Here is a 55,918-nt window from a genome sequence, read left to right on the forward strand (position 1 = left end):
CTTTTTGATGTGTCCCATATGGGACAGGTCCATGTGCGACCGATTTCGGGCAATCTGGGTGACGCCGCGATCGCGCTTGAGCGTCTGGTACCCGTCGATGTCGCCGGACTCAAGTCCGGCCGGCAGCGCTATGCTTTCTTCACCAATGAGACGGGCGGCATTCTTGACGATTTGATGATCGCCAATCGCGGTGACTATTTCTATGTCGTCGTCAACGCAGCCTGCAAGCACGCCGATCTTGCCCATATGAAGGCGGCGCTTTCCGATCTCTGCACTGTTGAGGAACATTTCGACGACCGTGCGCTGATCGCGCTTCAGGGGCCGCGAGCCGAGGCTGTGCTGATGGGGGTGTTCGATGGCGCTGCGGCGATGAAATTTATGGATGTTCGCGATGCCTCCATTTTCGGCGCGGACTGCATCATCTCGCGTTCCGGCTATTCCGGCGAGGATGGTTTTGAAATCTCTATGCCATCGGAAAAGGCGGAAGAAATTGCCCGCGCACTTCTGGGGCACGAGGACTGCGGGCCTGTGGGCCTTGGCGCCCGCGATTCGCTGCGCCTGGAGGCTGGTCTCTGCCTCTATGGTAATGACATCGACACCACCACGACGCCGGTTGAGGCTGCGCTGGAATGGGCCATGCAGAAGGTGCGCCGCAATGGTGGCGATCGCGAGGGCGGCTACCCCGGTGCTTCCGTCATCCTGCCACAGCTGGCCTCCGGTGCATCGCGCCGCCGCGTCGGTCTGAAGGCTGAGGGTCGCGCGCCGATCCGTCCGCCGGCGAAGCTTTTTGCCGATGATCAGGGCGCCCGCGAGGTCGGTCACGTCACCTCCGGTGGCTTCGGCCCCTCGGTCGGCGCGCCGGTTGCCATGGGCTATGTGGAAACACCCCTCGCCGTCTCCGGAACCGTTCTCTATGCCGAGGTGCGGGGCAAATATCTGCCCGTCACCGTTACCGATACACCCTTCGTCACCGCCACCTACAAGCGCTGAACCGCGCTCCTTTTAGCGAGATCTGAGCAATGACCATCAAATTTACCGAAGAGCATGAATGGCTGAAAATTGACGGCGATGTCGCAACTGTCGGCATTACCGCACATGCTGCCGAAGCGCTGGGCGACCTTGTTTTCGTCGAACTGCCGGAGCTTGGCACCAGCTTCGAAAAGAATGACGACGCGGCAACGGTTGAATCCGTCAAGGCCGCTTCGGATGTGTTCTGCCCGCTTTCCGGCGAGATTGTCGAAATCAACGAGGCGATCGTCGAAAACCCCGCGCTCGTCAACGAAGCGCCAATGGGCGATGGCTGGTTCTTCAAGCTGAAGCTTGCCGATGTCGCCGATGCCGATGGCCTGATGGACGAGGCCGCCTATATGGAGTTCATCGCCTGATGACGACGCCTTCGGATTTCAAATTCACCGATTACCAGCCCTATGATTTTGCCAACCGGCGTCATATCGGCCCCTCGCCCGCTGAAATGGCCGAGATGCTGAAGGTGATCGGCTATGACAGCCTTGATGCCATGATTGACGACACGGTTCCGGCCGCGATCCGGCAGAAAGAACCGCTGGCCTTTGGTCCCGCGATGAGCGAGCGCGAAGCGCTCGACAAGCTGCGCGAGACCGCCGACAAGAACAAGGTGCTCGCCACCATGATCGGTCAGGGCTATTACGGCACGATTACGCCGCCGGTAATCCAGCGCAATATTCTGGAAAATCCGGCCTGGTACACCGCCTATACGCCCTATCAGCCGGAAATCAGCCAGGGCCGGCTTGAAGCCCTGCTCAACTTCCAGACCATGATGTCGGATCTGACCGGCCTTGATATTGCCAATGCATCGCTTCTGGATGAGGCAACGGCGGCAGCCGAGGCCATGGCCATGGCGAACCGTGTTTCGAAGTCCAAGGCGAATACCTTCTTCGTTGATGCTGCCTGCCATCCGCAGACCATTGCCGTCATCGAAACCCGCGCTGAACCGTTTGGCTGGGAGGTGGTCGTTGGCGATCCCTTCTCCGATCTGAAGCCCGAAGCCGTCTTTGGTGCAATTTTCCAGTATCCCGGCACCTATGGCCATGTGCATGATTTCACATCTGTGATTTCGGCCCTGCACGAGGCCAAGGCGATCGCCGTCATGGCTGCCGATCCGCTGGCGCTGACATTGTTGAAGTCGCCGGGCGAAATGGATGCCGATATCGCCATCGGCTCGACCCAGCGTTTCGGCGTACCGCTTGGTTACGGCGGTCCGCATGCCGCCTATATGGCGGTCAAGGATGCCTATAAGCGCTCCATGCCCGGCCGTCTTGTCGGCGTCTCGGTCGATGCGCGTGGCAACCGCGCCTACCGTCTGGCGCTGCAGACCCGTGAACAGCATATCCGCCGTGAAAAGGCGACATCGAATATCTGCACGGCGCAGGTTCTGCTCGCCGTCATGGCCTCGATGTATGGCGTGTTCCACGGACCGGATGGCCTTAAGGCCATCGCGCAGCAGATCCATCGCAAGGGCGTACTGCTGGCCAAGGGGTTGGAAGCGCTTGGCTTTGTCGTCGAACCGGAGAACTTCTTCGACACGATGACCATCGAGGTCGGCGCCTTCCAGGCATTGATCATGAAGAATGCCGTCGATAACGGTGTTAACCTGCGTAAGGTCGGCGAGACGAAAATCGGCATTTCTGTCAATGAACGCACGCGCCCTGCGCATGTCGAAGCGGTCTGGGCAGCCTTTGGCGGCAGCTTCTCGATTGCAGAGTTCGATGCAGACTATCGACTTCCAAAAGATCTCTTGCGTACAAGTGCTTATATGACGCATCCGATCTTTCACATGAACCGGGCTGAGAGCGAAATGACGCGCTATATGCGCCGCCTCGCAGACCGCGACCTGGCGCTGGACCGGGCGATGATCCCGCTTGGCTCCTGCACGATGAAGCTGAATGCGACGGTGGAAATGCTGCCGATCACCTGGCCGGAATTTTCCGATATGCATCCCTTTGCGCCGGAGAGCCAGACGACCGGCTATCGCGAGATGATTGCGGATCTTTCCGACAAGCTGTGTGCGATCACCGGTTATGATGCCTTCTCGATGCAGCCGAATTCGGGTGCGCAGGGCGAATATGCCGGTCTGATGACCATTCGTCGTTACCACAAGGCCAATGGTGAAGCGCATCGCGATGTCTGCCTGATCCCGACCTCTGCCCATGGCACCAATCCAGCCTCGGCGCAGATGGCCGGCATGAAGGTGGTTCCGGTCAAAGCCCGTGACAATGGCGATATCGACCTCGATGATTTCGCGGCCAAGGCTGCGCAATATGCCGAAAATCTGGCAGCCTGCATGATTACCTATCCCTCGACCCATGGTGTGTTTGAGGAAACGGTAAAATCTGTCTGCGAAATCACCCATCAATATGGCGGTCAGGTTTATCTGGATGGCGCCAATATGAATGCCATGGTCGGGCTGGCCCGCCCCGGCGATGTTGGCTCCGATGTCAGCCATCTAAACCTGCACAAGACCTTCTGCATCCCACATGGCGGCGGCGGTCCCGGCATGGGGCCTATCGGGGTCAAGGCGCATCTCGCGCCGCACCTGCCCGGCAATCCGGCGCTTGATGCATTGGGGGGTGCCGTTTCGGCCGCGGCCTTCGGATCGCCCTCGATCCTGCCGATATCATGGTCCTACTGCCTGATGATGGGTGGCGAAGGCCTGACGCAGGCGACCAAGGTGGCGATCCTCAATGCCAACTATATCGCTGCCCGGCTGAAGGGTGCCTATGAGGTGCTCTACAAATCCGAGAAAGGCCGCGTTGCCCATGAATGCATCATCGATACGCGCCCGCTGAAGGACAGCGCCGATGTCAGTGTCGATGACATTGCCAAGCGGCTGATCGACTGCGGTTTCCATGCCCCGACCATGAGCTTCCCGGTTCCCGGTACGCTGATGGTGGAGCCAACAGAATCGGAAACCAAGGCCGAGCTTGATCGGTTCTGCGATGCCATGCTGTCGATCCGCGCCGAGATTGCCGCGATCGAGGACGGCAAGGCAGACCGTGTCGACAATCCGCTGAAGAATGCACCGCATACGGTGGAAGATCTGGTTGGCGCGTGGGATCACCCCTATTCGCGTGAGGAAGCCTGCTTCCCGCCGGGCGCTTTCCGTGTCGACAAATACTGGCCGCCGGTCAACCGCGTCGACAATGTTTATGGTGATCGCAACCTGATCTGCGCCTGCCCGCCAATGAGCGAATATGCAGAGGCCGCCGAATAAGACATTCCGGCCCTTTGAAATGACACGAAGCCGGCGGAAACGCCGGCTTCTGCGTTTTACATACACGTTTCTTCCAGTTCTTCGAGCAGGCTCAGCGTGGCCTCGTCTCCGATATCTTCAAGCAGCTCCCTGAGTGTGGAAACGTAATTGTGGAGAACACGCAGATCATCGAAGCCCTGCGCGTGGGCCTGTTCGCGCTGTCTGAAGAAATAGGCCCAGAACGGACTTGTTGCGTCTCGCCGGTGGCATTCGAGTCTTGTCATGATCGCAGCACTTTTACGCTCCCAATCGGCCCCCTTGAAACTGACATAGCGGTCATAGGATCCGTCGCTCATCTCGCCTTCCTTTCGGTTCATAACGCGATGATAGCAACAGGCGCGTCAAAGTCTGTCAGCTAGCTGACAGTTCGGCGTGCTCCGCATTACTTCAGCCGCAATTGCTGGCCTCTCCCGCCCATAGTCTCAACCTTTCAGGCTGCAGGATCACCAATCCTGACCGTCCATTCCTGGCGATCACGCCATCTTTGACCATGGCATTCAGTTCGGTGGACGCCGTTTGCCGGGTCGTCCCGATCAGAGTGGCTATTTCTTCCATACTCAGCGCAAGCTGGATCACAATGCCAGCTTCCTGTTCGTCCGGCTGCTGACTGGTCTGACGCAGCAGATAGCGCGCAAGCCGTCCGCGTACCGGATGGAAGGCCAGATCTTCAATCATCGTCAAGCTTTGGGAAAGTGTCGCCGCAAGTACCCGGAATATCGCCTCCTGCAAAAGGGGGAAGTGACCAAGTTGCCGCTCAACCAGCCTGCGTGGCGCGATCAGGATGCGACTGTTCTCCTGAGCACTCAGCTGCGCGCGCGTATGGGTGCTGAATGCGTCACCGGGCAGCAGGTAGGTGAGGCTGAGTTCGCGTTCCTGCGTTGCGAGATAGACGCGGAGGCGGCCGGTTCTGACAATCAGAATCTGATCCCCGCAATCATCGCGCAGCATTGTACCAGCCGGGAGGATCTGTTCGCGAAAGAACTGGGTTAGCGTCTCCCCCGCTTCACTTTCGAGAAAATCGCTTAGTGTTGGACTATGTCGCATAACTGCTACCCTCCGCAGTCTTGTCAGCAAAGGGGCAAACGCATGATCCGTCAAGGCGCAACGGAGAGGCAAATGCTTCGATTTCACTGAATGACTGGCGGCATTCCAGGTCGAGTTTCATTCAGTTCGAGATAATTTATCGTGCTGAAACAGTGGTTTACGTGACCTTGCGGAGCCGGAAAGGCCTCCCTTTTTAGATCAGGTGGGCAACGCAAGCCGCACAGTGAGGCGAGAGTTCGGACAGCCTTCACATCCCGCTGCGGCTGGCAACAAACCGCGCCAGCATCGGCCCCAGCGCCATGACGAAGAAGAAGCGGGCAATCTGCATCGACATGACGAAGGCGACGTCCACATGGGTGGAGGCAGAAATGATGGCTACGGCATCCGCCCCGCCGGGACTGGTGGCGAGATAGGCCGTCAGCGGGTCGACACCGGCAAAGACGACGAGAAGGCTCGCAAAGCCAGCACAGACGAGTACGAGGCAGATAATCGATAGCAGCACGCGCGGCAGCGCCTTGCCGGCATGGCGGATAACATCGCGGTCAAAGCGCGAGCCGATGCCCCAGCCAACCAGCGCATAGGAAAGCGCCAGAAGCAATTGCGGCAGCTCGATCGTGATGAGCCCGGCAATGTTCAGCGCGGAGCCCAGGATAACGGGAACAATCATCGGCCCCGCCGGGATTTTTGAGACCCGGCCGATCACGACACCAATGACAACCATGGCCAGCGTTGCTCCGAGCGCCTGCCAATCCGGCTGGGCCAGCCAGGATACGCTCGCGACAGCCGGTGCACCGCTGCTTGCCGCCCAGATTGTGGCCACTGTTGCCGCCACAATGGTGACGATCACAACGCGTGTATACTGCATGAAGGCAACGAGGCGCATATCGGCGCCGAACGACGCGGACATCAGTGTCATCACCGTTGCAGCGCCTGGAAAAGAACCCCAGATCGCGGTCGTACCCGGCAGAACCTGCAGCTTGGCAAGGATCCAGCCAAGCAGGATCGCCGCGAAGACGACGGAGAGTACGCCCGCGACGAAAATCGGCCATTCCGTACCGATCTCTTTCACGATCGGCAATGTCATCGTACGGGCAATGAGGCAGCCGACAACCCCCTGTGCCAGATTGAAAGGCACACGCGGAACGGAGATCTTGTTGCCGAAAAAAGAAAAGCAGATCGCCGATATCATCGGCCCCAGCAAAAGCGCGGCCGGCAATCCGGCCCATTCCAGTACGATAATCAGCAAGAGAGATGCAACAATCAGACCGGACCAGATGGCAAGGCGTCGTTGAATAGAAGTCGGATTGTCAGTCATATTCTGTCACCTTCGTCGTCGCAGGCCGGCAAATCCGGCACGGCACCCTGCCCTTCACATTCCAGTGTGATCGCGTTTTCCCGTCGCCAAAGCCAGCGGGACAATCCGATGATCATGACCCGTCTCCAGAAAAATTCACGGCCATTCAGGTGATCCGTTCAAGCAGTCGAATGGCGTCAACAAGCTGCTGGCGCTCCTTGTCTGAGAAGCGTTCCGCCAGCACTGTGGCAAGCCAGCTTTCGCGTCGGGCGCGATCCTGCCCCAGCCAGGACGCAGCCTTGGCCGAAAGCGACAACAGCTGCTGACGGCCATCTTCGGGGTCTGCACGCCGGTCAAGAAAGCCCTGATCGTTTAATTTGGCAATAACAGCACTCATCGACTGGGCAGTGATCCCTTCTGCCCGGGCCAGTTCGCTCATCGTTGCCGCACCCTCGCGGTCAAGCCGCACGATCACGCTGGTTTGCGACGGCGTCAGTCCACCACGATCAACCTCATCGCGCAGACGCCGCCGGATCTGACGCATGGCGGCCTGAAGCGCCATGGAAAGGTGGGCCGGATCATCATCGCGGGCAGATTGTGGTGCGGATGGCATTGGGAAACTCTTCAGCTAAGATGATCAGTTTAGCTGAATAACTGGCTTTGGCAACAGCAGATCACACGCAACCATGCTGTCGGCATCAAATGGATTCAAGAAACTGCGAAGACAAGAAATGGTGGGTGATCACGGGCTCGAACCGTGGACCCGCTGATTAAGAGTCAGCTGCTCTACCAACTGAGCTAATCACCCGGAGGCGACACTTACGTGTCGTTGACAGCGGCTATAAAGACGATTCTCCGCTTTGGCAAGCACCGTTGATAACGCAATGCAAAAAAAGCCGGAACTTTCACAATTGAGATGGAAAACGAAAAAACGACGCCACAGCGTCGTTCTTCAAACTCTTGATTTTCAAGAAAATTTGGTGGGTGATCACGGGCTCGAACCGTGGACCCGCTGATTAAGAGTCAGCTGCTCTACCAACTGAGCTAATCACCCGGAAACGACGTTTTCGCGTCGTTGAAAGGCCGTATAAAGAGGATTATCGAAATTAGCAAGCACCTGTGACGGTTTTTTTACGCGTTTTTTCACCGGACCCGGAAACGCCGGGAAAATCCCCCATATGCGCCCCTGGCCGTCAGGCAGCGAGGAAGCTTCCGCGCATCGTGCACACTGCATAACCGCCAATCCTTGCGCCAGAGATAGCAGACGATTCGACGTCGATATGGAGGTGGATATAGGACGGCCGCCCCATTTCCATGCCCTGCTCGATCAGAACAGCGTGATGTCCGTCGCCCAGTTGGTCGAACTGGTGGATGGCACCGGAAAAGGCCGCAGCCGCTGAACCTGTTGCCGGGTCCTCGGATATCCCCATGTCACCGCTGAACATACGCGCGTGAAAGCTTGAATCATGCCGGACGCCACCCCGTGTATAGATATAGGGAGAGGCCAACCTGCCATCGACAAGCGGCGCGAGCGACTTCCAGAGCCTCGAATCGAAATCAATCATCTCCATGGCATGAAGGCTTGCCACGGGAATACAGATGAATGGGACCCCTGCTGTCCAGAGTGTCGGCACGTGATTCTCAAAACCGATCATGGCCGGCTCCAGCCCCAGCATTTCCGCAAGTTTTGCCCGATCAAGCGTCTCCCGCGCCTGGCGTGATAGCTGTGGCAGGTCAAACTCGGCAAAGCTTGGCTTGCCGGGCCGCAATTTCACTGCGCATCGCACGGGACCTACCCTTTCGGCCAGTACCGAAACCATATCGACGGCTACCTCGCCTTCAGCGTTGCGCTCGGCAAGCGCTATGGCACCGCCGACGGTCGGATGACCGGCAAAGGGAAGCTCTCCGCCTGGGGTGAAAATCCGCGCTGTTGCCGTCTGGGAACGGTTTTCACTGGCTTTGAAAAAGATCGTTTCGGAGAGATTGAACTGCCGTGCGATGGTTGCCATGGCCTCGTCAGAAAGCGGATCGGCATCAAAAACCACGGCAAGCGGATTCCCGGCAAGGGAATGATCCGTAAAAACGTCATAAATCGCAAAATCCAGCGCCATGGGGTGTTCCTCCTAATCCGCCAGCCCGGTCGTCTTTTGATCGAAATATAGCGCAAGTGCCGGCGGCATCGAATGAGCATAGTTAAAGGAGAAACGGTTGTCGCGGTTGATCGCGATGACACCATCAATTTCCTTTTCCTCATCCACCTGCATATGGGCGTGGATTTTGGCTATGATCGCTTCAGTCGAAAGGGGCGAGCGAAAGAAACGATAAAACATCAGGCATGCATTATCGCGCGCGCAATAGAGTGTGTCGCCAGCCTCGAAATCAGCGAGATCAAGTCCAGTCTCCTCCCCGACTTCGCGCCGCATATTGGCCTCGATATCAACCTTGCCGTCAATGATATCCTCAGGTTCAAGCGATCCTGATGCACAATAGACCTTGCCCGGATTGGCCGTGGTCTGGCTCATGCGGATGGCAATGACATCCCCCTCACCGGAAATCATCATCGCCATGGCAAAGGTGTGAAGACTTGCAGGGCGTGGCGTCTGCCGTCGCCACCAGAGGTGATAGGCATAGGGAATGACATAAGCACGTGCGGCAATGCGTCCGGCCTCAAGGGTTGCTGCATGCAGGTTCAGCAGAGAGCCGTTGAAAAGATGCGGGTTTTCTGCCTTCTCCCGCTCCCAATTGGCTTCAATCGCGGCACTGTTCTTGATTTTCAGTGGGTTTTCGCCAGGATCAACCGTGATTTCCAGCCCGGAAAGTGCAAACGCAACCCCTTCGTCGGGCCAGTCATCGAATTGGAATGTAGCCGAAGCGTTCATCTTCCCTTCCCCATCTGCCAGCAAATCACGATTGGCGCGAGAGAACCACGTTGCGCGCGTGCAAACAAGGCCATCGCCGCGGTTGGCCGTCTGCTGCACCTTCTTAAACAAAAACCCGCCGGCAATGCGGCGGGTTTCATGGCTGTCTAAATTTCGAGATATGTCAGGCGGCAGCCGCAAGCTGACTGCGCAGCAAGGCGCCAAGCCTGCTGATACCCTCGTCGATCAGGGCCGGAGTGGCGCAGGAAAAGCTCAACCGCATGTGATTGGCGCCCGAGCCATCAGCATAGAAGGCCTGGCCTGGCACGAAGGCTACCTTGGCCGTTTTCAGTGAAAGCTGCAACAGCGCGGCCGCATCCAAATCCTCCGGCAGTGTAATCCAGACAAACATGCCGCCTTCAGGACGGGTCCATTCGACACCGGCAGGCATATGTTTGGCAAGTGAGGCGAGCATGGCGTCACGCCGCTCCTTGTAAACCCTGCCGACTTTTTCCGCCTGCTGATTGAAATAGCTTTCGGCAACGCGGGCAATCGCCATCTGATTGATGGTCGGTGAATGCAGGTCGGCGGCCTGCTTGGCCAGAACCAGGCGCCGGATGATCGGCTTTGCCGCACAGACCCAGCCAACGCGAAGGCCTGGCGACAGGGTTTTGGAAAAGCTGCCACAGTAGAGCGTACGGGTGTTTTCGATACCGCCACTGCGTTCGCAGTCGATCGTCAGAAGCGTCTTCTGCCGCTCGCCATCATAGCGAAGTGCGCGATAGGCAGCGTCTTCGATCACGGCAACATCAAGTTCCTCGGCCAGATCGAGAAGCCGTTCACGCTCTTCAAGCGTCAGGGACTCGCCGGTCGGGTTAGCGAAATCTGCCGAAAGATAGGCAAATTTGACCTTTGACCCATTCATCTGGGCATCGGCAGCATAGGCCTGCGGCGTCGTATTGCCCTTGATGTCGAGCTTCTCGTAGCGCGGTTCATAGGCATTGAATGCCTGAAGCGCGCCAAGATAGGTCGGCCAGGTCACCAACGCGGTGTCGCCCGGCGACAGGAACATCTTGCCAAGATAATCAAGCCCCTGCTGGGAGCCCGATGTGATGAAGATATTGTCGATTGTGCATTCGATGCCGCGCGCCTGCATGCGCTTTACGATCCATTCGCGCAGGCGCGGATAGCCTTCGCTGACCGAATACTGAAGCGCCACACCGGCTTCCGGTCCCGACAGGATGTCGGAATAGGCAGCCTGAAAGGCATCAGCCGGAAACAGCGCGGGATCGGGGATCCCGCCGGCAAACGAAATGATGTCAGGCTGCTCGAGGAGTTTCAGCAGTTCACGAATTTCCGACGCGCCCATCCGTTTGGCACGCGAAGCGTAGATCTTTTCCCAGTCAAGCATGGGCGTTTCCTCAAGTCTTTTTTAAGTAGCGCCTAAAAACCACATGACCCGTTTTAAGTCAATAATGCTGACCTATTTTTTGGCAATAAAAATGATTTTTCTTTTCGCTCTCGGTAATTTTGCGTCGCCATCAATGCCTGTGTCGCAATTTTTACGAAAGGCGCCCCATCGGGACAGGATAAGGTCGCAATCATCTGCATCGCGAGAAAACGATGAAAATTCGAACCGGATTGGATGAAAACGGACTATTCAGTCTCGAATACAAATCTGCTAACAGCTTTAGGTGAGATTTATTCAGGAGAGGGAAATGAATAAATTTTCTTTGTCGGCTGTTTTACTGATTTTTCTTGTTGGCTGCACGAAGTCTGCCATCGTTGATCTCGATTATGTTCAAACCAGTCTGGGGTATCGGAATTCGGGAGCGCTCGCGCCCGGAAAGATTTTCTTGTGGGATAATGCACAGAATACATTGGTCGATCTTCACAGCATGGCGCGGCTGGGGGCCGAACCCTATGCCGCACCGGCATCATATCGGGCCAGCAGTGTCCGGGGGTTCAGTGTGGCCCTTGGCGGGCAGACCGGAGGACTGAAACCTTCGGTCACTGCGGATATTTCCGGGGCGGTGAGCAATAATATCTCCTACGCCGTGGATGATGCGATCCGGGTCAACAACAACAGGGTCTATTCGGCCATGGCGGAAGCTTATGTTGATATGGGGGAAGACAGGTACCGGCTCTGGCATGTTGATGAACTGCGCAGCGGGGCAAGATACAAGCTCGTTCTCCTCGTGGATCCCGTTCTGGCATCAAAGGAGACCCTGACTTTCGATAACACCGCCGTTGCCAATGGGCACCTCAGCCTCAAATCGGCGACAGAGGGCACAATTACCATCAAGTTTCCGGATGCAAGCACGTCATCCTGCAGAGCGAGCGGGGCCACGCGTGCGGCGTGTTTCATCAACGCCTTTGTCATGGATGCCTGGGTGAAGCCCGACACATTGCTGGGGTTCAGTCCGGCGACGGGCTATGACCCCACAGCCCTTTCCGAGGCTTTCCGCAAGCTTTAGCGTCGCGTCCGGGCGGCGTTCAGCGCCTTTGCCAGCCATTGCATGCGGGCTTGCTTTTCGACGACGCTTGCTGCCAGAAGCGGCAAATGAAAAGGACCGGGCGTTCACCGCCCGATCCCTGTAAAGTTGCCGCAATGGCGGTCAGGATCAGTTGCGAGCCTTGTCGACCAGGGCGCCCTTCTTGATCCACGGCATCATGCCGCGCAGTTTTTCACCGACTTCTTCGATCTGATGCGCGTCATTATTGCGGCGGATACCCTTGAAGCGGGCGGCACCCGAATGCCATTCCTGCATCCATTCGGAGGTGAACTTGCCAGTCTGAATGTCCTTCAGAACGCGCTTCATCTCGGCCTTGGTTTCCTCCGTGATGATGCGCGGACCGGTGACATATTCGCCCCACTCAGCCGTGTTGGAGATCGAGTAATTCATGTTGGCGATGCCGCCTTCATAAATCAGGTCGACAATCAGCTTCACTTCGTGCAGGCATTCGAAATAGGCCATTTCCGGCGCATAACCGCCCTCGACCAGGGTTTCGAAGCCGGCGCGGATCAGCTCGACCAGACCGCCGCACAGAACAGCCTGCTCACCGAACAGGTCGGTTTCGCATTCTTCCTTGAATGTGGTTTCGATGATGCCGGCGCGACCGCCGCCAACGCCGGAGGCGTAGGAGAGCGCGACGTCAAGCGCATTGCCCGAAGCATCCTGATGAACGGCTACGAGGCAGGGAACGCCGCCGCCGCGCTGATATTCGCCGCGAACCGTGTGGCCGGGGCCCTTCGGTGCGATCATGATGACATCCACAGAAGCCTTCGGCTCGATCAGGCCGAAATGAACATTCAGGCCATGGGCGAAGGCAATAGCAGCGCCGTCACGGATATAAGGCGCGATTTCGTCCTTGTAGATGGCGCCCTGAAGCTCGTCCGGCGTTGCCATCATCATCAGATCGGCCCAGGCCGCAGCCTCGGCAACGGTCTTGACTTCAAAGCCATCGGCTTCCGCCTTTTTGGCAGTGGCCGAGCCGGGTCGCAGCGCGATGGCGACATTCTTGGCGCCGCTGTCCTTCAGGTTCAGCGCATGGGCGCGGCCCTGCGAGCCGTAGCCGATGATGGCGACCTTGCGGCCATTGACGAGATTGATATCAGCGTCCTGATCGTAATAGACACGCATGTTTTTTCCTTCCCTTGCCTGTCGTTATTTCCAAAACCGCGAAAAGCGGTCATTCCGTTGCAAAAAGCGCCCAGAAGCGGTCTACCGCCTTGCTGGCACGCTCGGCAAAATCCTTCGGCTCCAACCGGTCGCCAAGCAGCATGCGCACATGCCAGTCACCGACAATCAGGCCGTAAAAGACGCGATAGGCGTCATCACCGTCATCAAAGACCAGAAGCCCCGAACGGCGGCCGTCCTCCAGAAGCGCGCGTGCCCGCTGGTCAATCTGAGCACGCCCGCGTGACAAAAGCATGGGGCCGAGCTTCACGCCATCCCGCCCTGCCCGGCCAATCGCCAGCCGGTTCAGCGCAAGTGAGACATCGCCAGCCAGAACCGCAAGCAGGTCAACCGCGAATGCACGCAGATGATCCTTCAGTTCAGTTGCCGACAGCCGGTGGCCGGCGCTTTCGAAAGTGCGGACCTTGCTGGCCTGATAGGCAATCATTGCTGAAAGCAGACCTTCGCGATCCCCGAACCATTTATAGAGGCTTTCCTTGGAGCAACTGGCAGCACGCGCAATTCCCGCTGTCGTCACCGCCTTTTCGCCGCCCTCGACAAGCAGATGCAACGCCTGCTCCAGCACGGCCTGCTGGCGCGGGGTGAAACGCAGTTCTGCGTGGCGATCTTCAATCAAGGCATGCTCTCCGCAATTGGTACTGTACGGTACGGTACCGATCTTTTGCAGCAAAACCTGTCGGAGGTCAAGACGGAAATCGTGATCAGAGGAATGGCAAGAGTTTAAGCCGCGAAGGCGCAAATCACCTTGATTTGATGCCGATGGGGAAATTGAGAACACTGCGTAAACGTCAAATCACTTGAAAAATGACAGGTGAAAGCCCAGATATTGATCAACCGATTAATTAACGGATGATTCGTTTAGGTGTCATCATGAAAAACACAATGAAAAAGGTCGCCATGCTGGCGGCCGTTTTGCCGCTTCTGGCTTCCCCTGCTCTTGCGCTACAGCCGGTTCAACTCAATCTGGAGGACCAGCTTCCTGGCGTGAGCGCGCCGGAAGACGCTGTTGTCGGCTCGGTCGTGCATCAGAACGGCCAGGACCGCAACGGCAAGTCCTACACTGATATCTATATGGTCGCCCCTGATGGCAATCTCCACCATGTGGGCCGGTTTGCCGGAAGCAAATGATAGACGTGTTTCAGTGCGACTGAAACTTGACGACCGAAACTAAACAGATGGCCGGGCATGACCCGGCCATTTCTGACTGCTGGCAAACTCTATCCCCTCTCTAAAATCATGCCTGTGCTTGGTCCACAGGCATCCAGCCGACGCGCGTCCGCGCGGCGAAAGGACTGGTCTATTCAATGCCTTATGAATCTGGATCCCCGTGACAAGCACGGGGATGACGACGGAGGGGGGGATTATCTCCTCAGAACAGAGAAGCTGAATGACTTTGTCAACAGTCTGATGGCCGGGTACAATCCCGGCCATTTTTCGTATTCCGGCGACTTGCTGCCACTACGTCGCGAATCCCCGCATGCGGTTTCACTTTCCTCTACGGAAACAGACTTTATCTCATTCGTGATTTCGAATGGCGGAATGTTGCGCCCGTTGCCATTGGCTTGCGTTGCCGAATTGAGCGGAGCAAGTTTGCAGGTGCCGTATTACGGGTTCGTTCTGACGCCAGTATTTCTTTCCTGTTCTCTAACGTGATTATATTGGCGAATTTCAATCTATACAGGTATTTCCGGACTTCAATATATGAAACGGGATCTCCTGATTGATGACTTTCAGATCGCGGCTGACGCTGGTTTTCAAAAATAGCTTGCACCTGTTCACGGCAAACATGGCGAGCGCGGTCCGACTGTTATGGCCTTTTGCCGTGCTTGGTGTGCTGCAATATGAATTTCTTGCCATTGTGACGGCGGACAATGCCCTTGCCAACGCCATCGCGAACCGCCTGCAGATTTCCCTGATGGTATTCAAGATCCTCTCCGTCGCCTATCTTCTGCTTGCAGCTTCCGTTGCTGTTGCCTGGTATCGCTGCCTGCTGCAAGCGAAAGCACCCGGCTGGTTTGCGCATCGTTTTGGTCTGCGTGAATTTCTCGTCTGGCTGCCTTTGTTTGGCGTCTATTCTATTCATCGCGCATTCGCTTTTGCGTGCATCAGCGCTGGAAACCATCTCGATATCGAAACCGCGACCGGCCCATATGGCTATGTCTTTTCGGTGCTGGCTTTGCTTGTCTACATGCTGCTTGCGCCGCTCGGCCTGCGGCTGGCGCTCATTCTGCCGGCCATCGCAACGGATCGAAAAATTGCCTATCTGCTCAATATGCGGCCGAAGGATTTCTATGTCTGGTATTGTCAATTCGGGCGCGGTTTCGGCCTGCCAATGGCAATCACCGGGCTGGGCGTCGTTGCCCTTTATAAGATTTCAATACCGCTGTTCCTTGCGCTTGGAAGCCTGGCTTTCTGGCTGGCCGGCAGTGTGGGCCTTGGTGACGTCTCGCAAGCACCAAACCCACAGTTAACCGTGTTGGTCTACGCGAGCTTTGTGGTGATAAAAGCCTGGCTGTTTCTCGGCTTCATGACCGTCATCTACGCAGCATACCGGATCGTTCTGGCTCAGATCACCACGGGAAAAGTGAACACCCGCAGGCAATCTGCAGGCTGAGATGCCCGCGCGGAAGCGAGGCGGCATGTTTCTTGCCGGTCCCGCTCAAGCCGCAATCACTTCTTGCGCATGGCTGCGGCCAGTGCCGCGCCGAAGGCGCCCTGCCCGCTTTCCTCCTGGCGGCGTCCGCCTTGGCCATTATTGCGATTGCGGTTGCCACCATCCGGCCGGGATGCGCGCATCCCTGAAGCGGCGGCATCATCATTCTTCTTCATCGACAGGCTGATGCGCTTTCGTTTCACATCCACATCAAGCACCCGAACCTTGACCACATCTCCGGCCTTGACCACCTCATGCGGATCCTTGACGAAGCGGTCGGCCAGCGCCGAGACATGCACCAGCCCGTCCTGATGCACGCCGATATCGACGAAGGCGCCGAAAGCGGCGACATTGGTCACCGTGCCTTCCAGCATCATGCCGGGCTTCAGGTCGGAGATTTCGTCAATGCCTTCGGCAAAGCTGGCGGTCTTGAATTCCGGGCGCGGATCGCGTCCGGGCTTTTCCAGCTCAACCAGAATATCGCGCACCGTCGGCAAGCCGAAACGCTCATCGACAAACTGGCGCGGGTCAAGGCCCTTCAGCGTGGCACTGTCGCCCATCAGCTGACGCAGATCGCGGCCGCAGGCGGCGATGATTTTTTTGGCGACACCATAGGCTTCCGGGTGAACAGACGAGGCATCCAGCGGCTCGGCGCCATCGCGAATCCGAAGAAAGCCGGCACATTGTTCAAAGGCGCGCGGCCCAAGTCGCGAGACCTTCAGCAGTTCCTTGCGGCTCCTGAACGCACCATTGACATCGCGGTGTACCACGATCGACTCTGCAAGCGAGGCGCCCAGGCCGGACACCCGCGCCAGAAGCGGTGCTGACGCGGTGTTGAGATCGACCCCGACACCGTTCACCGCATCCTCAACCACGGCGTCGAGCGAACGCGACAGCTTCATCTGGTCGACATCATGCTGATACTGGCCAACGCCGATGGATTTCGGTTCGATCTTCACCAGTTCGGCCAGCGGATCCTGCAGCCGCCGGGCAATGGAAACCGCGCCACGCAGTGACACATCGAGCTCGGGGAATTCCTTCGCCGCCGTCTCGGACGCCGAATAGACCGAAGCCCCTGCCTCCGAGACGATGACCTTCATCGGCTTCGGATCAGGGATTTCACGCATCAGATCCATCACCAGCTTTTCGGTTTCACGGCTGGCCGTGCCGTTTCCAATGGCAATAAGGTCGACCTTGTGCCGGGCGATCAGCGCCTTCAGCACGGCTCTCGCACCTGTGACATCATTCTTCGGCTGGAATGGATAAATCGTTGCGGTATCCAGCAGCTTCCCGGTTCCATCGACACAGGCAACCTTCACGCCGGTACGGATACCCGGATCAAGGCCAAGCGTCACGCGTGATCCGGCAGGAGCCGCCAGAAGCAAATCCTTCAGATTGCGGGCAAAGACCTGGATCGCCTCATCTTCGGCGCGCTCGCGCATTTCCCGCATCAGATCAAGTGACAGCGAGGTCGACAGCTTCACCCGCCAGGACCAGCCGGCAACGCCCATCAGCCATTCATCGGCAAGGCCGCGGCTGGCGATATCATAATGCCGCGCGATCATCTTCTGCGCCGGCTTGACCGGTGACAGGTCATCGCGATCCGCTTCAATCGCAATCGTCAGCACTTCCTCATTCCAGCCGCGCAGCATGGCAAGGATACGGTGCCCCGCTGCCGTGGCGAAGCGCTCTGAATGGGCGAAATAGTCGGAAAATTTCGCGCCGGCCTCCTCCTTGCCGGTTACGACGGTGGCGTAGACAAACGCATTGTCGCGCATATATCGCCGCAAGGCACCAATGAGGGCGGCGTCTTCGGAAAACTGCTCTGCCAGGATATCGCGCGCACCATCCAGTGCGGCCCGGCTGTCGGCGACGTTTTCACTGACATAGGCCTTGGCCAACACTTCCGGATCAGCCGTCCGGTCGGCAAAAATGGCGTCAGCCAGTGGCTGCAGACCGTTTTCACGCGCAATCTGGGCCCGGGTGCGGCGCTTCGGCTTGTAGGGAAGATAAAGATCCTCCAGCTCTGCCTTGGTGGCAACCGTTTCAATGCGCCGCATTAGCTCATCGGTCATCTTGCCCTGGCCGGTGATGGATTCAACGATGGTCTGCCGCCGCGCCTGCAATTCGCGCAGATAGGTCAGCCGCTCGGCCAGAAGTCGCAGCTGTCCGTCATCGAGCCCGCCGGTCACTTCCTTGCGATAGCGCGCGATGAAAGGAACGGTCGCGCCTTCATCGAGAAGCGTGATTGCGGCGGCGGCCTGTTCGGGCCGGGCTTTCACTTCCGCTGCGATGATATGTGCGAGATCGTTGTTTTGAGCGGGCATTGCGGCCATCCCTCTTCCTGAATTTCCCGGCAAAGCCGGAATCATGCGCCATAAATGACGAGATTTAGCCGCAGGACCAGACGAAACAATGGCCATCTAGGCCGAAAAAAGTGCCGATCCACAATATTGCCACCATGACGCCCCGCTTTGGCGCTTGACCTTTGCGCTGGCTCTGCTTACCCCAACGGCCGAGACGGACCACTGGAGACGCATCACGATGAATGTCCTTCTGATCGGCTCGGGCGGGCGCGAGCACGCGCTGGCCTGGAAACTGGCGCAGTCCCCGCGGCTTGAGACGCTTTACGCCGCGCCCGGTAATCCCGGCATTGCCCGCCACGCGACCTGCGTCGCGCTGGATGTTGAAGATCACGCCGCCATCATTGCTTTCTGCCGCGAGCATGCCATCGATCTGGTTGTTGTCGGCCCCGAGGCGCCACTGGTCGCCGGTCTCGCCGACGACCTGAAAGCGGAGAATATCGCCGTCTTCGGCCCAAGCCGGGCGGCGGCACAGCTGGAAGGATCGAAGGGCTTCACCAAGGATCTCTGCGCCCGCTTCAACATCCCGACCGGCGCCTATCGTCGTTTCACCGATGCACAAGCCGCACGGATCTACCTGGAGGAGATCGGCGCGCCGATCGTGGTCAAGGCCGACGGCCTTGCCGCCGGCAAGGGCGTTACGGTTGCCAAGACCAAAAAGGAAGCGCTTGACGCCATTGATGACTGCTTCGCAGGCACGTTCGGCGCTGCCGGAGCGGAAGTGGTGATTGAGGAATTTCTGATCGGCGAAGAAGCCAGCTTCTTCTGCCTTTCCGATGGCAAACACGCGCTCGCACTCGCGACCGCTCAGGATCACAAGGCCGTCGGCGATGGTGATCTCGGCCCCAATACCGGCGGCATGGGGGCCTATTCGCCAGCACCGGTGATGAGCGAGGCGATGATCGAACGGACGATGAAGGAGATCATCGAGCCGACGATCGCCGGCATGGCCGAACTCGGCCATCCCTTTTCAGGCGTTCTTTATGCCGGCCTGATGATCACCGACACCGGTCCACAGCTTATCGAATACAATGCCCGTTTCGGCGATCCGGAATGCCAGGTGTTGATGATGCGGCTGAAAAGCGATCTGCTGGACCTGCTGGAAGCATCCAGCAATGGCACGCTGGACAAAGTGTCAGCCGAATGGGCAAATGATACGGCGCTGACCGTCGTCATGGCCACCAACGGCTATCCTGGATCGTACAAGAAGGGCAGCGTCATCGCTTCCCTGCCCGACGATACCGCAACGGGCCGCACTTTCCATGCAGGTACGGCGTTCAGGGATGGCAGCCTGGTTGCCAATGGCGGACGCGTTCTGAACGTCACGGCACTCGGCCACAATGTTACCGAAGCGCAGACGGCTGCCTATGAGATGATCGAGGATATCGACTGGAAAGATGGTTTCTGCCGTCGCGACATCGGCTGGCGCGCCGTTGCCCGCGAACAAGGCGAGCCCGGCTGATTTGGTTCAGCCGATCACTGAATCCCAGAAATCGCCTGGCGCCAAACGTCAGGCGATTTCATTTTCAGGACTGTTGTCAAATGCCTCACGGGCCGCCCTCACCGCTTCATGGTGGTGGCCCGCCCAATCCATAAGCGCCGATAGTGGTTCAAGATAGGACCAGCCGAGCGCGGTCAGAGCATAGTCGACCCGCGGCGGCTTTGTCGGATAAACGCTGCGGCTGAGATAGCCGTCGCGTTCAAGATCCTTCAGCGTTTTGGTCAGCATACGCTGCGAAATATCGGGAACGAAACGGCGCAATTGTGAAAACCGCATCGGCCCTTCGCTGAGAGCAACGATCAGCAAGGAACTCCATTTGCTCGAAACCGGCGCGAGAACATCGCGCATCGGACAGTTCTCCAGCGCGCCGCTATTGATCGAGGCGGTCAGCCGCTGACGAATGGTTGGCGTTGAATCGGTCATGGATCTGATGCTGGTTCCCTTGCTGTGACTGCCTTACAAAATAGTGCCTTCTTTACAAAAAAGCCATAGTCTCTATTTGAATAGTGATCTCAAAAAGAGACCAGCAATCGGAAATAAACCGGTTGTCGTCAAAACAAGGGAAGAATTCAGATGAGCGACACGAAACTCCTCGTCACTGGTGCATCCGGCAAACTCGGCCGGGAAGTGCTGGACCAGCTGCTTGCGTCAGGCGTGACGCCTGCCAACATCATTGCGACGACCCGCGACCCATCCAAGCTCGGCGATTACGCCGCACGCGGCATTACCATCCGCGCAGCCGACTTTGACAAGCCAGAAACCCTTCATGCTGCCTTTGAAGGCGCTGACCGACTGGCCATCATTTCCACCGACACGCTTGGCCCCGATGCCCACCGCATCATCCAGCACGGCAATGCCGTCGCCGCTGCCAAAGCCGCCGGCGTTTCCCATATCATCTACACGTCCATGCCAGGGCCTGAAACGTCAAAAATCAGCTTTGCGCATGAGCACCTGGGATCGGAAAAGGCGGTCAAGGATAGCGGCCTTGCTTATACGATCCTGCGGAATGCCTGGTATCAGGAAAATCTGCTGATGAGCCTGCCCAATGCCTTTGCCAGTGGCGCATGGGTCAGCGCTGCGGGCGATGGCAAACAGAACCTTGTTGCCCATGAAGACTGCGCCGCAGCGCTTGCTGCTGCCCTCGCTGCAGACACCACGGAGAGCGCCACCTACACGCTGACCGGGCCGGAAGCACTGACGATCCCCGACATTGCCAACCTTGCATCCGAAATTGTCGGCAAACCGCTCGCCGTTCAGCCGGTGTCCACCGAAGCTTTGGCCGAGGGTCTCGGCAAGTCCGGCCTGCCCGCCTTTATTGTTGATCTGCTGGTCTCGACCGACGCTAATATCGCCGCCGGTGGCTTTGATATCAGGACAGATGATTTCGAGACACTGACTGGCCGCAAACCAAAGAGCCTGAAGGCCTTCTTTGAAAGCAACAAGGCCGCGTTCTGAACGCGGCCCCGAAACAGAAGAAACAGACGGGCCGGTTCAGACCGGCTCGCCACAGGCACGGCGGAACCGCAACACACTTTCACGCATGCCAAATTCCAGTGCGTCCGCGGTCAATCCATGCCCAATCGACACCTCGGCCAGATGCGGGATCTGGCGTGCCAGAAGCGGCAGGTTGGCAACGGTCAGATCGTGCCCGGCATTGACGCCCAGCCCGAGTTCATGCGCCATGATCGCCGTCTGCCCCAGTTCAAGGGCGATTTCCTTTTTCTTTGCAGGGTCATCATAGCAGGCACCGTATGGTCCTGTGTAAAGCTCGATCCGATCGGCGCCCGTGGAGGCAGCCGCGCGCAATTCTGCCATCGAGGCATTGCCATCGGCGAACAGCGAAACACGGGCGCCCTTCTTCTTCAGCTTTTCGACCACGCGGCACAGCGTGTCACGCGATTCAACAAAGCGCCAGCCATGATCCGAGGTTGCCTGGGCCGGATCATCTGGCACCAGCGTGACCTGATCGGGCGCATTGGCGCAGCACAGACCGATAAAATGATCGGTCGGATAACCCTCAATATTGAATTCGGCTCTGCTTTCAAATTCGTGCGTCAATTTGCGCAGAACAGGCAGATCGGTAAAGCGGATATGGCGCTGGTCCGGGCGCGGGTGAACGGTAAGGCCGTGCGCACCGGATTGGAGGGCGATGAGGCCGAGTCCGGCAACGCTCGGCCAGGGAAGATTCCGGCGGTTGCGAAGCTGGGCGATAGCATTGAGATTGACCGATAATTTAGCAGGCACGCGGGCCTCCGACGTTCATGAAATTCCGTGATTTGGCGCGCACACCATTAGGGGAAAGGTAGGCAAGCACCAATCGTTTTTTTTGATGACGGTATCACCCACCATGCGTTTGTCATTATTCAGCGCCGCCTTTTTTGATCGAAAAAGCCGTCCTGAAACGGGTCATCTGTCACCATAGACAAACATAGGCGGCAATTCGCAATTTGGAAGACTGCTGGAAAATACAAACATCTATAGCTGTCAATATTGAATGATTGCAGGAAACATTCAGTTATCAATCAGTAAACTACGGTAACATCTTACCAAGTATTCACGAGACATCGGTCGCAAACGCAGATAATTTGCGGACGAAACGCTCTTCTCACGGAACACCGAGATGCCTAAAATATTTTCGCGCTATGCCACCCCCTTTATCACCGGTCTTTTCCTTGTATCGGCCATTTCAGGCGTTGCGCTGTTCTTCAACGTCCAGATGGGCCTGTTTCACAACATGCATGTCTGGCTCAGCATGGTGCTGCTGATTCCCTTTATGCTGCATATCTGGAAAAACTGGCGCCCCTTCAGCAATTATTTCAAACACTGGCCGATGGCACTGGCGCTGATCGTGTCGCTGGCCGGCGGGCTTTATTATGCCTATGGCAGCGTGGCCGCCTCAAATGGCGGGAGTGAAGGCGGTGGACGTCCTGAATTTGCGCTGCTTGGCAAGATCCAGACAGCCCCGGTCAGCGATGTCGCACCCCTGCTTGATCTGTCGGACGACGATGTGACACGTGGCCTTCAGACTGCAGGCTTTATTGTTGCCGGTCCCGATGATACGATTGCGTCAATCGCAAAGAATTCGTCCAGATCGCCGACCGAGGTTTATGGCGCATTGCTGAAAATCGGGAACTGATGGCGACGGACTGGCCGCTCAGCGCACGATCGTCAGCGTTTCCGCAGCACGGGTGACGGCGGTGTAAAGCCAGCGTTCGCTCATATCGCGGAAGGCCCAGCTTTCATCGAATAGCACGACATTGTTCCACTGCGAGCCCTGCGCCTTGTGTACCGTCAGCGCATAGCCGTAATCAAAATCGTCGTAGCGCTTCTTCGTCGACCAGGGAATTTCCGTCTCACTGTCCTCAAAAGCTGCTTTCAGCAGCTTGATACGGGCTGCACCGCGGTCGATATCATCGTCGTCAGGCTTGACCAGCAGGTTCATGCCCGGCTTCACCGTTTCTCGCGATGATGACATCACCTGCCAGAGCGAGCCATTCAGCAAGCCCTTGGCCGGATCATTCCTGAGACAAACCAGCTTGTCACCGGCCTGCGGATGGATCTGGGTGAAGCCTTTCAACTCACGCAGACGCTGATTATAGCGCCGGCGCGTGCGATTGGTGCCAACCAGCACCTGATCAGCGTCCAGCACCAGATCCTGCGTCACCTCGCGACGCGAGATCACCCGCGCCGTGCCGAAATCACCATAGTTCAGCTCCTCGCCGTTACGCACGCGCATGGCGAGATCGATAATTGGATTGTCCCGGGCTTGGCGGTGAATTTCCGTGAGCAGGAAATCGGGCTCCTGTTCGGTGAAATAGCCGCCGCCTGAGACCGGCGGCAACTGGCCCGGATCGCCAAGCACCAGAACCGGCGTGCCAAAACTCATCAGATCCTGACCAAGCTTCTCGTCCACCATCGAGCATTCGTCGATGACAATGAGGGCCGCCTTGGCGAGCGGGCTCTGCCGGTTGATCGAAAACATCGGTGAAACCGAGGTCTTGCCGGTCTCCTCATTCTCGATCATTTCCTCACCCTTGGGGCGATAGATCAGCGAATGAATGGTGCGTGCATTGCTGGCGCCGCGTGCGCGCAGAACCTGCGCCGCTTTTCCGGTGAAGGCGGCAAACAGTACCTCGCCATCAACATGTTCGGCGAAATACCGCGCAAGCGTGGTCTTGCCCGTTCCGGCATAGCCGAACAGACGGAAGATCGGTTTGCGCCCCTCTTTGAGCCATGTCGAAACGGCCTTGAGCGCTTCATCCTGTTGCGGTGAAAACTCCATGGCGCGAATTGGCCGGATTCGGGCCAAAAAGGCAAGCCTCCATAGCCTGGCTTTAAAAGATTGCGCGCCGCCTGGCGATCAGCGCAACATCGGCCAGAGACTGGCGACAAGCAGGATAGCCATGGCGATATTGAAGATCTTCAGACGTGTCGGATGGGCGAGCCACTGGCTCAATGCCGAACCAAAGCCAGCCCACACAGACACGGAAAACAGTGAGACGAAACCAAAAAAGCCCGCAACCATGGCAACGCTGGAAACATAAGCGGACGGGCTCGTATAGAGTGCCATCGCCGTCATGCCCATGATCCAGGCTTTGGGATTGACCCATTGAAAGGCGGCAGCCTGCAAGAAGGTCAGAGGCCTGCCGTCGATGTCGGCTCTCCCTTCGCCCATGCTGCGCGTCGTCGCAATTTTCCAGGCAATCCAGACAAGATAGGCTCCACCGGCGAATTTCGTCGCCACAAAGAGCGCCGGAAAAGCCGTCAACAGCGCTCCGAGACCTGCACCGACGCAGGCAAGAAGAAATGCAAATCCGGCGGCGATGCCGCAAATATGCGGCAACGATCGAACATAGCCGAAATTCACACCCGATGCGAAGACCATCATATTGTTCGGCCCAGGCGACAGCGAGGCTGCGATCGCAAATCCAGACAAGGCTAAGAATGTTTCCAGCGGCATATCGGTCTCCAAAGGGGCGCAAAAAAACTATGCCTGACCTTCGTCGACCTCAACATGCTTGTGATGCGCTGCGCTTGTTATTTCAGCATCGGCCAGAGGCTGAGCATCAGTAACGTCGCCATCGACAGGTTGAAACCGCGCAGATAGCGCGGGCGCTGCAGATATTGGCGCAGTGCCGTACCGAAACCGGTCCACACAGACAGGCTGATGGTCGACATGGCCGCAAAGGACAGAACGACGAGGACGGCCATCACCGCATAGGGACCCTCACTTGTAAATGCAGCCATGGCTGCCAGCGCCGAAACCCAGCCCTTCGGGTTTACCCATTGAAAGGCCGCCGCCTGGGTAAATGTCATCGGCGAGCCGGTGGCGTCCGTTGCGGCAATCGTCCGCCGTGTCGCCAGCCGCCAGGCCAGATAGATGAGATAGGCGCCACCGACGATTTTCAGGGCATTGAGCAGCGGTGGAAAGGATGTAATCAGGATACCAAGCCCGGCGCCGACAGCGGTCTGCAGCACCATCGAACCGAAAATTACGCCGCTCATATGGGGCAAACTGCGTCTGAAACCGAAATTGGCACCGGATGCCAGCAGCATCATATTATTCGGCCCTGGCGTGATCACGGCAGCAAAGGCAAAGCCGATCAGCGCCAGAATGAGACTCAGTGCCATGGAAAGACCTCGGTAACTGCGGCCAGGCGGGCCGGATTAAACTATTGGTCTTTCGTAGTAAGCAAGCGGTTTGAAAGCTGACAACCGCCAAGTCCGCATAGCTGCCTTACGCATTTTGCGTGCAGTGCAGCATGCGCATAACGCGGCGCTGTGGCGCTACCAGAACAGCCAGAGCGGAACCTGAGTTGCGACAAGAAGAAGGACGGGCGCGGTGCGCGCCAGCTTGGAACAATGCGCCCTGTTGCAGACGGCCTGCATCTGCCGCCCCATCAGCAACCAGGCGAGGCTGGCGATCAGACGGACGGCAGCACAGATGGCGATGGCCACTGGAAACCACAATAAAAACCGGGCCTCATTGGTATAGAGCAGAAACAGCGCCAGCGCCGTGAACCATTGCCGCGGACTGATCCATTGCAGCATCAGCGTTTCGGAAAAATAGCGCCCCTCTGTGACGAAAAGCACGCGATCAGCCGGCAGCGACCGCCAGAGCGAGATGGCCATGAAGATGAAAATCAGCAGACCGACGCCGCGCAAAAAGAGATTCAAGTGCGGCATTGCAAACATAACCGCACCGGTCAGACAGGCTGCCCAAATCTGCAAGCTTATCTGCCCGAACACAAGCCCTGAGATGGAGGGCATAATTGCGCGTCTCCGGCCTTTTTCAGCCAGAGACATCACATAAAGATTATCAGGCCCCGGCGGCAGATAGGCCGCCAGAGCCAGCCCTATCAGGGCCAGAAGTATTTCCTGCGTCATCTCCCCTCCCTGGAAAAGGACGCTGCATCAATATTCACATTCCCTGCGAGCCGCGATTCATCGAAGCGGGTCCGGTTCTGCAGATCTCAACCAGTCCAAGCGGCCGCAAGACCGCGATGAACTGATCCACTTTCGACACCTTGCCCGTCAGTTCGAACATGAAGTGCTCTACTGTAGCATCAACGACCTTGGCATTGAAAGCGTCCGCTAGTCTAAGAGCCTCGGCGCGCTGCTCGCCTCGACCGGCGATCTTGATCAGCGCGACCTCGCGTTCAACCGGTCCGTCCTGGCCGAGTTCACGGGCCCGCACGGACAGGTCGACGACCTTGTGCACGGGAACAAGACGGTCGAGCTGCGCCTTGATCTGCTCCAGGACTTCCGGCGTTCCCTTGGTGACAATGGTGATGCGCGACAGATGTGCCTCATGCTCGGTTTCCGAAACGGTGAGGCTTTCGATGTTGTAGCCGCGACCGGAGAAGAGACCGATAACCCGGGCAAGAACACCCGGCTCGTTGGCAACGAGGATGGAAAGCGTGTGGCGCTCGGCGATCGTGTGTTGCCGGCTGATGAAATAGGCCGAACCGGTCGGCTGTAGCTTGGCGTTCATTGTCTTACCCTTTCATCAAACCAGCTGGCGGCCCTTGGCGTCGATGGCCGTGGCAACGGCCTCGTCGCTGGCTTCATCCGGCAACAGCATTTCATTATGCGCCTTGCCCGACGGGATCATCGGGAAGCAATTGGCAAGATTGGCGACACGGCAATCGAAAATCACCGGCTTCGGGCTTTCGATCATGCGGATGATCGCCTCGTCGAGATCGGCGGGATCGTCGCAATAGATCCCCTCGCCGCCATAGGCTTCCGCCAGCTTGACGAAGTCCGGCATTGCCTCGGTATAGGAATGCGACAGCCGGTTGCCATGCAGAAGCTGCTGCCACTGGCGCACCATGCCCATATACTGATTGTTCAGGATGAAGATCTTGACCGGCGCATTGTGCTGAACGGCGGCCGACATTTCCTGAATGCACATCTGGATCGACGCGTCGCCGGCAATATCGATCACGAGGCTTTCGGGATGGGCGATTTGAACGCCGAGCGCTGCCGGCAGGCCATAGCCCATCGTGCCGAGGCCGCCAGAAGTCATCCAGTGGTTGGGCTCTTCAAAATCGATGAACTGCGCCGCCCACATCTGATGCTGGCCGACTTCCGTTGTGATATAGAAGTCCCGGCCCTGCATATGCGCATTCAGCCGCTCCAGCGCATATTGCGGCATGATGACATCCTTGCTCGGCGTATAGGCAAAACAGTTGCGCGCGCGCCAGCGTTCGATATCACTCCACCAGTTCTTTAGTGACGGCAGCGCCGGCTCCTTGGGCAGCGCCCGCCACAGACGAACCATCTCCTCCAGAACATGGGCGACATCGCCGAGGATCGGAATATCAACGCGGATGTTCTTGTTGATCGAGGACGGGTCAATATCGATATGGATCTTCTTCGAATTGGGTGCGAACGCGTCAACCCGGCCGGTAATGCGGTCGTCAAACCGCGCACCGATACAGACCATCACATCGCATTCATGCATGGCCAGATTAGCCTGATAGGAACCATGCATGCCCAGCATGCCGAGCCAGTTCTTGCCCGATGCTGGATAGGACCCCAGTCCCATCAGCGTCGAGGTGATCGGAAAATCGGTGATCTCGACCAGTTCGCGCAGAAGGCGAACCGCATCAGGACCGGAATTGATGACGCCGCCGCCCGTGTAGAGAACCGGGTGTTTGGCATTGGCCATCAGTTCAACGGCTGCCTGAATGGCTGCGGCATCGCCGGAAACACGCGGCTGGTAACTTTCACGGATCGGGTGGTCGGCAAGCGGCGTATAGCGCCCCGTTGCGAACTGCACATCCTTCGGGATATCAACAACGACCGGGCCAGGCCGTCCGGTTCTGGCAATGCGGAACGCCTCATGAATGACACTTGCCAGCTCGTTCACATCCTTGACCAGCCAGTTATATTTGGTGCAGGGGCGTGTGATGCCAACCGTATCGCATTCCTGAAAGGCATCAGAGCCGATCAGCGAGGTTGGAACCTGGCCGGAGAGGCAGACAATCGGGATCGAATCCATCAGCGCATCCTGCAGCGGCGTTACCGCATTGGTCGCGCCTGGACCGGAGGTGACCAGCATGACGCCGACCTTGCCGGTGGAGCGGGCATAGCCTTCGGCCGCATGGCCGGCGCCCTGTTCATGACGCACGAGCACGTGCTGGATATCGTCCTGCTGGAAGATTTCGTCATAGATCGGAAGCACAGCGCCACCCGGATATCCGAAGATGTGCTCTACCCCGTTCTCTTTCAGCGCCTGGAGGACGATCTCCGCGCCCGTCATCATGTTTTCCTTAGCAGTCATCGCTTCATTTCCGTCTCGATGGTCCGTTGAATGGATGTTTCCGGTTGTTTTCGGGCATAAAAAAAGCCCCCTTGAGGGAGCCGTTTGTCGCGCATGGGAGGCTACTGCCGAACGGTTACACCGTCCTGCCCATGCGCGATCCCACCACAATAAGAAGTGCCTTGATAATCATGAAAGCCTGATACCCTCTAAACGCTGCCCCGTCAACAATGCCTGCAAGAAAAATAGCCAAATGCGCCCTGGCGTGAAATATTATTAAGCAAATGTCAGTTTGCCGCCCCGGATAGCGGATCGAAACGTGCCCAATCCGTGCCCATCTGGTTGCGAAACCAGGTCATCTGACGCTTGGCATATTGCCGGGTTGCCGCACTGGCCTTCTCAATGACCTCTTCACGGGTCATCTTCCCGTCCAGCATGGCGGCAATTTCGCGCACGCCGATTGCTTTCATCAGCGGTTGCGTCGGGGCGAGGTCGAGCGCCATCAGCGCCCTCACCTCCTCGACGGCGCCCTGATCAAGCATGGCCTCGAAACGGCTGTTGATACGCTGATGCAGTGCGGCGCGCTCTGGCAGAACGACAATCTTCTGCGCCTGTGCCGCATCGACAAGCGGAACTGAATTTTCCGCCTGAAACGCCGCAATGGAGCGGCCGGTGCTTTCAAGAACCTCCAGCGCCCGCACGATCCGCTGCGCATCGCCAGGCCCGAGCTTTGCCGCCACAGCCGGATCTCTTGCCTCAAGCTCGGCATGCAGCGCGCTGGCTCCGCCTGCCTGCTGCAGGCCGCGATAATGGGCGCGCACCGCCGGATCGATCGCTGGCATAACCGCGATGCCTTCCGTCAGCGCCTTGAAATAGAGCCCCGTCCCACCGACGAAGACCGGTTTTTTCCCATCCAGTTGCTTCATCACTTCGAAGACATCATCCAGCCAGCGGCCGGTGGAATAATCAGCTGGGGCCGGAACATGGCCATAAAGTTTATGAGGCCGGACGGCGCGGTCAGCGGCTGGCGGCCGGGCCGTCAGCACATCCAGCGTGTCGTAAACCTGCATGCTGTCGGCATTAATGATGACACCATCAACACGCGCTGCAATATCGAGCGCAAGGGCAGACTTGCCGCCCGCCGTCGGTCCCGTTATCAGATAGGCATCAAAACTGTCGTTTAAGGAAATATCCATGGCTCTCGTTGCCACGCTCATCACCAATCCGTCAAACCCGATTTTGAGCGTAGCGCTGGTGAAAGCAGCGGCGGCTGCCTCTGGTGCGGAAAAGACCGCCTGGCTTGCCGAAGGCGTTGCGGCCGATCTCTTCTTCTCCGCCAGCCCGGATCGCTCTGCCATTGAACGGGTGCTTGCGGGCGCAGCGGTTGATATCGTCATTCAACAGGATGAAACCCGCCGCAAGAAGGCACTGCTTGCCGATATGGATTCGACCATGATCGGTCAGGAATGCATTGATGAACTGGCGGCCGAAGTCGGGCTGAAGGAAAAGGTCGCAGCGATCACTGCGCGCGCCATGAATGGCGAGATTGAATTCGAGCCGGCCGTGCGCGAACGCGTCGGCCTCTTGAAGGGCCTGCCGATCTCGATCGTTGACGAGATTATTGCCAAACGTATCACCCTGACGCCGGGCGGGCGCGAACTGATCGCGACCATGAAAGCCAATGGCGGCTACAGCGCGCTCGTGTCTGGCGGCTTCACCGTCTTCACCAGCCGCATCGGTGCCATGATCGGCTTCGACGAAAACCGCGCCAATATTCTCAACGAGCAGGATGGTTTGCTGACCGGTACGGTCGCCGAGCCAATTCTTGGCAAACAGGCCAAGGTTGAAGCGCTTTATGATGTCGCGAAAAAGCGTGGTATCGGCCTGGAGGACGTCATGGTCGTCGGCGACGGTGCCAATGATCTCGGCATGATCCAGCTAGCCGGCGCCGGGGTCGCGCTGCATGCCAAGCCCACCGTTGCCGCGCAGGCCGAAATGCGCGTCGATCACGGTGACCTGACCGCGCTTCTATATATTCAGGGCTACCGGCGGGACGATTTCGCCGCCGTTTGAGGGTGAAAAATGCTGATTGCCGAAACCGACCGCCTGATCATCCGTAACTGGCGCGACCGTGACCGCGATCTCTATTTTGAGATCAATTCTGACGATCGCGTCATGGAATTTTTTCCCATGCGGCGCAGCCGCGCCGAATCCGATGCGATCTTCGATCAGGTGCGCGACAAGATCAGCAATACCGGCCTTGGCTTTTTCGCACTCGAGCTGAAAGAACTCAGCGCGCCGATCGGCTTTTGCGGTCTGAATGACCGCTATTCAGTCCCGGTAAAGCCTGAGGGAACCTATGAGATTGGCTGGCGGCTTGCCGCCCGCTACTGGGGCAAGGGCTATGCAAGCGAGGCCGCCAGGGCACTGCTTGCGCTGGGCTTCGACACATATGCGCAGCAGCAGATTGTCGCCTTTGCCGTTGCCAGCAATCATCGCTCCACCGCCGTGATGGAGCGTCTTGGCATGTGGCGCGATCTTGATGCCGACTTCAACCATCCGGCCGTGCCGGACAGCCATCCGCAGCTGAAACGCCATGTGCTATACCGCATCATGCGCGAAGATTGGCTGGGTCGGGCTATTCCAGAACGAGGCTGACGACTTTCAGCGTGCCATCGGGCGAGGCAACCATCACCGATACGCTGCGACGCCCTTCTGACACCAACTGCGTCAGCCGCTCCGTCACCTCTTTCGGCGTATCGACGGCCTGCTGGCCGACTTCCGATATCACCATGCCCGGCAGGATCCCCTCTTTCGCTGCTTCCGAGTCTGGTTCGACAGCCGTAACCAAAACGCCTTCCACCGAGGGATCGATGGCATGAACGGCCCGGCCATTATCATCGAGCAGCCCCATTGTCATGCCATAGGCGGCGGATACCGGGTCCGGCGCGCCGGTCTCAGGTGCTGTCTGCTCCGGCATGATTTGTCCGTCCGGAGCCGCATCCTTATCGCTTTCGGCCTCGTCAGCTGCAGGCATCTCATCACTGCTGCCACCGGCGACCAGCGCCGGTGCCATGCGCACCGTCATGCGTTTCCCCTCGCGCATGATCTCGATCGGCACATTTTCCCCGGGAATGCTTTCTGCGACAAAGCGCGGAAGATCCTTCACCCCCTCAACATTCTGCCCGTCATAGCGCAGAATGATGTCGCCGGGCCTGAGTGGGCCGTTTTCAGCGGGACCACCTTCAATCAGGCTGGCAATCACCACACCATCGGGATCATCATCACCAAGCGATTTGGCAAGATCCTCGCTGACTGCCATGACCCTAAGCCCCAGCCAGCCACGACGGGTATGGCCATAATCGATCAGCTGCCGCACGACCTTTTCGGCAAGTTCGCTTGGAACGGCAAAACCGATGCCAATCGATCCGCCTGAAGGCGACAGGATGGCGGTGTTGATGCCAATGACATTGCCATCCATATCGAATAGCGGGCCACCGGAATTGCCCTTGTTGATTGCAGCGTCCGTTTGAATGAAATTGTCATAGGGGCCGTCCAGCGTCCGCCCGCGCGCCGAGACGATGCCGAGCGTGACCGAACCGCCAAGGCCAAAGGGGTTGCCGATGGCCAGCACCCATTGTCCGATCCTCACCTTGCGCGAATCGCCGAAGGAAACCGCTTTCAATCGTTTCTCCGGCTCCACTTTCAGCACAGCCAGATCGGTTTCCTTGTCGACACCAAGAAGCGTTGCCGGCATCGAGGTTCCATCGGCAAGCGTCACCTCAATGGAGGTGGCGCCATCAATGACGTGATTATTGGTAACAATAATGCCCGACGGATCGATGATAAAACCGGAACCAAGCGATGAAATAGGGTTCTTCTGGCGTTCCCCATCATGATTGTCGAAATAATCCTTGAACAGATCCGAAAAGGGCTGACCTTCCGGCACTTTGGGACGCGGAGTGGTATCAGGATCACTTTCGTCTGCGGCACTGTCGTCTTGTTGAGAAATCGAGATATTCACCACTGCATCAAGCAGTTTCTCCGAAAGATCGGCAACCGAGACATCGGCAAGGCTTTCTGGCCGCGGGTTGGCCGCCGCCAGAGAGGTGAGCGGCGCAGTGGCCGCCAGCAGGGCTGCAAAACCGGCGCATAACAGGCGCTGGTGATGACGGAGCAACATGGACTTCACCGTTCAAACCTCCCGAACCGGGCATTGGAGTGGCGCATCGGACAGGATGAACGCCGGCTACGACACTTGGTGTGACCTTTGGCAAGAGACTAGCATGGCAAGCCCGAAGCTTTCCTGCCCGATCCGGTCGCTGTGGTCAGAACCCCGTCAAACTTGTGTGAACCAGCCACACCAGACCGACACCGCCGGCGACAGCAACCACACCCAGAATACGCAGATAACCTTCGTCGATCTCGGGAATATGGCGTGCCATCGCCTTAACGAGTGAAGGGGCCAGTGCATAGACCAGCCCCTCGATGACCAGAAAGAACGCCAGTCCGATCACAATATCACGAAGCGGCATCAGTTGCCGGCTCCTGCTTTCGCGGCGGCAGGTTTAGCGGCCGCTGCGGGCTTGGCGTCTTTGCCGTCGCTCGTTCCGAAATAGTCGAAGAATTCGGAACTGGGCGACAGAACCATGGTCGAGTTCCCGTTGAAGGCACCCTGATAGGCCTGCATCGAACGGTAGAAGTCGAAGAAGGATGGATCCTTGCTGTAGGCTTCACCGAGAACGCGGTTCCGCTCGGCATCGCCTTCACCACGCAGGATTTCCGATTCCTTGTTGGCTTCGGAGCGGATTTCGACGACCTGACGATCCGCGACAGCCTTGCGGGTTTCGGCCTTTTCGCGGCCCCTTGCCCGTGTGGCTTCCGCCTGTGCCAGACGTTCGGCCTTCATGCGGGCATAGGTCTGCTCGGAGACTTCCTGGGTCAGATCAGTGCGCAGAATGCGCACATCGACGATATCGACACCGAGCGATTCTGCGTCAGGCCGCAATTGATCGCCGACTTCCTTCATCATCGAGCCACGTTCGGTCGAAAGTGCCGCCTGGAAATCCCTGAGACCATAAACACGACGCAGAGACGAATCGAGGCGGGTTCTCAGACGCGATTCGGCAATCGTGCGGTCACCGGATACCGTCTGACGGAAACGGCTCGGATCGCTGATCTGGTAGATCACGAAAGCGTCCACATCATAGAATTTGCCGCCCGAGACCTGAACGCGGATATCGGTCAGATCGAAACGCAGATCCTGGTTGGACAAATACTGAACCTCGTCCGCTCCGGCAAAGGAGAAGGGCAGCTTGAAATAGATGCCTGGCTCCTGCTTTACGGCGGTGATCTGCCCGAAGCGGATCACCAGGGCCTGCTGACGCGGATTGACCACGAAGATCGAGCCATAGATCAGAAGAGCAACAGCAATGAAGGCTGCAAGGATGACGAAAATACGATTCGAGTTCATCAGTTCGCCGCTCCCTGTGTCAGTGACTGCGTTGTCGTGGACGTTGTTGGCCGTGTCGTATTCTGCGTTGCCGCCTTGTTGATCTGGTCAAGCGGAAGATAGGGCACGACGCCGGTTCCGTTATCGTCAACAATGACGTTATTGCTGTGCGACAGAGCGTCCTGCATGGTCTCCAGATAGAGACGCTTGCGCGTGACATCCGGCGCGGTCTTGTAGCTGTCATAAATCGACGAGAACCGCTGGGCCTCACCTTCGGCTTCCTTGGTGACGCGATCCTTGTAGGCAGCCGCATCTTCGCGAATCTTGGCCGCCTCGCCGCGTGCGGCACCCAGTTCCTTGTTGGCGTACTGGTTCGCCTCTTCCATGTAGCGATCTTCGTCCTGTTCAGCGCGCTGAACCTCATCGAAGGCGTCCGCGACTTCCTTCGGCGGAGATGCATCCTGAACGGTGACGGCCGTGATCGTCAGGCCCGCACCGTAGCGATCCATCGTGTCCTGAACGATCGCCTTGACGTCGGAGAGAATGCCTTCACGGTCATCACGGAAGACATCGTCTGCCGGACGACGGCTCACCACTTCACGCATGGCGCTTTCGGCAACCTGCTGCAGCGTTTGCACCGGTGCCTCGACGTCAAAGAGATAATTCTGCGGATTGGTAACCGTGTAGAAGACGGAGAAGGAGATATCGACGATGTTCTGGTCACCCGTCAGCATGATACCGGACCGCGCCGAGTTGCCCGTTCCAATATTGACCTGCTGTTCGGTGATGTTCACCAGCTCGACGGATTCAATTGGCCAGATCATGAAATGCAGGCCCGGCATCTGCACTTCCTGTTTCGGCTTGCCGAAGCGCAGTTCAACGCCGCGCTGATCCGGCTGGACCGTATAGGTGCTCTGAAGGACCCAGAAGGCCGCGACAATCACGATGATGACCGCGACAATGCCGATACCGAACCCGCCAGGGAACATGCCCTTGAACTGGTCCTGACCGCGCTTGAAGAAGTCCTCGATGTCCGGAGGTCCACCATTGCCGTTGCCGCCGCCATTGCCACGGGGACGATTTGGTCCCTGTCCCCAGGGACCGGGATTGTCGCCGCCGCCACCTCCCCAGGGACCGCCGCCATTCTGATTGCTCCAGGGCATTCACACCTCTAAAAAAAGAACCCTCTCGGATCGCGCCTGCATGACAGCGACCCATTTGACGCATAATCGCGTCTGCACCGTTATAGGTATGCGCGTGAGGCCTTTCAACGCGAGCGTTACAAAAGCGTCAGAATTTTCCGGGAAATCCGCTCAAAGACGGCGTCCATAGACGACAAAGCGAGTGGCAAAGTCGTCCTTTGGCCCGGCCGGCAATCTCTCTTCTTCAAGTGGAAGCCATATCGCCGGATCAATCGGCGGAAAACAGGTATCGCCTTCAACCAGCGTTTCGACGTGAGTAATATAGAGCTTGTCGGCAAGCGGGATCGCCTGTCGATAAATTTCGCCGCCGCCCTGAATACAGATCTCGCCAATATCTTTCGCTTCGGCATCGGCCCGGGCAAGCGCGATGGCATCTTCAAGCGTTGTCGCGGTCAGACAGCCGGGAAAGCCGAATTCAAGATTGCGGGTGACGATGATATTGGTGCGGCCAGGAAGCGGGCGCCCGATCGATTCAAACGTCTTGCGCCCCATGATCTGCGGCTTGCCCATGGTCAGTCGCTTGAACCGGGCAAAATCGGAACTCAGGTGCCATGGCATCTGATTATCTTTTCCAATCATGCCGTTACGGGCAATTGCTGCAAAACAGACAATGTCAATTTTGGCCATTTCCGTTTCCTTGAAAGAGGATCTCACACCGCGATAGGCGCCTTGATCGACGGGGCGGCGACATAGTTTTCGAGCATGAAATCATCAAAGGTGAATGCGAAGAGATCATCCACATCCGGGTTGATCCGCATGGTCGGCAGCGCTCCCGGTTTGCGGGTGAGCTGCAGTTTAGCCTGTTCGAAGTGATTGCTGTAGAGATGTGCATCACCAAGTGTGTGCACGAAATCGCCGGGCTTCAGCCCGCACACCTGGGCTATCATCATCGTCAAAAGCGCATAGGAAGCGATATTGAACGGAACGCCGAGGAAGATATCGGCGGAACGCTGATAGAGCTGGCAGGACAATCTGCCATCCGCCACATAGAACTGGAACAGGCAGTGGCAGGGCGGCAGCGCCATGTCGTCAACCTCGGCCGGATTCCAGGCTGAGACGATATGCCGCCTGCTGGCCGGATTGGTGCGGATCTGCTCGACGAGATTGGCGATCTGGTCGATCCGGCGTCCATCAGGCGCTGGCCAGGAGCGCCATTGCGCGCCATAGACGGGACCGAGATCGCCATTTTCATCGGCCCACTCATCCCAGATCGAAACACCGTTTTCCTTCAGATAGGCAATATTGGTATCGCCTTTGAGGAACCACAGCAATTCGTGAATGATCGAGCGCAGATGCAGCTTCTTGGTGGTGAGAACCGGAAATCCGACAGCCAGGTCAAAGCGCATCTGGTAGCCGAAAACCGAGCGTGTTCCCGTTCCGGTTCTGTCACCGCGGTCGCTGCCCTTGTCCAGCACATGTTGAAGAAGGTCCAGATATTGCTGCATGGTCTCGCCCTGCCCTCGATTTGTTCTTCTCTGACATAAGGCAAAGCGCCGCGCCTCGCGATGGTTTCATTCAGACACTTCACAGGAAATGACCCGTAGCTGATCCACAGGCAAATGGGAAAATCGTCCTGCCCCCCTTTGCGAAAGGTTCTGAAAGCCTTATATGAAACCTGCCGGCTTGACCGGCTATGGTGATAAACGGCAATGTAATAAGCTTATTGGACCCGGGGGCGGTACCCGGCGCCTCCACCATAACCAGGCGGTAGGGCCTTGTTATGATGGGGGCGAAATAGGATCGACAAGAGTGTAAAGATTGACCTTTTGCCCGGCATGATACCACCGTTATCGGGTCACTAGAGTAGTTGCAAATGACAACAATGCTCAGGGTTACGCTGTAGCTGCCTAATGGCGGTTCCAGAAACCCAATTTAAGTCCTTGCGGGTAGCACTGTAAGGCGGGGTCCGGAGGCACCTGGCAACAGAAGCCTCCACCGAAATTTGAACATATTCCATACACATAATTGCCGATAATCATCCGCCAAAGGGTTTTGACGCACTGGCTTATTGTCGATATAGGCTTTAGCTAGAACCGAGTTTTGAAAGCGGGAAGGACAGTATGGCTCAGGACCACATTCGCTACGATATTCTGGCGCAGGATGCCTTGCGCGGTGTCATCCGCAAGGTCCTGTCAGAAGTTGCAGCAGCGGGAAGACTTCCCGGTGAACATCACTTCTTCATCACCTTCCTGACCGGCGCACCCGGTGTGCGGATCTCGCAATTCCTGAAGGAAAAATACAGCCAGCAGATGACCATCGTCATCCAGCACCAGTTCTGGGATCTCAAGGTAACCGAGAGCCAGTTCGAGATCGGCCTGTCCTTTTCCGACAAGCCGGAAAGGCTGGTGATCCCCTTCAACGCCATCGTCGGTTTCTACGATCCTTCCGTCAATTTCGAACTGGAATTCGACGTTGCAGCCCTTGATGTCGATGATCCCGAAGGCCAGCCCGTCAGCGATGACGACAATGATGATCAGCCGCCGCCGACGAGCGATGATGACGGTTCGTCTGTCGTGTCGCTGGATGCATTTCGCAAGAAACACTGATCCTTGAAGCCCGGCCTTAAGGCCGGAACAGGAGTGTTGCATGAGTGCTGATATCGTCAATCTTCGCCAGTTCAAAAAGCGCCGCCAGCGTGAGGATGACAGCCGCAAGGCTGAGGAGAACAGGCGGCTCCACGGGCGAAGCAAGTCCGAGCGTTCGCTGGAAGAAGCCGAGCGCTCAATGTTTGAAAAGAAACTCGATCAGGGGCGGATCGAGCGCAATCCTGGAGATGAAACGGATTGATTCGCAAGCACTCTGTGAGCCTGCACGGCCACAAGACCAGCTTTTCCCTCGAAGACGCCTTTTTTGACGAACTGAAAATCATCGCCGCCAAGCGTGATATTGCCCTCGCCGCACTTCTGCGCGAGGTGGACGATGATCGACCGGCCGAGATGAACCTCTCTTCAGCGCTCAGGCTCTTCGTTCTGGCAACCCTGAAACAGCAGGCAACGCACCACTAGAATATCGGTCTGGCGAAAGGCCGACGGTCGCATTCTCGCCGAAAGCGCGAAGATGCCTCCTGCGCGCCGCTGCGACCTATTCTGCCGCGTCGCGGCCTTCGGCTATGGCAAGCGGTGCATCGGCATCGCCCGGCGCTGTCTGCGCATCGAAATCCGGGAAGGCGACGATCCGTTTGCCCGAAAAATCGCTGTGCAGCACGATCAGTCCCTGTTCCTCGAAATAATCGAGGAACCGGCGCGCGCGCCGCGTGGAATGCGTGCCATAGGCCTGGGCAATCCGTGCGTCGGAGGGACATGGCTCGCCGCCAAGTGCAGTCTTGGCCAGCATGAGAAAGACGCCGGCAAGATCATCCGTGACGCGGCTGGCAAGACCAAGCGCCATCTGCCAGGCCTCGCTTTCGGCCATCGCATCATCAACACCTGAGCGGCCAATGGCGAGCTTCAGCCGGAATTCAGACATGGAAAGCGGTGCGCCGGCGATCCGCTTCATGCGACCACGCATCAAGAAATCCTGATAGAGTACTGAATCAGAACGGAAAGCTGATTGTGGATCAGAGGCAATTTCAGCCATGGTCGCAGCGATCCAGGCCTCCTTCTCCTCGGCACTCATGGCCGGGGCGCGGCTTCGGCGGTGCTCCACTTCCTCGCTATGCCCCCCATTTTCACCCGCACGGGCGAGTTCTTCCATCAGATCAGGCATCGGCCGCACGGTGTGGACCGGGCGGCTGCGTGGCATGGCAGGCCGGGTCAGGTCATCCGGATCCGGCGTCATGATCAGGTCTTCGATATCTTCCGGCTTGTCGGGCAGCGGCATCAACTTCGGGCTGGACGAGCGGGCCGATGTTTCGACTGTCCCGATCACCACCTTCAGCGGCCGGCGCGACATGGCCGGGCCGAGAGCGACAAAATTGCCGCGCTTCAGATCGCGAAACTGCTCTGCCTGGCGCCGATCCATGCCGAGCAAGTCAGCCGCGCGCGCCATGTCGATATCAAGGAAAGTACGCCCCATAAGGAAGTTGGAGGCCTCGGCCGCGACATTCTTGGCCAGTTTGGCAAGACGCTGGGTTGCGATAACGCCCGCCAGGCCGCGCTTGCGGCCGCGACACATGAGATTGGTCATCGCGCCAAGAGATGCTCGCCGGGCGTCTTCGGCAACCTCGCCACCAGCGGCGGGCGCAAACATCTGCGCTTCGTCGACGACGACGAGGATTGGATACCAGTGTTCACGATCGGCATCGAACAGCGCATTGAGAAAGGTGGAAGCCGCCCGCATCTGGTCGTCGATTTCCAACCCCTCCAGCGTCAACACGCAGGAGACGCGGTGTTGACGGATGCGGTTGGCAATACCGATCAGCTCGCCTTCGCTGCGATCGGCGTCAACAACAACATGACCGAACTTGTCGGCGAGCGTCACGAAATCGCCTTCCGGGTCGATCACGACCTGCTGCACCCATTTGGCTGACTGTTCCAGCAGGCGACGCAAGAGATGCGATTTCCCGGAACCGGAATTGCCCTGAACCAGAAGACGCGTCGCCAGCAGTTCCTCGATATCGAGTTCGGCCACTTCGCCGGTGGACGTCGTTCCCATATCGATATTGATCTGCAATTTACCTATACCTTCATTCGTGCGGGTTGGTTCTTTTTACCAGTTTAATGGCCCGGCCAGACGCGGTCCGGCAGGTTTTCCCCAGCGCATTTTCCGATTGGGTTATCGCTCATCCGGCATCGAGGTCAAGCACTTTGCCGCTGAGATCGAAGGCCTTGCCGAAGCCCGCCTGCCCCTTGCGGGTCAGCACCAGTGTGCGGCCGCTTTCTTGACGGCGCATCCAGCCCAGTTCGAGACTTTTCGTCAGGATCGACGCGCCAAGCCAACCGCCGAGGTGATACCGCCGCTCGCTCCAGTCGAGACAGGTGCGGCACAGCGCGCGGCGCGACTGCCGGGCGTCATCAACATCAATGCCGAAGCAGTGGAAGGTCGCACGCCCCTGATCGGTCACCATGCCTGCCCCGTCGGCAATCACCAGATCACCGCTATCGATCAGCCGGTCGGCAAGGGCGACGGCAATGCTGCCAGCCATGTGATCGTAACAGGTCCGCGCCTTGCGCATCGCAAGATCTTTCGGGCCGGTCGGGCGATGTCGCTGAGGCCCGGTTGCTGCAACCGCGGACAATGTCTCGATCAGCTCGGCGACGTCAGCGGAGGCCAGCCGGAAATAACGGTGACGCCCCTGCTTTTCAACGCTGACCAGATGGCCATCGACCAGCTTTGCCAGATGGCTGCTGGCCGTCTGCGGTGTCACATCAGCGAGTGACGCAAGTTCACCAGCCGTCAGCGCCTTGCCGCCCATCAGCGCAGACAGAATATTGGCTCTGGCGACGTCGCCGATCAAGGCAGCGACAGAAGCGAGCGAATTGCCGGAAATCTGATTGATCATCAGCGGAGATTATCACCGGCAGCCAGCGGCGTCAGCAGACAAAGCTTCGATGCCGGTCGAAACATCATCGTCCATCAAGCCGCTATTGCGATTGGCGAAACCAGCCATGGAGGCAGACGATGACGACGATCGGTGAAGATGTGATTTCCACGCAGGACAAGGATGTCAGCAGGCCGGGCCGATGGATCGGCCGCGCATGGAACCTGTATCGCAAGGCCCGCAGGCGGCGCCGGCAACGACGCCAGCTTAGCGATCTGGAAGATTATCTGCTCAAGGATATCGGTGTCAGCCGGCGCGACGCCCGGGCCGAGGCCGACAAACCCTTCTGGCGTTAGATCAAGATGTCCGCGCGATAAAACGGGCAAAGGCAGACAGCGTTTCTTCCGAGACGTGATGCTCGATACCCTCGGCATCGAGCTCAGCGGCATCGGCGGGAACGCCGATCGCCAGCAGGAGCTCCAGCACGATCCGGTGGCGCTCCCGCGCCTTGACCGCCATGGCCTCCCCCTCCGCCGTCAGGAACACGCCGCGATAAGGCCGTGAGGTGGCGAGCCCCTCACGCTTCAGCCGCCCGATCGCCTTGGTCGCGGTCGGGTGGGCGACCCCCATATGCCGGGCAATGTCGGTAATCCTCGCCTCGCCATGCTCGGCGATCAAATCGGCAATCAACTCTGTGTAATCTTCCAGAAGCGCCAGCGAGCGCTGGTTGCGGGCCTGCGAAAAGCGGTCCGCTTCTGCTGCACAGTTTTCAGCCGATTCGCTGTTGTCTTCCATCGCTCTCTCCCGAAAACAAAACATGGCCGGAGGAAATTGATAGCACCGGCTACACTTTAGAACGCGACATAACACATTGATCGCAGGCTTGACAATTTGGTCGCGAAAATTGCCGAAATTCCGTGGAATGAGCCTCGTTGACAAAAATGTAGCCAAGGCTATATTCAATCTCAAACGAATGTTAGTTTCGCACCCTCCCGGCGGAAAAGATGACTGATTTGAGCAATAGACGCCCTTCCCTCACAGAACGAAATACAGCCAAGATCAACGCGGTAATGGCCGCAGGCCGGGTGCGTCCGCGCTCGGCGCTTCTCTTTGCCGGACCGGCGGTGATCGCTTCGATCGCCTATGTCGATCCCGGCAATTACGCGACCAATATTCAGGCTGGCGCCGGTTATGGTTACACGCTGCTCTGGGTCGTGCTCGTCGCCAATCTGATCGCCATGCTGTTTCAGGCCCTGTCGGCCAAGCTCGGTATTGTCACCGGCAAGAACCTTGCGGAAATGTGCCGCGATGAGTTTTCCAAACCGGTGGTGATCCTTATGTGGATCGTCAGCGAAATTGCTGCCATGGCGACCGATCTTGCCGAATTTCTCGGCGGCGCCATCGGTCTTGCCCTGCTGTTTAACATGCCGCTGATGGCAGGCATGGGCGTCACCGCCATTGTCACCTATGGCATTTTGATTTTCGAAGGCCGCGGTTACCGGCCGATGGAACTGATCATCGGCGCACTGATCGCGGTGATCAGCCTTTGCTACGTGGTCGAGCTCTTCATTGCGCCGATTGCCTGGGGCGAGGCTGCGACCCATATGGTGTCACCCGAAATCCCGGATGCGACGGCGCTTGCAATCGCGGTCGGCATCATCGGTGCCACCGTTATGCCGCATGCCGTCTATCTTCATTCCGGCCTGACCCAACATCGCTTTCACATCGACAACGAGCATAACCGGCGCCGCCTGCTGCGCTTTTCCAACCGCGAAGTTGTGATCGCCCTGGCGCTCGCAGGTGTGGTTAACATGGCTATGGTGATGATGGCGGCAAGTGCCTTCCATCAGGGCCATTCCGACGTTGCCGAAATCGAGACCGCCTATCACATGCTGACTCCGCTGCTCGGTGGCTTTGCTGCGGCTGCATTCCTCGTGTCGCTTATCGCGTCCGGCATCTCGTCTTCGGTGGTCGGCACCATGGCCGGGCAGATGATCATGCAGGGCTTCGTCGGCTTCCGCATCCCGATCTGGCTGCGCCGCCTCATCACCATGGCACCTGCCTTCATTGTCGTCGCGCTCGGTGTCAATGCAACGCAGGCGCTGGTGGTCAGTCAGATCATCCTGTCGATCTCGCTGCCAGTTCCGATGATCGCGCTGGTGATCTTCACCCGCCGTCGCGACCTGATGGGCACTTACGCCAACAGCAAGCTGATCGATGCGCTGGCAATCCTCGGGGCAGTCGCGGTTCTGTCGCTGAATTTCGTGCTTCTGGCGCAGACCTTCGGAATTGAAATTCCGGGTCTGCCGTCGGCCTGATCACGGCACGTTGAGATCAAGGCCGAAACCATGCAACAGCCGTCGCGTTTGCGGGCTGATGGCAGGATTGGTGAAAAGCGTGACGTCATGATTGTGGGACGGTTCGGAGGGCCAGTCAGCGGCCGCAAGCACCCGTCGCGCCTGGCGGGCGATGGCCTCGGCCGGATCGATCCAGTCGACCGGCCACGGCGCCAACCGTCGGAATTCATTGGCGAGAAAAGGGTAATGGGTGCAGGCCAGCACGATGATATCGGTGCGGCCCGTTTCATTGCTCTGAAAGCAGGGCAGCACCTCGGCCTTTAGCGCGTTCTCATCGACCAGCTCACCGCGAATATGCGCCTCCGCCATGGCGGCAAGCGGCTTGGAGCCGATCAGCGTAACCATACAGCCTGCGGCATAGCGATCAATCAGCGCGCGGGTATATTCGCGCGAGACGGTTCCCGGCGTCGCCAGCACCGTGATCAGTCCGGACCGCGTGCGCTCGGCAGCAGGCTTGATCGCCGGAACAGTGCCGATGAAAGGCGTATCAGGAAAACGCGCGCGCAATGCCTCACCGGCGAGCGTGAAGGCGGTGTTGCAGGCGATCACCACCGCTTCCGGACGGATCTCATCCAGGAGGCGCTTGAACAAGGTGACGATATGATCGAGCAGCGGAGCCTCTTCCCAGTCGCCATAGGGAAACCCGGCATTGTCGGCGACATAGACGAAGCGCCGTTCCGGCATCTGCACGCGCGCTTCGCGCAGAACGGTAAGACCGCCAATGCCTGAATCGAAGATCAGAACCGGCCGTGCGACACGCTCTGCGCTCATCTCAGTCCTCCGATGGCGGATTGCCGCGCGGTGATTTGCGGGTAAACCTGTCGAGTGAGGAAATCACGCCGCGGATAAGGTTGACCTCCTGCAGCGACATCTCGCGACGGGTAAACACCGCGCGCAGATTGTCGATCATCTTCGGCTTCTTGTCTTCGGGACGGAAATAGCCACGTGCATCCAGTGCCTCTTCCAGATGGCCGAACAGGCCGAACAGATCGTGCTTGGTGGCAGGCGTCTGTTCAAGCGGCGCAAAGGCGGTGGCGCTCTCGTCTTCCATGCCGGATTTCATCCATTCATAGGACATCAGCAGCACGGCCTGGGCAATATTGAGAGAGGCAAAGGCGGGATTGACCGGAAAGGTGACGATCTCGTCAGCCAGCGCCACTTCCTCATTGGAAAGGCCCCAGCGCTCACGGCCGAACAGGATGCCAGTGCGCTCGCCCTTGGCAAAGCGTTGGCGCAATGTCTGCGTTGCAACCGTCGGCGCGCGCACCGGCTTGAAACCATCGCGCGACCTCGCCGTTGTCGCATAGACGAAATTGAGATCGGCAATCGCGTCTTCAAGCCGGTCATAGACCTTGGTATTGTCGATGACATGATCGGCCTTGGACGCGGCAGCGCGGGCCGTATCGGATGGCCAGCCGTCGCGCGGTTCAACCAGACGCAATTCCCAAAGACCGAAATTGGCCATGGCGCGGGCCACCATGCCGATATTCTCGCCGAGCTGCGGATTGACCAGAATGACCACCGGTCCCTCGGTGATCAGTTCAAGCTCGCTATTCGTGCCTGCCATGTCGTCCTGTTCTTCATATCGTCGCATTTGAGGGGATGAACCCGGCTTATCCACCCCGCGCGCTTGAAATGCAAGTCTTGCGATTGTCAGGCGCGATATTGCGCTGGCGGCCAGTTGCCATCAGGCATTTCAACGATGGTGAGATCCTTCACCAGCGCGGCTAGAGCTGTGGCCGCGTGGTCGAGAAGTACCCTGCCCTTTTCAGCTGTTGCCCGGCTTGCATCGCCGGTGACGCCATCGGGGTGCAGATCCTGTGCCTTCCAGCCAAGCCCGCCGACGCGGCCGCCACCGGGATTGGCGGATAGCTGCGCCGTCTTGCCCTCGATCTCATCGACAGCTGAACGGAAATCCTCCGCCCTGTCCATCGCCACGAGCTCGGGATGCAGCGCCAGCATCATCGATGTCTCGATATCGCCGCCATGGAAGCCGGTACTGATCTCGTGATCGGTGAACAGGCCTTCCGGATAGCCGCTGTCGAACCATGTCGCATAGGCGGCGAGGATATTGTGACGGACCCGCTGATCCAGCGCCACGACCGACAGCAGGCCGGACTGGCCGCCATGGCTGTTGAAGATCAGCAGGCGTTTCAGACCGGTGGAGCGTACCGCACAGTCCAGGATTCGCGTCCAGGATTGCATCAGATCGGGTGCCGGATGCGCCAGCGAACCGGCATAATCGAGATGTTCCTGCGAGGCCCCGACCGGCTGCAGCGGCAGCACCACGGCGGGCACGTCATCCCCGAGCTTTTCCAGCATGGCGGCAATGATGCCATTATTGATCAGGCAATCGGTTCCGACCGGCAGATGCGGCCCATGCTGTTCGACGGCGGCGACCGGCAAAATTGCCAGCGTATTGTCCGGCAGCACCGCATGTTCGGGGCTTGAAAGCTCCATCCAGTAGCGTTTCATTTCAGGCTCCCTTGGCAAAGCGTGCATTATAGGCGCTAAGCCCTGCGGCAACGGCGGCAAGATCAAGCCCGTTGATGGCGACAGCTTCGGCAATCAGTCCGTCCGGAATGTCCGCTGCCCCATTCCACGCTGCAGCAACCGAACCGGCGATCATCGCAATCGTGTCACTGTCATTGCCGCCATTGACGGCGGCAACGATCGCGTCCCAGGCCGAACCGTTGGCAGCCTTGACCAGACCGAAGGCATGCGGCACGGCCTCGGCCATTGCGACACCATTGCCAACCACTTCGGTCAGTTCGGTGCGCGCCGCCTCCATGTCTCCCGCATAACGTTCGGCGATTTCGAAGGCGAGTTCAATGCGGCGGATCACACCGGTTCCGCCGACGATGCGGCCGGTTTTCACAGCTTCCGCCTCGCCAAGCCGGGCCCCTTCAAGCGCTGCATCCTCCAGCGACATGCTGCGATCTTCAGCAAGCCCGACGGCGATCGCACCGGCAACGGCCGAAGCACCCGAAAAAGCGATCTGGGTATTGTGGGTGGGGGCGGAAAGCAGGCAGGCCAGCCGCACCGCCGCCTCCAGATTGCCCGCAGCCGCACTGCCAGCGGTTGGCGCGCGCATGGCGCCGCCATTGGAGGTGCCGAACATGCAGGAATAGGCGGCGGGTGTAGCAACATCTTCAGCCCTTGCACCCGCACGCATGGCTTCCACCGCGATGCGGGTCGTCGGACCAGCGAAACGCTGGAACATTTCCTCATCATTCGACCAGTCGATGAAGCCGGCAATCGCATCGTCGGGACCGGCCGGCCGGTCAAGCGCGATCAGTCGCCGGGCCATGGCCAGCATCTGTGTTGCATCATCGGTCAGCCGTCCCGGCGCCAGGCCCTTGGCGAAGGGCGCATGTTCCGGCGGTTGGCGATAGGTCACGACCGGACCGCCAAAGACCTCATTGATCAGCGCCGGATACATGCATTCCGTCGCAGCACCCAGCGCATCGCCAACGCAGGCGGCGGCCAGTACCGCTTCGATTTTCTGGGCCATATCCGCACTCATGATACTGCATTCTCCCTGTCGCGCAGCCGCTCGGCTGCCTTGTCATATTCACATTTTCCGGTTTCGAGAAAATGGGCGGAACAGGCCGTCGCCTGTCGCAGGGCCCTCTCGAAAGCGCTTCCGCGGCGCAGCGCGGTTGCAAGGCCGGCGAGAAAGACATCGCCGGCGCCAGTGGTGTTCTTCGGCGTTACCTTCAGCGCAGTGACCGTCTGCACCGCGCCATCGGCGAACGCGATCAGCCCTTCGGCCCCAAGCGTCACGATGGCCCGGCCCGCGCCTTTTTCAACGAGTGTTTTCGCAAGCGTAATGGCGGCGTCTTGAAGATCTGCCCTCACTGAATTGCGCTTCATCCAGGCTTCCAGCATCTGCCTGTTGGTAACGGCGATATCGGTCCGGGGCAGCACGCGCTCCAGAGCATCCCAGCCCCAGCGCTCGATTTCCGGCAGCTCGAGATCGATCATCCGCGACAGGCCAAGTGCTTCGGCCCGTGCGAAAATCGCCGCAACAGCTTCGGGGTGGAAAAGATTGGCAATGACGGTATCGCCCGGCTGAAGCTCCACTTTGGTTCCGATTGCCTCAAGCGCTTCGATCCGCATCGGGTCGATCAGGATCGCCTTTTCGCCGGTATGATCAACGATGATCATCGCCGAGGCAGTGGACGCATCGGCCTCGACTTCGACAGCCTCGGTCGAAAGGTCATTCTCCGCCAGCCACTGCATCAGCTTGGTGCCGTCGCCATCATCACCGATGGTGGAAACGAGGCGGGCATCTTCGCCGAAGCGCGACAGGGCAAAGGCGCAGTTGAGCGGCGGCCCGCCAGCGCGTTCGTCCTTTTCCTTGATGAAGGCTTTCTCGTCATGGCCAGGCAGATCATCGACCGTCAGTATACGGTCGAGCACCAGCGGCCCGAGGCAATAGACTGCACCCTTGGTCATGCGGCCTCCAGCTTCTGTCCGGTCTTTGCATCGAAAAGCAGAGGTGTGGCATCGGCGATGCGAATATGCGCAGGCGCGCCGAACTGCGGCGGCTTTTCGCGCGATGGCACCGCGAGGCGATGTTCGCCGAGAGCGACATGCACGAGCCATGCCCCGCCGATATATTCGCTGGAATGAACCTCGCCCGAAACCGTTCCGTCATCGGCCGCATCGGCAAAGGACAGACGGTCGGAACGAAGGCCGAGCAGCAGAGACCGGCCGGGTGCCGCATCAACGGCGTGCCGAAGCGCGGCTGATGGGGTGAAGGCTGCCCCTCCAAGCGTCAAACCGCCGTCCTGCGCCTTTTCCACCGGCAGAAGGATCGCCGGCGGATTACCGACAAAGGTGGCGACAAAGGCGGAAGCGGGCTGCTCGTAAATCGTCTGCGGGCTGTCATGTTGCAACACATAACCGTTCGCCATCACAGCAACCCGGTCGGCCATGCTCATCGCCTCCTCCTGATCATGCGTGACCATGACCGTGGTGAGCCCGATGCGCTCGTGAAGCTCGCGGATATCGACGCGCACGCTCTTGCGCAGCACCGCATCGAGATTGGACAGCGGCTCATCGAGAAGCAGAAGTTTTGGCCGGATCACCAATGCACGGGCAAGCGCGACGCGCTGCTGCTGACCACCGGAAAGCGCGTTGGGCATGCGCGCCGAAAGTCCGTGCAGCTTGACCAGATCGAGCGCCTCGGCGACCCGGTCATCGGCCTCTTGCCCCTTGATACCCCGCATATCGAGGCCAAAACGGATATTCGCATCAACGCTCATATGCGGAAACAGTGCATAGGACTGAAACACGATGCCGATATCGCGCTTGAAGGTCGGGATCGCATCCAACCCCGCGCCAGCCAGCGCCATCGTGCCCTGGGTCGCTTTTTCAAGTCCGGCAATGATCTTCAAAAGCGTGGTCTTGCCGCAACCCGACGGGCCGAGAAGCGCAAGAAACTCACCCTTGCGGACGGAAAGCGAAACGCTCTTCAGCGCCGGTTCCGGTCCGCCATAGTTTTTCATCACCTTGGAGATCACCAGATGATCCGGCGCGTGTTTTTCAGCCATTCGCATCCTCCCGGTGCAGGCGGGCAAGCGCCTTCAGGCCCACGGAAATCGCCGCTGTCTGGCCGGAACCGGATTTGTGCAGCTCGCCGGTCACGACATTGTCGCCAACCGAGCAGACTGCACCGCCGCGACGGCCGTAAAGGCTGCATAGCGTCAGGATCGCCGCACTTTCACGGTCCGTGTTCAGGATTCCGGCCCGGCTCCAATAATCGATAATGCCTTTGTGATCATCCTGAAGATAGCCGCCCGGCCCCGGCTTGCCCCAGCCGCAATATTCACTGTCGCCCGAGCGGGTGATGCCGATATGATAGGGATGACCAACCTCATCGGCCGCAGCCTTCATCGCGGCAACCACCTGCCAGTCAGCGACCGCCGGATATTCCACCCGCACATGGGCCTTGGTCATCCCCTCATCGCGCACCGCGCCGGAGGAGATCACGACATCGCCAACGCCGACCTTCGGGCTCCAGGCGCCACAGCCGCCAATGCGGATAACCGTGCTGCAGTCGGTAAAGTTGAACAGGTCCATCAGTGCCAGTTCCGCTTCCGGCGAACCGGAACCGCCGGAAACAACGGTGACCGGCGTGCCCTCATAGGTTCCCGTGATCGAAGTGAACAGCCCGGTTTTCGCGGCAAGCTCAGCATTGTCGAGGGCAGAGGCGAGAGAGTCTTCAGCAGCGCCATCGCCGACCACCAGCGGATCAGCAACGGCCAGCACGACATAAGGGGCGATCCTGTCACGCTTGAAGCCCGTCAAAAGCGGAATACCGTCACGCACGAAATGCGGCATGGTTTTCATATATTTATATTCTTCAGACATTTACATGACTTTCTTTACAGTCTACGCGACCATTTGAACAGGAACTCGCCGATCAGCGCGGCAAAGAGAATGAAGGCAACAATGGCCGAGCCGATTGCCAGCGTAATCGGATCAATGCCCTGGCTTCTGAGCTGGGCGTAGAGGCGCACCGGAAAGGTGATCCAGCGCGCGCCGGCAATCAGCGAGGAAACGATGACATCGTTGAAGGAGATCAGCAGTGAGAATGCGGCAGACGACACAAGGCCCGGCATGGCGAGCGGCAGAGTGATACGGCCGATCACCCGCATCGGAGAAGCGCCAAGCGTGGCGGCGGCCTGCTCCAGCAGCGGATCGAGATCGGCAAAGGTCGAGACCATGATGCGCACGGTAAAAGGCATGGTGATGACCGCATGCGCGAGCACCAGCGCCGGAAGCGTGCCGGACATGCCAAGCTTCGAATAGATCTGCAAAAGCGCGATCGCCCAGACGATCAGCGGCAGCACCAGCGGCGTCATTAAGATCGCCTCGATGACCCGGCCACCTGCCGGTTTGAAGCGCACCAGCGCGAAGGCCGCAAGGCCACCGAAGATGACCGAAACGAAACCCGCCAGCACGGCGACGATCAGGCTGACGGTGAGCGCGCTTTTATATTCACGGCTCTCAATGGCTGCCTGATACCAGCGCAGCGAATAATCCTTCGGCGGAAAACGGAAGAAACTGGCGTCATCGAAGGAGGCAAAGATCAGCACGGCAATCGGTGCAAGAAGAAAGATAAAGGCAAGGATGGTCCAAAGGAAGCGGGCCGAGACGGCAAAGCCATAGGTTTTCATGCCGTTATCCCCGTTTCAGCGGAAACCGGGTCAGGTTCGCGGGCGAAAAGCTTCGTCAGCGCCGAGCCAATGCCGAGACCGATCGCCAGAAGCGCAAGCATGACAACGGCAATCGCCGAGGCAAACGGCCAGTCGAGCACCAGCGAGGCCTGCTGATAGGCCATGGTGCCGAAGGTGGCGATCTTGCCCTGTCCGAGGATCTGCGGCGTGACAAAGGAGGTGAGCGATGCGCAGAAGACCAGCACCGAACCGGCGACAACGCCGGGCGCAATCAGCGGCAGGATCACCCGGCGCCAGATGACAGGCATCGGCGCGCCAAGCGTGGCCGCTGCCGCCTCGACATCCTTCGGCAGGTGCGACAGCGCATTGACCAGCGGCAGCAGCATCAGCGGCAGAAAGGCCTGAACAAGGCCGATGACGACGCCGGGTACCGTGCCGAGAAACTTTATGCTCGATCTGATCAGGCCCATTTCCTTCAGGATCGAATTGATCACACCAAGCGGACCGAGAAGATGCAGCATGCCAAGCGATGGCAGCAGCGCGCCGGAGACGAGCGGCACGAGGATCAGCGCCAGAAGCAGGCCTTTCGCCCGGCCGGCGCTGACGGCGATCTGACGGGCGACAGGCAATGCGATGATGAGGCACAGAATGGTCGCAAGCGCGCTCAGCCAGAGCGTGCGGAAGAACACTGCGGCGAAATAGCTGTCGGAGATGAGGCGCGCATAATTGGCGAGGCTGAAGCCGTCAGCCATCAGCAGCGATCCCTCGCCACGGACCTTGAAGGAGGTTACGACCAGCCAGAGGAAAGGCAGCAGGAAAACGCCCCCTGAAAGAATGAGGGCCGGAGCCAGAAGAAGCGTGGCGCGTCTGTTCATCGGCATCACAATCGAAAAATCTAAAAGCAGATTGGGCATGAGCGCCCGCCGCACGGGGGATCTGCGCGGCGGGCCGTTCAGGAACTTTTCAGGCCGGAATTACTGGCCGAGAAGGTCCTTGTTCCAGCGCTGGGTCCAGTCGCTGCGCTGGCTGATGACATAAGGCCAGTCGAGCTGAACCAGGCTGTCGACCTCTTCCGGCGTGTCGATCACATCGGCAGAAACCGTTTCAGGCAGCTTCACATTCTTGTTGGTCGGGCCGAAATAGATCTGTTCGGCGTAGTCTGTCTGGTTCTTCACGCCGAGCGCCTTTTCGGCAAACATCTTGGCCAGTTCCGGCTCGGGGGAATTCTTGACGGTGCAGAGCATGTCGCGCACCAGAACCGGACCCGGATCGGTCGGGAAGGAGAAACCGATATCGGGATGTTCCTTCAGCGCGGAGAGCACATAGCCCGAGATCATCGGCGCCATGACAACTTCGCCGGCATCCATCATCGCAAAGACCTCGTCCAGATTGGTGTAGGTCATGGCGATCGGCTTCAGCTCTTCAAGCTTGGCGAAAGCGGCATCGGGATCATGCTCGTCAGTACCGGCAAGGCGGGCGGCAACGCCGATCAGGCCATCACCTTCCGAACCCGGATACTGCGAAACGGCGATCTTGCCGTTATATTGCGGGTCCCACATGTCCTTCCATTCCGGCGGATGGTCGACCAGTGTCTTGTTATAGGCAATGCCGAGACCAACCAGAGACATGGCGTAGCAGCCATTATTCATGCCGTCCCAGATGTTCTTGTACATGTCACTGTCCGGATCGGGCGCATTGACGATACCATCGGCCAGAGCCTGCGGTGCCTCGTACATGTTAAGGAAGGCAATATCCATGGTCGGATTGTCCTTCTCGGCGTAGATGCGGGCCATGCGGTCGCCCGTGCCGCCAAGCACGAATTCAACCTTGGCGCCGGTTTCCTTTTCAATCGGATCGGCGGCATTTTCGCGCAGCAGACGTTCGATATCGCCGCCCCATACGCCGACAACCAGCGTGTGACCGGAATAGTCTTCTGCCGCAAAGGCGCTGACGGCCGAAAGGCCGATCGTGCCGGCCAGAAGCATGCTCGTGAGAGACTTCAGCATGGTGGATCATTCCCCTTGTTTGTTTTGATCGGGTTACCCCGGCGCATGGAACGCGGCAAGCCAGACACAGCGGCTGATCGAGAGATCAAGGCGACAGGCACTGGCTGCGCTCTCCGGCAACGATTAAACGGCAGGAATTGACAAACCATAAGTGTCTTGGGGCTAATACAGTCTATTAGTCCAGACGAATGGGTTCACGCGAAGTTTCACTTGAAGGAAGGGTATCGAATTCGCTTATCTCTTGGGCAACCCGGCGCAGCAATTTTCGGAACCACTGATTGCCGGGCGAGAGATGCGACCGTTCATGCCACAGTGTGTAGAAACTCATTTTCGCCAGTTCTTCAGGCGCCGCCACGATGGTGAACCGGCCGGACAGTGCCATCTGTTCGGCAAAGGGGCGCGAACTGGTGAAGACGAGGTCGGTGCGCTCCAGCATATGCGGCACCAGCGTGAATTCGGCAACCGACATGGCGATGTTGCGCTTCACATCCAGCTGCGCCAGCTGTCCGTCGATCGGGCTGATGGCTGGGCTGGTATGCGGCGTCGGCGACAGATGATCGAGCGTCAGATAGTCCTCAAGGCTGACGCGATGCCGCCCCGCCAGCGGGTGATCATTGCGCATCACCAGCACGATGTCGGTTTCCAGCAACGGGGCGAAACGCAGATAGTCGCGCGGGGTCGGCCAGTTGCCGATGACGAGGTCGAGCTTGCCGCTTTCCAGCTCGGAGAAAATCTCGCTCTCCTCGGGGATCGAGCAGAAATCAAGCGGCATCATCGGCGCTTCCCGGCGCACCAGTTCGGCAATGCGCGGCATGAAGAAAGTGCCAAGACAATTGGCGGCATAGACGCGGAAACGCTTGTTGTAACGGGCCGGATCGAAGCTTTCGCCACTATCGGCGAGCGCATCGATATCCTGAAGGATCCGCGCCACCTGCCCCCTTATGCGAAGCCCCTTTTCCGTCGGGATCAGTCTAACCCCGCTTCTGACAAGCAGCGGATCGCCGAGAATTTCGCGAAGGCGCTTCAGCGCCAGCGAAACGGAGGGCTGGCTCTGGCCGAGAATGGTGGCGGTTTTGGAAACGCTGCACTCGTCCATGAGAACATTCAGAATGCGCATCAGGCGCAGATCAAGACCATGGTCGCCGGCAAGATTTGCCATGAGACATGCTCCCTTTTTCGTCAAAGGGTTTCACAATGCCGGCGCGCGGCCCACCACAGGCGCCCCGACGGTCCAATAATCATCCCCGCTTTTGATAAAAGCAAGCTTTGTGCCACACAGCACATCAAGACATCGCAATGGAGAATGAAATGGCAATCCTGATCAGGAACGGTCTCGTTATCGACCAGTCGCTTCCCGAACATCCCTTCACGCGCGGCGACGTGCTGATCGATGGTGACCGGATTGTCGCCCGCGGTGCCGATCTTTCAGAACGCGCCGCCGGCTTTGCCGATCTCGAGACAATCGATGCCAGCGACAAACTGGTCATGCCCGGCTTCATCGATGCCCATATGCATTCCAATGAAGGCTTCGAGATGGGCCGCTATGACAACCTGCCGCTCGAAATCTGGCTCTCGGAAGTCTATCCGCCGCTCTATGCAAACCAGATGTCCTGGCGCGACCATTATCTGCGCGCCATGCTGGTGGCGATCATTTCGCTGCGCTCGGGCGTCACCACGCTGCAGGACGATGTGATCAACATTTCCGGCACACCGGACGCCGTCGATGCAACGGCAACGGCCTTTCGCGATGTCGGCCTGCGCGGATGGATCACGGCGTCGATGTGGGATGAGAGCTATTGCAACAGCCTGCCCTTCATCGGCAACCTTGTGCCGGCAGAGCTGAAAGCCCGCCTCGACGCAACACCTGCGCCGGACTGGAAGGCGCAGATCGAACTGTTCGAGGAATTGTCGAAGAACTGGCACGGCAAAGACAATATGCGCATCATTCTCGGCCCCTGCGGGCCGCAGCGCTGCTCCGAGCGTCTGCTGCAGGAGGTCGCCAGCCTGTCCGAGGCGCGTAATCTGCCCGTGCACTGCCATGTTCTGGAAACCAAGACGCAGGCCGTGACCGGGCAAGAGAAATATGGCCGCACGCTGGTCGAGTTCCTCAAGGATATGGGGCTTATGACCCATCGCCTGACGATGAACCACGCCATCTGGTTGACCGACAGCGACATTGCCACCATGGGCGCTGCCGGATGCTCGACCACCCACAATCCGCTCGCCAATCTCAAGCTCGGCTCAGGCGTGTCTCCGGTGCGCAAGATGATGAAGGCTGGCGTCAATGTCGCGCTCGGCTGCGATGGCGTCGCCTCTGCCGATACCGCTGATATCTTTGTCGCCTTCAAGGTAGCCGCCGGTCTGCACAAGATTGGTAGCTTCGATTACAACGACTGGATTTCGGCGCATGACGTCTATAACATGGCGACGACCGCCGCTGCCCGCACCAGCCTGATGCAGGACGACGTCGGCACGCTGGCGGAAGGCAAGCTTGCCGACATCATCTTGATGGACAGGAATGACTGGGGCTTCATGCCGCTGCATGACCCGATCAAGAAAATTGCCTTCTCGGTCAATTCGGACGTGGTGACCCATTCGATCGTTGGCGGCAAGGTGGTCATGCGCGACCGAAAGCTCACCGCCATCAGCGAAGATGATCTGCGCGGCGAAATCGCGGAAGCCGCGGCCCGGTTCGAGCGCGACATATGCCCTGCCATGAGCAAGGGGGCCACCGAGGTTCGCCCCTATCTCGACCAGATGTATGCTAAGGCGACGCAACGCGCGCTGCCAATCCATCCGCGCGTTGGCAGCTAACGCGGCAAAGGCCGGGCGCGGCAACAAGCGCGCCCGGCCATACAAGGAGAAACGCCCATGCGCATTGCCGTCATTGGCGCCGCCGGCATGATCGGTCATGAACTCACCCGTGAGCTGGTCACGACGGACCGAATCAATGGCCAGAAAATCGAGCAACTGATTCTCAGTGATATCCGTCCGGTCGACACGAAAACCGATGAGACGCATATCACCGAGGTTATCGGCGACGCTGCGGACAGTCGCGTTGTCGAGACCATCCTGACAGCACGGCCAGACGTCATTTTCCATGTTGCCGCAACAGCCATGGGCCAGGCCGATCGCGATTTTGCAATTGGCTATCACATCAATTTCGACACGGTCCGTACACTGGCCGAGGGGCTGAGACTTGCCGGTGAAAGCCTCTGCCCTCGCCTTGTTCACGCCTCCTCAATCGGTGTCTTCGGCGGCCCCTTTCCAGCCGTTATCGAAGACCATCACACGCCATGCCCGGACAGTTCCTATGGGGCGCAGAAGCTGATGAGCGAAACGCTGATTGCCGATTATTCGCGCATGGGATTCCTCGATGGAATCTGCCTGAGACTGCCGACAATCGCCATTCGGCCTGGCGCTGCAACACATGGAAATTCTGGGTTCTTTTCCAATATCATACGAGAACCTCTTCATAATAAAGATGCGATTTTGCCGGCCTCCGACAATGTCCGCCACTGGCTCGCTTCACCGAAAACGGCCGTTGCCCAGCTGATCCATGCAGCCACTCTCCCGAGCGCCGATATTGACGGTAGCCGCGCCCTTACAATGCCCGGAATTTCGGTGACTGTCGCCGAGCTTCTGGATGCACTCAAAGCCGAGGCCGGAAAGCACGCACTGTCACGGGTCAAGCGCCAGCTCCCACCACTCTATCAGGCCGAAGACTTCCCGCAGCGCTTCGCGACCAGCCGCGCGCATGCGCTCGGATTTCCCTGTCTTGAGCAGACCGCATCTGACCTCATCAACGATTATCTGGCGACCT

At 58.5% G+C, this 55,918-nt stretch carries 57 protein-coding genes, 2 tRNA genes and 1 other RNA gene (2 of these 60 cut by a window edge); 19 read left to right on the top strand and 41 right to left on the bottom strand.

The genetic code is table 11. The annotated features are described in order from the left end of the window. The 3 genes in view from gcvT to gcvP are tightly spaced (at most 29 nt apart) and all read left to right on the top strand, a layout consistent with a single transcriptional unit that may run on beyond the window. On the top strand, positions 1–990 hold the 3' portion of the coding sequence (gene gcvT, locus FJU08_RS00795) for a glycine cleavage system aminomethyltransferase GcvT (protein WP_141147072.1). It extends 153 nt beyond the left edge of the window; only the last 990 of its 1,143 coding nucleotides appear in the window; its start codon lies beyond the left edge, outside the window; its stop codon occupies positions 988–990. Positions 991–1,019: 29 nt separating this feature from the next. Next, positions 1,020–1,385: a glycine cleavage system protein GcvH gene (gene gcvH / locus FJU08_RS00800; protein WP_141147073.1), complete on the top strand. Its 366-nt coding sequence runs from the start codon at positions 1,020–1,022 to the stop codon at positions 1,383–1,385. Next, a complete protein-coding gene (gene gcvP, locus FJU08_RS00805) occupies positions 1,385–4,249 on the top strand; it encodes an aminomethyl-transferring glycine dehydrogenase (protein WP_141147074.1) in 2,865 nt (954 codons plus the stop codon). The genes gcvH and gcvP overlap by 1 nt, the downstream gene beginning before the upstream one ends. Before the next feature lie 56 nt (positions 4,250–4,305). On the opposite strand, the gene cowN is transcribed toward gcvP, so the two are convergent. The 9 genes from cowN to FJU08_RS00850 form a co-directional block, all read right to left on the bottom strand. After that, on the bottom strand, positions 4,306–4,584 hold the full coding sequence (cowN, locus tag FJU08_RS00810; RefSeq protein ID WP_141147075.1) for a N(2)-fixation sustaining protein CowN: 279 nt from the start codon (positions 4,582–4,584) through the stop codon (positions 4,306–4,308). A gap of 91 nt (positions 4,585–4,675) precedes the next feature. Further along, the gene (locus FJU08_RS00815) at positions 4,676–5,236 is read right to left on the bottom strand and encodes a Crp/Fnr family transcriptional regulator (protein WP_181409701.1); all 561 of its coding nucleotides are present in this window, start codon (positions 5,234–5,236) and stop codon (positions 4,676–4,678) included. A 343-nt stretch (positions 5,237–5,579) separates the two neighbouring features. Beyond that, the gene (locus FJU08_RS00820) at positions 5,580–6,647 is read right to left on the bottom strand and encodes an AbrB family transcriptional regulator (protein WP_141147077.1); all 1,068 of its coding nucleotides are present in this window, start codon (positions 6,645–6,647) and stop codon (positions 5,580–5,582) included. 145 nt (positions 6,648–6,792) lie between these two features. Continuing rightward, a complete protein-coding gene (locus tag FJU08_RS00825; RefSeq protein WP_141147078.1) occupies positions 6,793–7,239 on the bottom strand; it encodes a MarR family winged helix-turn-helix transcriptional regulator in 447 nt (148 codons plus the stop codon). Positions 7,240–7,358: 119 nt separating this feature from the next. Beyond that, positions 7,359–7,434: transfer RNA gene (locus FJU08_RS00830), tRNA-Lys, on the bottom strand. A gap of 170 nt (positions 7,435–7,604) precedes the next feature. Beyond that, positions 7,605–7,680 (bottom strand) — tRNA-Lys (locus FJU08_RS00835). Positions 7,681–7,819: 139 nt separating this feature from the next. Then, positions 7,820–8,737 (bottom strand): PhzF family phenazine biosynthesis protein, encoded by a 918-nt coding sequence (locus FJU08_RS00840; RefSeq protein WP_141147079.1) that lies wholly within the window; start codon positions 8,735–8,737, stop codon positions 7,820–7,822. A gap of 12 nt (positions 8,738–8,749) precedes the next feature. Then, positions 8,750–9,505 carry an NUDIX hydrolase gene (locus tag FJU08_RS00845; protein WP_141147080.1) on the bottom strand — a complete coding sequence of 252 codons (756 nt, stop codon included), beginning with the start codon at positions 9,503–9,505 and terminating at the stop codon, positions 8,750–8,752. 163 nt (positions 9,506–9,668) lie between these two features. Continuing rightward, positions 9,669–10,895: an aminotransferase-like domain-containing protein gene (locus FJU08_RS00850; RefSeq protein WP_141147081.1), complete on the bottom strand. Its 1,227-nt coding sequence runs from the start codon at positions 10,893–10,895 to the stop codon at positions 9,669–9,671. A gap of 307 nt (positions 10,896–11,202) precedes the next feature. On the opposite strand from FJU08_RS00850, the gene FJU08_RS00855 reads away from it, so the two are divergent. Continuing rightward, a complete protein-coding gene (locus FJU08_RS00855) occupies positions 11,203–11,961 on the top strand; it encodes a hypothetical protein (RefSeq protein WP_141147082.1) in 759 nt (252 codons plus the stop codon). 147 nt (positions 11,962–12,108) lie between these two features. Here FJU08_RS00855 and ilvC read toward each other — a convergent pair whose 3' ends face one another. Both ilvC and FJU08_RS00865 read right to left on the bottom strand, forming a co-directional pair. Beyond that, positions 12,109–13,128, bottom strand: a complete 1,020-nt coding sequence (gene ilvC / locus FJU08_RS00860) for a ketol-acid reductoisomerase (protein ID WP_141147083.1) — start codon at positions 13,126–13,128, stop codon at positions 12,109–12,111. Positions 13,129–13,177: 49 nt separating this feature from the next. Beyond that, positions 13,178–13,801 (bottom strand): TetR/AcrR family transcriptional regulator, encoded by a 624-nt coding sequence (locus tag FJU08_RS00865; RefSeq protein WP_141147084.1) that lies wholly within the window; start codon positions 13,799–13,801, stop codon positions 13,178–13,180. A 254-nt stretch (positions 13,802–14,055) separates the two neighbouring features. Between FJU08_RS00865 and FJU08_RS00870 the strand changes: the two genes are divergently transcribed. After that, positions 14,056–14,313, top strand: a complete 258-nt coding sequence (locus tag FJU08_RS00870; RefSeq protein ID WP_141147085.1) for a hypothetical protein — start codon at positions 14,056–14,058, stop codon at positions 14,311–14,313. Between the two features lie 595 nt (positions 14,314–14,908). Then, positions 14,909–15,799, top strand: a complete 891-nt coding sequence (locus FJU08_RS00875; protein WP_141147086.1) for a hypothetical protein — start codon at positions 14,909–14,911, stop codon at positions 15,797–15,799. 56 nt (positions 15,800–15,855) lie between these two features. Here the strand turns inward: FJU08_RS00875 and FJU08_RS00880 are convergent, their stop codons facing one another. Further along, entirely contained in the window at positions 15,856–18,165 is a 2,310-nt protein-coding gene (locus FJU08_RS00880; protein WP_141147087.1) for a Tex family protein, read from the bottom strand. Between the two features lie 217 nt (positions 18,166–18,382). Between FJU08_RS00880 and purD the strand changes: the two genes are divergently transcribed. Further along, positions 18,383–19,663 carry a phosphoribosylamine--glycine ligase gene (gene purD, locus FJU08_RS00885; RefSeq protein WP_141147088.1) on the top strand — a complete coding sequence of 427 codons (1,281 nt, stop codon included), beginning with the start codon at positions 18,383–18,385 and terminating at the stop codon, positions 19,661–19,663. Between the two features lie 48 nt (positions 19,664–19,711). On the opposite strand, the gene FJU08_RS00890 is transcribed toward purD, so the two are convergent. Continuing rightward, a complete protein-coding gene (locus FJU08_RS00890) occupies positions 19,712–20,125 on the bottom strand; it encodes a winged helix-turn-helix transcriptional regulator (RefSeq protein WP_141147089.1) in 414 nt (137 codons plus the stop codon). A 150-nt stretch (positions 20,126–20,275) separates the two neighbouring features. Here FJU08_RS00890 and FJU08_RS00895 point away from each other — a divergent pair, with 150 nt between their 5' ends. After that, positions 20,276–21,157: an SDR family oxidoreductase gene (locus FJU08_RS00895; protein ID WP_141147090.1), complete on the top strand. Its 882-nt coding sequence runs from the start codon at positions 20,276–20,278 to the stop codon at positions 21,155–21,157. 36 nt (positions 21,158–21,193) lie between these two features. On the opposite strand, the gene FJU08_RS00900 is transcribed toward FJU08_RS00895, so the two are convergent. After that, on the bottom strand, positions 21,194–21,946 hold the full coding sequence (locus FJU08_RS00900) for a pyridoxine 5'-phosphate synthase (RefSeq protein WP_141147091.1): 753 nt from the start codon (positions 21,944–21,946) through the stop codon (positions 21,194–21,196). Positions 21,947–22,322: 376 nt separating this feature from the next. Between FJU08_RS00900 and FJU08_RS00905 the strand changes: the two genes are divergently transcribed. Next, on the top strand, positions 22,323–22,838 hold the full coding sequence (locus FJU08_RS00905) for a DUF4405 domain-containing protein (RefSeq protein ID WP_141147092.1): 516 nt from the start codon (positions 22,323–22,325) through the stop codon (positions 22,836–22,838). A gap of 18 nt (positions 22,839–22,856) precedes the next feature. On the opposite strand, the gene FJU08_RS00910 is transcribed toward FJU08_RS00905, so the two are convergent. The 7 genes from FJU08_RS00910 to miaA all read right to left on the bottom strand — a co-directional run bounded on the left by FJU08_RS00910 (position 22,857) and on the right by miaA (position 29,665). Beyond that, positions 22,857–23,984 (bottom strand): ATP-dependent DNA helicase, encoded by a 1,128-nt coding sequence (locus FJU08_RS00910; RefSeq protein WP_141147093.1) that lies wholly within the window; start codon positions 23,982–23,984, stop codon positions 22,857–22,859. Between the two features lie 78 nt (positions 23,985–24,062). Further along, on the bottom strand, positions 24,063–24,662 hold the full coding sequence (locus FJU08_RS00915) for a LysE family translocator (protein WP_141147094.1): 600 nt from the start codon (positions 24,660–24,662) through the stop codon (positions 24,063–24,065). 77 nt (positions 24,663–24,739) lie between these two features. Then, a complete protein-coding gene (locus FJU08_RS00920) occupies positions 24,740–25,333 on the bottom strand; it encodes a LysE family translocator (protein WP_141147095.1) in 594 nt (197 codons plus the stop codon). 156 nt (positions 25,334–25,489) lie between these two features. Further along, positions 25,490–26,089 (bottom strand): hypothetical protein, encoded by a 600-nt coding sequence (locus FJU08_RS00925; RefSeq protein WP_141147096.1) that lies wholly within the window; start codon positions 26,087–26,089, stop codon positions 25,490–25,492. Between the two features lie 34 nt (positions 26,090–26,123). After that, positions 26,124–26,696, bottom strand: coding sequence for an acetolactate synthase small subunit (ilvN, locus tag FJU08_RS00930; RefSeq protein ID WP_141147097.1), 573 nt, complete (start codon positions 26,694–26,696; stop codon positions 26,124–26,126). 15 nt (positions 26,697–26,711) lie between these two features. After that, positions 26,712–28,490, bottom strand: coding sequence for an acetolactate synthase 3 large subunit (locus FJU08_RS00935; protein ID WP_141147098.1), 1,779 nt, complete (start codon positions 28,488–28,490; stop codon positions 26,712–26,714). 266 nt (positions 28,491–28,756) lie between these two features. After that, entirely contained in the window at positions 28,757–29,665 is a 909-nt protein-coding gene (gene miaA, locus FJU08_RS00940; RefSeq protein WP_141147099.1) for a tRNA (adenosine(37)-N6)-dimethylallyltransferase MiaA, read from the bottom strand. Here miaA and serB point away from each other — a divergent pair. Together serB and FJU08_RS00950 are read left to right on the top strand one after the other, a co-directional pair. Next, a complete protein-coding gene (gene serB, locus FJU08_RS00945) occupies positions 29,664–30,542 on the top strand; it encodes a phosphoserine phosphatase SerB (RefSeq protein WP_141147100.1) in 879 nt (292 codons plus the stop codon). The genes miaA and serB overlap by 2 nt on opposite strands. A gap of 9 nt (positions 30,543–30,551) precedes the next feature. Next, on the top strand, positions 30,552–31,127 hold the full coding sequence (locus FJU08_RS00950; protein ID WP_141147101.1) for a GNAT family N-acetyltransferase: 576 nt from the start codon (positions 30,552–30,554) through the stop codon (positions 31,125–31,127). Here the strand turns inward: FJU08_RS00950 and FJU08_RS00955 are convergent. The 6 genes from FJU08_RS00955 to FJU08_RS00980 form a co-directional block, all read right to left on the bottom strand. Next, positions 31,108–32,652: a Do family serine endopeptidase gene (locus FJU08_RS00955; RefSeq protein ID WP_141147102.1), complete on the bottom strand. Its 1,545-nt coding sequence runs from the start codon at positions 32,650–32,652 to the stop codon at positions 31,108–31,110. The genes FJU08_RS00950 and FJU08_RS00955 overlap by 20 nt on opposite strands. Positions 32,653–32,797: 145 nt before the next feature. Then, on the bottom strand, positions 32,798–33,004 hold the full coding sequence (locus FJU08_RS00960; protein ID WP_141147103.1) for a DUF2065 domain-containing protein: 207 nt from the start codon (positions 33,002–33,004) through the stop codon (positions 32,798–32,800). Then, positions 33,004–33,942: a protease modulator HflC gene (gene hflC, locus FJU08_RS00965; protein ID WP_141147104.1), complete on the bottom strand. Its 939-nt coding sequence runs from the start codon at positions 33,940–33,942 to the stop codon at positions 33,004–33,006. The genes FJU08_RS00960 and hflC overlap by 1 nt, the downstream gene beginning before the upstream one ends. Continuing rightward, positions 33,942–35,084, bottom strand: coding sequence for an FtsH protease activity modulator HflK (gene hflK / locus FJU08_RS00970; RefSeq protein WP_141147105.1), 1,143 nt, complete (start codon positions 35,082–35,084; stop codon positions 33,942–33,944). Before hflK ends, hflC begins: the two co-directional genes overlap by 1 nt. A 150-nt stretch (positions 35,085–35,234) precedes the next feature. Beyond that, positions 35,235–35,750 (bottom strand): dihydrofolate reductase, encoded by a 516-nt coding sequence (locus tag FJU08_RS00975; protein WP_141147106.1) that lies wholly within the window; start codon positions 35,748–35,750, stop codon positions 35,235–35,237. Between the two features lie 23 nt (positions 35,751–35,773). Beyond that, positions 35,774–36,568 (bottom strand): thymidylate synthase, encoded by a 795-nt coding sequence (locus tag FJU08_RS00980; protein ID WP_141147107.1) that lies wholly within the window; start codon positions 36,566–36,568, stop codon positions 35,774–35,776. A gap of 133 nt (positions 36,569–36,701) precedes the next feature. On the opposite strand from FJU08_RS00980, the gene ssrA reads away from it, so the two are divergent. The 4 genes from ssrA (at position 36,702) to FJU08_RS01000 (ending at position 38,128) form a co-directional block, all read left to right on the top strand. Further along, positions 36,702–37,060, top strand: a transfer-messenger RNA (tmRNA) gene (gene ssrA / locus FJU08_RS00985). 123 nt (positions 37,061–37,183) lie between these two features. After that, positions 37,184–37,669, top strand: coding sequence for an SspB family protein (locus FJU08_RS00990; RefSeq protein WP_141147108.1), 486 nt, complete (start codon positions 37,184–37,186; stop codon positions 37,667–37,669). Positions 37,670–37,709: 40 nt separating this feature from the next. Further along, entirely contained in the window at positions 37,710–37,910 is a 201-nt protein-coding gene (locus FJU08_RS00995; protein WP_141147109.1) for a DUF4169 family protein, read from the top strand. Beyond that, positions 37,907–38,128, top strand: a complete 222-nt coding sequence (locus FJU08_RS01000) for a ribbon-helix-helix domain-containing protein (protein WP_141147110.1) — start codon at positions 37,907–37,909, stop codon at positions 38,126–38,128. Before FJU08_RS00995 ends, FJU08_RS01000 begins: the two co-directional genes overlap by 4 nt. A gap of 76 nt (positions 38,129–38,204) precedes the next feature. Here the strand turns inward: FJU08_RS01000 and FJU08_RS01005 are convergent, their stop codons facing one another. Both FJU08_RS01005 and FJU08_RS01010 read right to left on the bottom strand, forming a co-directional pair. Further along, positions 38,205–39,734, bottom strand: coding sequence for a helicase HerA domain-containing protein (locus FJU08_RS01005; protein ID WP_141147111.1), 1,530 nt, complete (start codon positions 39,732–39,734; stop codon positions 38,205–38,207). Positions 39,735–39,843: 109 nt separating this feature from the next. Next, positions 39,844–40,563, bottom strand: coding sequence for an ArsR/SmtB family transcription factor (locus FJU08_RS01010; protein WP_141147112.1), 720 nt, complete (start codon positions 40,561–40,563; stop codon positions 39,844–39,846). A gap of 119 nt (positions 40,564–40,682) precedes the next feature. Here FJU08_RS01010 and FJU08_RS01015 point away from each other — a divergent pair, with 119 nt between their 5' ends. Next, positions 40,683–40,898, top strand: coding sequence for a DUF1127 domain-containing protein (locus FJU08_RS01015; RefSeq protein ID WP_141147113.1), 216 nt, complete (start codon positions 40,683–40,685; stop codon positions 40,896–40,898). A gap of 1 nt (position 40,899) precedes the next feature. Here FJU08_RS01015 and mntR read toward each other — a convergent pair whose 3' ends face one another. Next, positions 40,900–41,337 (bottom strand): manganese-binding transcriptional regulator MntR, encoded by a 438-nt coding sequence (gene mntR, locus FJU08_RS01020; protein ID WP_141147114.1) that lies wholly within the window; start codon positions 41,335–41,337, stop codon positions 40,900–40,902. 209 nt (positions 41,338–41,546) lie between these two features. Between mntR and FJU08_RS01025 the strand changes: the two genes are divergently transcribed. Then, on the top strand, positions 41,547–42,860 hold the full coding sequence (locus FJU08_RS01025; protein ID WP_141147115.1) for an Nramp family divalent metal transporter: 1,314 nt from the start codon (positions 41,547–41,549) through the stop codon (positions 42,858–42,860). Here FJU08_RS01025 and murI read toward each other — a convergent pair whose 3' ends face one another. From murI to FJU08_RS01080, 11 genes are all read right to left on the bottom strand, one after another. Beyond that, on the bottom strand, positions 42,861–43,670 hold the full coding sequence (gene murI, locus FJU08_RS01030) for a glutamate racemase (protein WP_141147116.1): 810 nt from the start codon (positions 43,668–43,670) through the stop codon (positions 42,861–42,863). Position 43,671: 1 nt separating this feature from the next. Continuing rightward, positions 43,672–44,466 carry an RNA methyltransferase gene (locus tag FJU08_RS01035; RefSeq protein ID WP_141147117.1) on the bottom strand — a complete coding sequence of 265 codons (795 nt, stop codon included), beginning with the start codon at positions 44,464–44,466 and terminating at the stop codon, positions 43,672–43,674. A gap of 86 nt (positions 44,467–44,552) precedes the next feature. After that, complete coding sequence (locus FJU08_RS01040; protein ID WP_181409702.1) at positions 44,553–45,374, bottom strand: creatininase family protein; 822 nt, start codon at positions 45,372–45,374, stop codon at positions 44,553–44,555. A 1-nt stretch (position 45,375) separates the two neighbouring features. Next, on the bottom strand, positions 45,376–46,425 hold the full coding sequence (locus FJU08_RS01045; RefSeq protein WP_141147119.1) for an ADP-ribosylglycohydrolase family protein: 1,050 nt from the start codon (positions 46,423–46,425) through the stop codon (positions 45,376–45,378). Next, positions 46,422–47,360 carry a carbohydrate kinase family protein gene (locus tag FJU08_RS01050; protein WP_181409703.1) on the bottom strand — a complete coding sequence of 313 codons (939 nt, stop codon included), beginning with the start codon at positions 47,358–47,360 and terminating at the stop codon, positions 46,422–46,424. Before FJU08_RS01050 ends, FJU08_RS01045 begins: the two co-directional genes overlap by 4 nt. Continuing rightward, the gene (locus tag FJU08_RS01055; protein ID WP_181409704.1) at positions 47,357–48,460 is read right to left on the bottom strand and encodes an ABC transporter ATP-binding protein; all 1,104 of its coding nucleotides are present in this window, start codon (positions 48,458–48,460) and stop codon (positions 47,357–47,359) included. Before FJU08_RS01055 ends, FJU08_RS01050 begins: the two co-directional genes overlap by 4 nt. Beyond that, the gene (locus tag FJU08_RS01060; RefSeq protein ID WP_141147122.1) at positions 48,453–49,280 is read right to left on the bottom strand and encodes a nucleoside phosphorylase; all 828 of its coding nucleotides are present in this window, start codon (positions 49,278–49,280) and stop codon (positions 48,453–48,455) included. Before FJU08_RS01060 ends, FJU08_RS01055 begins: the two co-directional genes overlap by 8 nt. Before the next feature lie 14 nt (positions 49,281–49,294). Next, complete coding sequence (locus FJU08_RS01065) at positions 49,295–50,089, bottom strand: ABC transporter permease (RefSeq protein WP_141147123.1); 795 nt, start codon at positions 50,087–50,089, stop codon at positions 49,295–49,297. Then, a complete protein-coding gene (locus tag FJU08_RS01070) occupies positions 50,086–50,964 on the bottom strand; it encodes an ABC transporter permease (RefSeq protein ID WP_181409705.1) in 879 nt (292 codons plus the stop codon). The genes FJU08_RS01065 and FJU08_RS01070 overlap by 4 nt, the downstream gene beginning before the upstream one ends. A gap of 99 nt (positions 50,965–51,063) precedes the next feature. After that, positions 51,064–52,095 (bottom strand): extracellular solute-binding protein, encoded by a 1,032-nt coding sequence (locus FJU08_RS01075; protein WP_141147125.1) that lies wholly within the window; start codon positions 52,093–52,095, stop codon positions 51,064–51,066. A 175-nt stretch (positions 52,096–52,270) separates the two neighbouring features. Then, complete coding sequence (locus FJU08_RS01080; protein WP_235890533.1) at positions 52,271–53,254, bottom strand: LysR family transcriptional regulator; 984 nt, start codon at positions 53,252–53,254, stop codon at positions 52,271–52,273. 149 nt (positions 53,255–53,403) lie between these two features. Between FJU08_RS01080 and FJU08_RS01085 the strand changes: the two genes are divergently transcribed. Both FJU08_RS01085 and FJU08_RS01090 read left to right on the top strand, forming a co-directional pair. Beyond that, complete coding sequence (locus FJU08_RS01085; RefSeq protein ID WP_141147126.1) at positions 53,404–54,909, top strand: amidohydrolase family protein; 1,506 nt, start codon at positions 53,404–53,406, stop codon at positions 54,907–54,909. A gap of 57 nt (positions 54,910–54,966) precedes the next feature. Next, positions 54,967–55,918, top strand: partial view of an NAD-dependent epimerase/dehydratase family protein gene (locus tag FJU08_RS01090; RefSeq protein ID WP_141147127.1) — the 5' portion only. Its footprint extends 29 nt past the window's final position; the window shows 952 of its 981 coding nt (coding positions 1–952); its start codon is at positions 54,967–54,969; the stop codon falls past the right edge of the window.

It is taken from the genome of Martelella alba (genome assembly GCF_006516955.1).
Lineage (GTDB): Bacteria > Pseudomonadota > Alphaproteobacteria > Rhizobiales > Rhizobiaceae > Martelella > Martelella alba.

What these genes read in the sequence shown, in the direction of transcription:
- miaA (WP_141147099.1), bottom strand. Translation starts at nt 29,665, where the DNA reads ATGGATATTTCCTTAAACGACAGTTTTGATGCCTATCTGATAACGGGA.
- FJU08_RS01065 (WP_141147123.1), bottom strand. Translation starts at nt 50,089, where the DNA reads ATGAAAACCTATGGCTTTGCCGTCTCGGCCCGCTTCCTTTGGACCATC.
- FJU08_RS00920 (WP_141147095.1), bottom strand. Translation starts at nt 25,333, where the DNA reads ATGGCACTGAGTCTCATTCTGGCGCTGATCGGCTTTGCCTTTGCTGCC.
- FJU08_RS00840 (WP_141147079.1), bottom strand. Translation starts at nt 8,737, where the DNA reads ATGGCGCTGGATTTTGCGATTTATGACGTTTTTACGGATCATTCCCTT.
- FJU08_RS01070 (WP_181409705.1), bottom strand. Translation starts at nt 50,964, where the DNA reads ATGAACAGACGCGCCACGCTTCTTCTGGCTCCGGCCCTCATTCTTTCA.
- FJU08_RS00955 (WP_141147102.1), bottom strand. Translation starts at nt 32,652, where the DNA reads ATGTTGCTCCGTCATCACCAGCGCCTGTTATGCGCCGGTTTTGCAGCC.
- FJU08_RS00890 (WP_141147089.1), bottom strand. Translation starts at nt 20,125, where the DNA reads ATGACCGATTCAACGCCAACCATTCGTCAGCGGCTGACCGCCTCGATC.
- cowN (WP_141147075.1), bottom strand. Translation starts at nt 4,584, where the DNA reads ATGAGCGACGGATCCTATGACCGCTATGTCAGTTTCAAGGGGGCCGAT.
- FJU08_RS01075 (WP_141147125.1), bottom strand. Translation starts at nt 52,095, where the DNA reads ATGCTGAAGTCTCTCACGAGCATGCTTCTGGCCGGCACGATCGGCCTT.
- FJU08_RS00850 (WP_141147081.1), bottom strand. Translation starts at nt 10,895, where the DNA reads ATGCTTGACTGGGAAAAGATCTACGCTTCGCGTGCCAAACGGATGGGC.
- FJU08_RS00905 (WP_141147092.1), top strand. Translation starts at nt 22,323, where the DNA reads ATGCCTAAAATATTTTCGCGCTATGCCACCCCCTTTATCACCGGTCTT.
- FJU08_RS00960 (WP_141147103.1), bottom strand. Translation starts at nt 33,004, where the DNA reads ATGCCGCTTCGTGATATTGTGATCGGACTGGCGTTCTTTCTGGTCATC.
- FJU08_RS01050 (WP_181409703.1), bottom strand. Translation starts at nt 47,360, where the DNA reads ATGACCAAGGGTGCAGTCTATTGCCTCGGGCCGCTGGTGCTCGACCGT.
- mntR (WP_141147114.1), bottom strand. Translation starts at nt 41,337, where the DNA reads ATGGAAGACAACAGCGAATCGGCTGAAAACTGTGCAGCAGAAGCGGAC.
- FJU08_RS00855 (WP_141147082.1), top strand. Translation starts at nt 11,203, where the DNA reads ATGAATAAATTTTCTTTGTCGGCTGTTTTACTGATTTTTCTTGTTGGC.
- FJU08_RS00825 (WP_141147078.1), bottom strand. Translation starts at nt 7,239, where the DNA reads ATGCCATCCGCACCACAATCTGCCCGCGATGATGATCCGGCCCACCTT.
- FJU08_RS01035 (WP_141147117.1), bottom strand. Translation starts at nt 44,466, where the DNA reads ATGGCAGGCACGAATAGCGAGCTTGAACTGATCACCGAGGGACCGGTG.
- FJU08_RS01010 (WP_141147112.1), bottom strand. Translation starts at nt 40,563, where the DNA reads ATGATCAATCAGATTTCCGGCAATTCGCTCGCTTCTGTCGCTGCCTTG.
- purD (WP_141147088.1), top strand. Translation starts at nt 18,383, where the DNA reads ATGAATGTCCTTCTGATCGGCTCGGGCGGGCGCGAGCACGCGCTGGCC.
- FJU08_RS00935 (WP_141147098.1), bottom strand. Translation starts at nt 28,490, where the DNA reads ATGACTGCTAAGGAAAACATGATGACGGGCGCGGAGATCGTCCTCCAG.
- FJU08_RS00990 (WP_141147108.1), top strand. Translation starts at nt 37,184, where the DNA reads ATGGCTCAGGACCACATTCGCTACGATATTCTGGCGCAGGATGCCTTG.
- FJU08_RS01055 (WP_181409704.1), bottom strand. Translation starts at nt 48,460, where the DNA reads ATGGCTGAAAAACACGCGCCGGATCATCTGGTGATCTCCAAGGTGATG.
- FJU08_RS01080 (WP_235890533.1), bottom strand. Translation starts at nt 53,254, where the DNA reads ATGGCAAATCTTGCCGGCGACCATGGTCTTGATCTGCGCCTGATGCGC.
- FJU08_RS01015 (WP_141147113.1), top strand. Translation starts at nt 40,683, where the DNA reads ATGACGACGATCGGTGAAGATGTGATTTCCACGCAGGACAAGGATGTC.
- FJU08_RS00925 (WP_141147096.1), bottom strand. Translation starts at nt 26,089, where the DNA reads ATGACGCAGGAAATACTTCTGGCCCTGATAGGGCTGGCTCTGGCGGCC.
- FJU08_RS00980 (WP_141147107.1), bottom strand. Translation starts at nt 36,568, where the DNA reads ATGCAGCAATATCTGGACCTTCTTCAACATGTGCTGGACAAGGGCAGC.
- FJU08_RS00845 (WP_141147080.1), bottom strand. Translation starts at nt 9,505, where the DNA reads ATGAACGCTTCGGCTACATTCCAATTCGATGACTGGCCCGACGAAGGG.
- FJU08_RS01025 (WP_141147115.1), top strand. Translation starts at nt 41,547, where the DNA reads ATGACTGATTTGAGCAATAGACGCCCTTCCCTCACAGAACGAAATACA.
- FJU08_RS00875 (WP_141147086.1), top strand. Translation starts at nt 14,909, where the DNA reads ATGACTTTCAGATCGCGGCTGACGCTGGTTTTCAAAAATAGCTTGCAC.
- gcvH (WP_141147073.1), top strand. Translation starts at nt 1,020, where the DNA reads ATGACCATCAAATTTACCGAAGAGCATGAATGGCTGAAAATTGACGGC.
- murI (WP_141147116.1), bottom strand. Translation starts at nt 43,670, where the DNA reads ATGAGCGCAGAGCGTGTCGCACGGCCGGTTCTGATCTTCGATTCAGGC.
- FJU08_RS01060 (WP_141147122.1), bottom strand. Translation starts at nt 49,280, where the DNA reads ATGTCTGAAGAATATAAATATATGAAAACCATGCCGCATTTCGTGCGT.
- ilvC (WP_141147083.1), bottom strand. Translation starts at nt 13,128, where the DNA reads ATGCGTGTCTATTACGATCAGGACGCTGATATCAATCTCGTCAATGGC.
- FJU08_RS00815 (WP_181409701.1), bottom strand. Translation starts at nt 5,236, where the DNA reads ATGCTGCGCGATGATTGCGGGGATCAGATTCTGATTGTCAGAACCGGC.
- FJU08_RS00915 (WP_141147094.1), bottom strand. Translation starts at nt 24,662, where the DNA reads ATGCCGCTGGAAACATTCTTAGCCTTGTCTGGATTTGCGATCGCAGCC.
- FJU08_RS00995 (WP_141147109.1), top strand. Translation starts at nt 37,710, where the DNA reads ATGAGTGCTGATATCGTCAATCTTCGCCAGTTCAAAAAGCGCCGCCAG.
- FJU08_RS00895 (WP_141147090.1), top strand. Translation starts at nt 20,276, where the DNA reads ATGAGCGACACGAAACTCCTCGTCACTGGTGCATCCGGCAAACTCGGC.
- FJU08_RS01040 (WP_181409702.1), bottom strand. Translation starts at nt 45,374, where the DNA reads ATGAAACGCTACTGGATGGAGCTTTCAAGCCCCGAACATGCGGTGCTG.
- ilvN (WP_141147097.1), bottom strand. Translation starts at nt 26,696, where the DNA reads ATGAACGCCAAGCTACAGCCGACCGGTTCGGCCTATTTCATCAGCCGG.
- FJU08_RS00820 (WP_141147077.1), bottom strand. Translation starts at nt 6,647, where the DNA reads ATGACTGACAATCCGACTTCTATTCAACGACGCCTTGCCATCTGGTCC.
- FJU08_RS00880 (WP_141147087.1), bottom strand. Translation starts at nt 18,165, where the DNA reads ATGCCCGCTCAAAACAACGATCTCGCACATATCATCGCAGCGGAAGTG.
- serB (WP_141147100.1), top strand. Translation starts at nt 29,664, where the DNA reads ATGGCTCTCGTTGCCACGCTCATCACCAATCCGTCAAACCCGATTTTG.
- hflC (WP_141147104.1), bottom strand. Translation starts at nt 33,942, where the DNA reads ATGAACTCGAATCGTATTTTCGTCATCCTTGCAGCCTTCATTGCTGTT.
- FJU08_RS01045 (WP_141147119.1), bottom strand. Translation starts at nt 46,425, where the DNA reads ATGAGTGCGGATATGGCCCAGAAAATCGAAGCGGTACTGGCCGCCGCC.
- FJU08_RS01085 (WP_141147126.1), top strand. Translation starts at nt 53,404, where the DNA reads ATGGCAATCCTGATCAGGAACGGTCTCGTTATCGACCAGTCGCTTCCC.
- FJU08_RS00910 (WP_141147093.1), bottom strand. Translation starts at nt 23,984, where the DNA reads ATGGAGTTTTCACCGCAACAGGATGAAGCGCTCAAGGCCGTTTCGACA.
- FJU08_RS00975 (WP_141147106.1), bottom strand. Translation starts at nt 35,750, where the DNA reads ATGGCCAAAATTGACATTGTCTGTTTTGCAGCAATTGCCCGTAACGGC.
- gcvP (WP_141147074.1), top strand. Translation starts at nt 1,385, where the DNA reads ATGACGACGCCTTCGGATTTCAAATTCACCGATTACCAGCCCTATGAT.
- hflK (WP_141147105.1), bottom strand. Translation starts at nt 35,084, where the DNA reads ATGCCCTGGAGCAATCAGAATGGCGGCGGTCCCTGGGGAGGTGGCGGC.
- FJU08_RS00870 (WP_141147085.1), top strand. Translation starts at nt 14,056, where the DNA reads ATGAAAAACACAATGAAAAAGGTCGCCATGCTGGCGGCCGTTTTGCCG.
- FJU08_RS00950 (WP_141147101.1), top strand. Translation starts at nt 30,552, where the DNA reads ATGCTGATTGCCGAAACCGACCGCCTGATCATCCGTAACTGGCGCGAC.